Annotated in this window: 42 protein-coding genes, 1 tRNA gene and 1 other RNA gene; 17 read left to right on the plus strand and 27 right to left on the minus strand. The window is 67.8% G+C overall.

The genetic code is table 11. From position 1 onward, the window contains the following. The coding region (locus AB4Z09_RS21335) for an integrase core domain-containing protein (RefSeq protein WP_442240617.1) at positions 1 to 191 on the plus strand (191 nt) is incomplete at its 5' end. 13 nt (positions 192 to 204) lie between these two features. On the opposite strand, the gene AB4Z09_RS21340 is transcribed toward AB4Z09_RS21335, so the two are convergent. Further along, positions 205 to 2,346: a DNA polymerase III subunits gamma/tau gene (locus AB4Z09_RS21340; protein WP_442240618.1), complete on the minus strand. Its 2,142-nt coding sequence runs from the start codon at positions 2,344 to 2,346 to the stop codon at positions 205 to 207. 185 nt (positions 2,347 to 2,531) lie between these two features. Between AB4Z09_RS21340 and AB4Z09_RS21345 the strand changes: the two genes are divergently transcribed. Next, positions 2,532 to 3,848: an ammonium transporter gene (locus tag AB4Z09_RS21345; protein WP_114721302.1), complete on the plus strand. Its 1,317-nt coding sequence runs from the start codon at positions 2,532 to 2,534 to the stop codon at positions 3,846 to 3,848. A gap of 78 nt (positions 3,849 to 3,926) precedes the next feature. Continuing rightward, positions 3,927 to 4,325 (plus strand): VOC family protein, encoded by a 399-nt coding sequence (locus tag AB4Z09_RS21350; RefSeq protein ID WP_174907705.1) that lies wholly within the window; start codon positions 3,927 to 3,929, stop codon positions 4,323 to 4,325. Positions 4,326 to 4,364: 39 nt separating this feature from the next. Here AB4Z09_RS21350 and AB4Z09_RS21355 read toward each other — a convergent pair whose 3' ends face one another. The 4 genes from AB4Z09_RS21355 to AB4Z09_RS21370 are packed head-to-tail and all read right to left on the minus strand — an operon-like array spanning position 4,365 to position 7,066. Continuing rightward, positions 4,365 to 4,805, minus strand: a complete 441-nt coding sequence (locus tag AB4Z09_RS21355; RefSeq protein ID WP_114721417.1) for a VOC family protein — start codon at positions 4,803 to 4,805, stop codon at positions 4,365 to 4,367. 53 nt (positions 4,806 to 4,858) lie between these two features. Continuing rightward, complete coding sequence (locus AB4Z09_RS21360) at positions 4,859 to 5,077, minus strand: hypothetical protein (protein WP_174907703.1); 219 nt, start codon at positions 5,075 to 5,077, stop codon at positions 4,859 to 4,861. Between the two features lie 10 nt (positions 5,078 to 5,087). Beyond that, positions 5,088 to 5,672 carry an HhH-GPD-type base excision DNA repair protein gene (locus tag AB4Z09_RS21365; RefSeq protein ID WP_174907702.1) on the minus strand — a complete coding sequence of 195 codons (585 nt, stop codon included), beginning with the start codon at positions 5,670 to 5,672 and terminating at the stop codon, positions 5,088 to 5,090. 53 nt (positions 5,673 to 5,725) lie between these two features. After that, positions 5,726 to 7,066 (minus strand): hypothetical protein, encoded by a 1,341-nt coding sequence (locus AB4Z09_RS21370; protein WP_442240619.1) that lies wholly within the window; start codon positions 7,064 to 7,066, stop codon positions 5,726 to 5,728. Positions 7,067 to 7,201: 135 nt separating this feature from the next. Here AB4Z09_RS21370 and AB4Z09_RS21375 point away from each other — a divergent pair, with 135 nt between their 5' ends. Continuing rightward, positions 7,202 to 7,828, plus strand: coding sequence for a DUF5701 family protein (locus AB4Z09_RS21375; RefSeq protein WP_442240620.1), 627 nt, complete (start codon positions 7,202 to 7,204; stop codon positions 7,826 to 7,828). A 16-nt stretch (positions 7,829 to 7,844) separates the two neighbouring features. Here AB4Z09_RS21375 and AB4Z09_RS21380 read toward each other — a convergent pair whose 3' ends face one another. Further along, complete coding sequence (locus AB4Z09_RS21380; protein WP_174907700.1) at positions 7,845 to 8,966, minus strand: alpha/beta hydrolase; 1,122 nt, start codon at positions 8,964 to 8,966, stop codon at positions 7,845 to 7,847. A gap of 66 nt (positions 8,967 to 9,032) precedes the next feature. Beyond that, positions 9,033 to 9,650 carry a TetR/AcrR family transcriptional regulator gene (locus tag AB4Z09_RS21385; RefSeq protein ID WP_442240621.1) on the minus strand — a complete coding sequence of 206 codons (618 nt, stop codon included), beginning with the start codon at positions 9,648 to 9,650 and terminating at the stop codon, positions 9,033 to 9,035. Between the two features lie 145 nt (positions 9,651 to 9,795). Here AB4Z09_RS21385 and AB4Z09_RS21390 point away from each other — a divergent pair, with 145 nt between their 5' ends. Next, positions 9,796 to 10,362, plus strand: a complete 567-nt coding sequence (locus AB4Z09_RS21390; RefSeq protein ID WP_174907698.1) for a VOC family protein — start codon at positions 9,796 to 9,798, stop codon at positions 10,360 to 10,362. A gap of 18 nt (positions 10,363 to 10,380) precedes the next feature. Then, entirely contained in the window at positions 10,381 to 11,781 is a 1,401-nt protein-coding gene (leuC, locus tag AB4Z09_RS21395; protein WP_217487173.1) for a 3-isopropylmalate dehydratase large subunit, read from the plus strand. 20 nt (positions 11,782 to 11,801) lie between these two features. Here leuC and AB4Z09_RS21400 read toward each other — a convergent pair whose 3' ends face one another. The 11 genes from AB4Z09_RS21400 to fes form a co-directional block, all read right to left on the minus strand. Then, positions 11,802 to 12,734, minus strand: coding sequence for a ketopantoate reductase family protein (locus tag AB4Z09_RS21400; protein WP_174914357.1), 933 nt, complete (start codon positions 12,732 to 12,734; stop codon positions 11,802 to 11,804). A gap of 8 nt (positions 12,735 to 12,742) precedes the next feature. Next, entirely contained in the window at positions 12,743 to 13,909 is a 1,167-nt protein-coding gene (locus tag AB4Z09_RS21405) for an enolase C-terminal domain-like protein (protein ID WP_174907697.1), read from the minus strand. 19 nt (positions 13,910 to 13,928) lie between these two features. Beyond that, a complete protein-coding gene (locus AB4Z09_RS21410) occupies positions 13,929 to 14,660 on the minus strand; it encodes a GntR family transcriptional regulator (protein WP_174907696.1) in 732 nt (243 codons plus the stop codon). Between the two features lie 24 nt (positions 14,661 to 14,684). After that, positions 14,685 to 16,208 (minus strand): AMP-binding protein, encoded by a 1,524-nt coding sequence (locus AB4Z09_RS21415; RefSeq protein ID WP_442240622.1) that lies wholly within the window; start codon positions 16,206 to 16,208, stop codon positions 14,685 to 14,687. 64 nt (positions 16,209 to 16,272) lie between these two features. Beyond that, positions 16,273 to 17,799 (minus strand): class I adenylate-forming enzyme family protein, encoded by a 1,527-nt coding sequence (locus AB4Z09_RS21420; protein ID WP_442240623.1) that lies wholly within the window; start codon positions 17,797 to 17,799, stop codon positions 16,273 to 16,275. After that, positions 17,799 to 18,914, minus strand: coding sequence for an ABC transporter permease subunit (locus tag AB4Z09_RS21425; protein ID WP_442240624.1), 1,116 nt, complete (start codon positions 18,912 to 18,914; stop codon positions 17,799 to 17,801). Before AB4Z09_RS21425 ends, AB4Z09_RS21420 begins: the two co-directional genes overlap by 1 nt. Positions 18,915 to 18,921: 7 nt before the next feature. After that, positions 18,922 to 19,812 (minus strand): branched-chain amino acid ABC transporter permease, encoded by an 891-nt coding sequence (locus AB4Z09_RS21430; protein WP_442240625.1) that lies wholly within the window; start codon positions 19,810 to 19,812, stop codon positions 18,922 to 18,924. Further along, positions 19,805 to 20,617 (minus strand): ABC transporter ATP-binding protein, encoded by an 813-nt coding sequence (locus AB4Z09_RS21435; RefSeq protein ID WP_442240626.1) that lies wholly within the window; start codon positions 20,615 to 20,617, stop codon positions 19,805 to 19,807. Before AB4Z09_RS21435 ends, AB4Z09_RS21430 begins: the two co-directional genes overlap by 8 nt. Then, positions 20,610 to 21,383: an ABC transporter ATP-binding protein gene (locus tag AB4Z09_RS21440; protein ID WP_114721331.1), complete on the minus strand. Its 774-nt coding sequence runs from the start codon at positions 21,381 to 21,383 to the stop codon at positions 20,610 to 20,612. Before AB4Z09_RS21440 ends, AB4Z09_RS21435 begins: the two co-directional genes overlap by 8 nt. Positions 21,384 to 21,405: 22 nt before the next feature. Continuing rightward, complete coding sequence (locus tag AB4Z09_RS21445; RefSeq protein WP_442240627.1) at positions 21,406 to 22,668, minus strand: ABC transporter substrate-binding protein; 1,263 nt, start codon at positions 22,666 to 22,668, stop codon at positions 21,406 to 21,408. 689 nt (positions 22,669 to 23,357) lie between these two features. After that, entirely contained in the window at positions 23,358 to 24,515 is a 1,158-nt protein-coding gene (gene fes, locus AB4Z09_RS21450; RefSeq protein ID WP_442240628.1) for an enterochelin esterase, read from the minus strand. Positions 24,516 to 24,587: 72 nt separating this feature from the next. On the opposite strand from fes, the gene fepB reads away from it, so the two are divergent. Further along, entirely contained in the window at positions 24,588 to 25,619 is a 1,032-nt protein-coding gene (gene fepB, locus AB4Z09_RS21455; protein ID WP_174907681.1) for a Fe2+-enterobactin ABC transporter substrate-binding protein, read from the plus strand. A 67-nt stretch (positions 25,620 to 25,686) separates the two neighbouring features. Here the strand turns inward: fepB and AB4Z09_RS21460 are convergent, their stop codons facing one another. Beyond that, positions 25,687 to 26,979: an aminotransferase class I/II-fold pyridoxal phosphate-dependent enzyme gene (locus AB4Z09_RS21460; RefSeq protein WP_442240629.1), complete on the minus strand. Its 1,293-nt coding sequence runs from the start codon at positions 26,977 to 26,979 to the stop codon at positions 25,687 to 25,689. A 41-nt stretch (positions 26,980 to 27,020) separates the two neighbouring features. Next, positions 27,021 to 27,115, minus strand: an RNA gene (ffs, locus tag AB4Z09_RS21465) — signal recognition particle sRNA small type. Between the two features lie 96 nt (positions 27,116 to 27,211). Here ffs and AB4Z09_RS21470 point away from each other — a divergent pair. The 4 genes from AB4Z09_RS21470 to AB4Z09_RS21485 all read left to right on the plus strand — a co-directional run bounded on the left by AB4Z09_RS21470 (position 27,212) and on the right by AB4Z09_RS21485 (position 31,127). Then, positions 27,212 to 27,299, plus strand: a tRNA-Ser gene (locus tag AB4Z09_RS21470). A 183-nt stretch (positions 27,300 to 27,482) separates the two neighbouring features. After that, positions 27,483 to 28,535, plus strand: coding sequence for an iron ABC transporter substrate-binding protein (locus AB4Z09_RS21475; RefSeq protein ID WP_114721343.1), 1,053 nt, complete (start codon positions 27,483 to 27,485; stop codon positions 28,533 to 28,535). After that, a complete protein-coding gene (locus AB4Z09_RS21480) occupies positions 28,519 to 30,075 on the plus strand; it encodes an ABC transporter permease (RefSeq protein ID WP_174907678.1) in 1,557 nt (518 codons plus the stop codon). The genes AB4Z09_RS21475 and AB4Z09_RS21480 overlap by 17 nt, the downstream gene beginning before the upstream one ends. Beyond that, on the plus strand, positions 30,072 to 31,127 hold the full coding sequence (locus AB4Z09_RS21485; protein ID WP_114721347.1) for an ABC transporter ATP-binding protein: 1,056 nt from the start codon (positions 30,072 to 30,074) through the stop codon (positions 31,125 to 31,127). The genes AB4Z09_RS21480 and AB4Z09_RS21485 overlap by 4 nt, the downstream gene beginning before the upstream one ends. A 3-nt stretch (positions 31,128 to 31,130) precedes the next feature. Here the strand turns inward: AB4Z09_RS21485 and AB4Z09_RS21490 are convergent, their stop codons facing one another. Next, the gene (locus AB4Z09_RS21490) at positions 31,131 to 31,625 is read right to left on the minus strand and encodes a COG4315 family predicted lipoprotein (protein WP_174907676.1); all 495 of its coding nucleotides are present in this window, start codon (positions 31,623 to 31,625) and stop codon (positions 31,131 to 31,133) included. A 78-nt stretch (positions 31,626 to 31,703) separates the two neighbouring features. On the opposite strand from AB4Z09_RS21490, the gene AB4Z09_RS21495 reads away from it, so the two are divergent. After that, on the plus strand, positions 31,704 to 32,513 hold the full coding sequence (locus tag AB4Z09_RS21495) for a helix-turn-helix domain-containing protein (protein ID WP_174907674.1): 810 nt from the start codon (positions 31,704 to 31,706) through the stop codon (positions 32,511 to 32,513). Continuing rightward, positions 32,510 to 33,067 (plus strand): TIGR03086 family metal-binding protein, encoded by a 558-nt coding sequence (locus AB4Z09_RS21500; RefSeq protein ID WP_442240630.1) that lies wholly within the window; start codon positions 32,510 to 32,512, stop codon positions 33,065 to 33,067. The genes AB4Z09_RS21495 and AB4Z09_RS21500 overlap by 4 nt, the downstream gene beginning before the upstream one ends. Before the next feature lie 23 nt (positions 33,068 to 33,090). Here AB4Z09_RS21500 and ctaD read toward each other — a convergent pair whose 3' ends face one another. Beyond that, the gene (ctaD, locus tag AB4Z09_RS21505; protein WP_442240631.1) at positions 33,091 to 34,890 is read right to left on the minus strand and encodes an aa3-type cytochrome oxidase subunit I; all 1,800 of its coding nucleotides are present in this window, start codon (positions 34,888 to 34,890) and stop codon (positions 33,091 to 33,093) included. Positions 34,891 to 35,100: 210 nt separating this feature from the next. Between ctaD and gluQRS the strand changes: the two genes are divergently transcribed. From gluQRS to AB4Z09_RS21525, 4 genes are all read left to right on the plus strand, one after another. After that, entirely contained in the window at positions 35,101 to 36,030 is a 930-nt protein-coding gene (gluQRS, locus tag AB4Z09_RS21510; RefSeq protein WP_442240632.1) for a tRNA glutamyl-Q(34) synthetase GluQRS, read from the plus strand. 91 nt (positions 36,031 to 36,121) lie between these two features. After that, the gene (locus AB4Z09_RS21515; protein ID WP_442240633.1) at positions 36,122 to 37,084 is read left to right on the plus strand and encodes a hypothetical protein; all 963 of its coding nucleotides are present in this window, start codon (positions 36,122 to 36,124) and stop codon (positions 37,082 to 37,084) included. Positions 37,085 to 37,151: 67 nt separating this feature from the next. Beyond that, a complete protein-coding gene (locus tag AB4Z09_RS21520; protein WP_174907666.1) occupies positions 37,152 to 37,646 on the plus strand; it encodes a DUF4282 domain-containing protein in 495 nt (164 codons plus the stop codon). 128 nt (positions 37,647 to 37,774) lie between these two features. Next, positions 37,775 to 38,527, plus strand: a complete 753-nt coding sequence (locus tag AB4Z09_RS21525) for a queuosine precursor transporter (protein ID WP_174907664.1) — start codon at positions 37,775 to 37,777, stop codon at positions 38,525 to 38,527. Here AB4Z09_RS21525 and tgt read toward each other — a convergent pair. The 5 genes from tgt to AB4Z09_RS21550 all read right to left on the minus strand — a co-directional run bounded on the left by tgt (position 38,494) and on the right by AB4Z09_RS21550 (position 43,558). Then, on the minus strand, positions 38,494 to 39,783 hold the full coding sequence (tgt, locus tag AB4Z09_RS21530; RefSeq protein ID WP_442240634.1) for a tRNA guanosine(34) transglycosylase Tgt: 1,290 nt from the start codon (positions 39,781 to 39,783) through the stop codon (positions 38,494 to 38,496). The genes AB4Z09_RS21525 and tgt overlap by 34 nt on opposite strands. A 31-nt stretch (positions 39,784 to 39,814) precedes the next feature. Beyond that, on the minus strand, positions 39,815 to 40,654 hold the full coding sequence (locus AB4Z09_RS21535) for a class I SAM-dependent methyltransferase (RefSeq protein ID WP_442240635.1): 840 nt from the start codon (positions 40,652 to 40,654) through the stop codon (positions 39,815 to 39,817). 182 nt (positions 40,655 to 40,836) lie between these two features. Further along, positions 40,837 to 41,649, minus strand: coding sequence for an ABC transporter ATP-binding protein (locus AB4Z09_RS21540; RefSeq protein ID WP_442240636.1), 813 nt, complete (start codon positions 41,647 to 41,649; stop codon positions 40,837 to 40,839). Next, positions 41,646 to 42,536 carry an ABC transporter permease gene (locus AB4Z09_RS21545; RefSeq protein WP_254622744.1) on the minus strand — a complete coding sequence of 297 codons (891 nt, stop codon included), beginning with the start codon at positions 42,534 to 42,536 and terminating at the stop codon, positions 41,646 to 41,648. The genes AB4Z09_RS21540 and AB4Z09_RS21545 overlap by 4 nt, the downstream gene beginning before the upstream one ends. Continuing rightward, positions 42,533 to 43,558, minus strand: coding sequence for an ABC transporter substrate-binding protein (locus AB4Z09_RS21550; protein ID WP_114721371.1), 1,026 nt, complete (start codon positions 43,556 to 43,558; stop codon positions 42,533 to 42,535). The genes AB4Z09_RS21545 and AB4Z09_RS21550 overlap by 4 nt, the downstream gene beginning before the upstream one ends. Between the last annotated feature and the right edge of the window lie 173 nt (positions 43,559 to 43,731).

Raw genomic sequence — 43,731 nt, forward strand, 5'->3', positions numbered from 1 at the left:
CTACCGTCAGGTCTTCACCAGCAACAGCGAACGCGCCGACGCACTTGCACCCTGGCTCCTACCGTCAGGTCTTCACCAGCAACAGCGAACGCGCCGACGCACTTGCACCCTGGCTCGAGTACTACAACACTCGACGACGCCACAGCGCACTCGGAGGACTCCCACCGATCAGCCGACTGCAACCAACCTGATGGCCAGGTACACCTAACCGTCGATCTTGCGCGCGCCGAGGATCTCGCCGAGGAACTCCGCGGCGACCTCGTCCGGGTCGCGACGGCTCGCCTGATCCACCGGCACGGCCGCCTCGGCCATCATCTCTTCCTCATCCTCGGGGGTGGTGGGAGGAGGGGTGGCCTCGTAGTCGACGGGCGGCGGCCCGGGGTCGTCCGGGTAGTCCGGAGCCTCGGGCGGTGGGATGTCGTCGAGGTCAGACGAGGACGACCGGGGTGCCGACGGAGGGGGCGCCACGGCAGCCCTGCCCTGACTGGGCCGGGAGAAACGCGGTGCGGCAGGAGCTTTCGCCTGCGGCGCCGACCGGGACGGAGCCGTCTGCGCCGGCGGCGCGGTGCCGTGCTCGCACGTGACCTCCCAGTCGCCGCCGAACACATCGCGCATCGCGGCACCGATCACGTCGGTGTTGCGAGGCTCGACCAGGCGCTTGGCCAGCGGGGCCGAGTCGTGGCTGAGCACCAGACGCGGACCGTCCACCGACCGGACCGTGGCGCCGGACAGCATCACCTCGACCGTGCGACTGCGGTCGCGCACCTTGGCACGCACCTCGGACCACACCGCACGAACCCCGGCGACGTCCGGGCGATCCGACGACTCCGCTTGCACCGGAGCAGGTTCCGGGACCGGCGCAGGCGCTGCGGGCTCGGGCACGGGCGCGACGGCGACGACGGGTTCGACAACCGACTCGGGCCGGCGCACGGGTTCCGGCTCGTGTACGGGTTCCGGCTCCGGCTGACGCGGCTCGGCGAGGGGCTGCGCCGCGACAGGCTCCGGCTGACGCACGGGCTCGGGTTCGCGGGGCGGTTCCGGCTGCCGCTGCGGCTCGGGGGCCGGCGCGGCGTCGGCCTCGCGGCGCTGCGACGGACGCTGGTAGACGGGACCCGGCGACGGCGGCGGCTCGACAGCGACCGGACGCGGCGCGGCGGCCGGGGCGGGCGCCGCGGCGGAACCGGCGGCGGGGATCACCACTCCCTGCTCGATCCGCTCGAGGCGTTGCAGCACAGCCGATTCCGCGTCCGTGGCGGACGGCAGCAGCATTCGGGCGCACATCACCTCGAGCAGCAGGCGTGGTGCCGTGGCACCGCGCATCTCGCCGAGGCCGTCGTGCACCAGTTCGGCGTAGCGGGCGAGCGTCGCGGGACCGATGCGTTCGGCTTCCTCGCGCATGCGGTCGAGGACGTCGCCGGGGGCGTCGACCAGCCCGCGTTCGGCGGCGTCGGGCACGGCGCGCATGAGGATCAGGTCGCGCAGCCGCTCGAGCAGGTCGACGGCGAAACGGCGCGGGTCGTGCCCGGCGTCCATCACCTTGTCGACGGTGCCGAACAGTGCGGCGCCGTCGTTCGCGGCCAGCGCGTCCACGGCTTCGTCGATGAGCGCAACATCGGTGACGCCGAGCAGGGCGAGCGCCCGCGCATACCGGACGCCCTCCCCCCCGGCACCGGCGAGGAGTTGGTCGAGCACGCTCAGCGAGTCGCGCGGCGAGCCGCCGCCGGCACGGATGACCAGTGGGTACACCGCGTCCTCGACCGGCACGTGTTCCTGCGCGCAGATCTTCTCGAGGAGCCCGCGCATGGTGGACGGCGCCAGCAGCCGGAACGGGTAGTGGTGGGTGCGCGACCGGATGGTCGGCAGCACCTTCTCGGGCTCGGTGGTGGCGAAGATGAAGATGAGGTGCTCCGGCGGCTCCTCGACGATCTTGAGCAGCGCGTTGAAGCCCGCGGTGGTGACCATGTGCGCCTCGTCGACGATGAACACCCGGTACCGCGACTCGGCGGGCGCGTAGAACGCGCGGTCGCGCAGCTCACGGGTGTCCTCGACACCGCCGTGGCTGGCCGCGTCGAGCTCGATGACGTCGAGATTGCCTGGCCCGCCCGGGCCGAGGGCGACACACGACGAGCACTCACCGCACGGCGTCGACGTGGGCCCCTGCACGCAGTTGAGCGAGCGCGCCAGGATGCGGGCCGACGACGTCTTGCCGCAGCCGCGCGGACCCGAGAACAGGTAGGCGTGGTTGATGCGTCCAGCGTCGAGTGCGGTGCTCAGGGGCTCGGTGACGTGCTCCTGACCCACCACCTCCGCGAACGAAGCTGGTCGATATTTCCGGTACAGGGCCACGGCGAAAGACTACCGGCGCGTCCCGACAGTGCGCCGCAGGACCGCACCCGGGTGCCGTCCGGCCCGCGAATCGGCGAGAGATTTCCGAAACACGCTCGCAACAGCGCGGCAGCGCCGGTGAAACCGGAGGCGACGATCGTCGTTTCTCGCGTGCGGTCGCCCCGCGACGGTGAGGAGAAACTGACATGCCCGAAACAATCGATGCCGGCACCACCGCCTGGCTGCTGGTGAGCACCGCCCTCGTGCTGCTCATGACGCCAGGCCTGGCCCTGTTCTACGGCGGCATGGTCCGCTCCAAGGGCGTCCTCAACATGATCATGATGAGTTTCGTCTCGATCGCCCTGGTCACCGTGGTGTGGCTGTTCGTCGGGTACAGCCTCGCGTTCGGCGACGACGTGGGCGGCGGCCTGATCGGCGGCCTCGAACACTTCGGCATGGCGGGCATCACCCCCGACACCGTGCACGGTCAGGTTCCCGAGTTCCTGTTCGCGACGTTCCAGCTGACGTTCGCGATCCTCACCGCCGCGCTGATYAGCGGCGCGATCGCGGACCGCGCCAAGTTCTCGTCGTGGATGTTCTTCGTGCCGGTGTGGGCGCTGCTCGTCTACGTCCCCGTCGCGCACTGGGTGTGGGGACCGGACGGCTGGATCTCGAAGCTCGGCGCCCTCGACTACGCCGGCGGCCTGGTGGTCGAGATCGTCTCCGGCGCGTCGGCACTGGCCCTGGCGCTGGTTCTCGGCCCGCGGATCGGGTTCCGCAGCGAGCCGATGCGCCCGCACAACCTGCCGCTCGTGCTGCTCGGTGTCGGCCTGCTGTGGTTCGGCTGGTTCGGGTTCAACGCCGGCTCCGCGATGGCCGCCGACGGCACCGCCGCCGCGGTCTTCCTCAACACCCTGGTCGCCGGCTGCACGGGCCTGCTGGGCTGGCTGTTCGTCGAGCAGAAGCGCGACGGGCACCCCACCACGTTCGGCGCGGCGTCGGGCGTCGTCGCCGGCCTGGTCGCGATCACCCCGTCGTGCGGCTGGGTCGGCATGGTCGGCGCGGCCGTGATCGGCCTCGTCGCCGGCTCCGTGTGCTCGTTCGCGGTGGGCTGGAAGTTCCGCTTCGGCTACGACGACGCGCTCGACGTCGTCGGCGTGCACCTGGTCGGCGGCATCATCGGCACGCTGCTCATCGGACTGCTGGCCGCGGAGGTCATGACCGGCGGCGTGGAGGGTCTGCTGTACGGCGGCGGGCTCGCGCAGCTCGGCAAGCAGGCGCTGGCGGTCGCCGTCGTCGGCCTGTACGCGTTCGGTGTCACGTATGGCCTCGGCAAGCTCATCGACCGGCTCGTCGGGTTCCGCGTCACCGCCGAACAGGAGACGTCGGGCATCGACCTGGCGCTGCACGCCGAGTCGGCGTACGAGCACGCCGTGCTCGCGCACGGCACTCAGCCGGGTTTGTTCTCCCGCGAGCACGAGCGCCCGCGGCAGCGTCCGGAACCGGAAACCGACGGGGTCTGACGGATCCAATCCCTCCCTCCGGAGCGGCGAACGACGCTACCGTGGTCTGTATCGCCGTTCCGGAGGAAGAGGTGCGTTGTGGCGCCGTTCCCAGCTCTAACCCACATCGCGGTCACGGTGTCCGACATGGCCGTCAGCACCGAGTGGTACACGCGCCTGTTCGGGTCGCCGCCGGTGCTCGACGAGGACGAGGAATCCGGGGCCTTCCATCACGCCGTCTTCGTGCTCGGCGGCGGGACCATGTTCGGCCTGCACACCCACACAGGCGAGCGCCCGGACGCAGAGTTCGACGAACGACGGATCGGCCTCGACCACGTCGCATTCGCCTGCACCACCGGCGAACTCGAATTCTGGCGGGATCGTCTCGACGAGCTCGGCATCGCGCACGGCGGCATCAAGACCGCCGCCTACGGTTCCGGGCTGTCCTTCCGCGACCCCGACAACATCGCGCTCGAGTTCTTCGCGCCGCCCGGCTGAATCTGGTTGCCCCGGAATCACGATGATCGGACTCGCGCGTCAGCCGATCTGCTCGAACAGGGACACGATGATCCCTTCGGGCCCACGCACGTAAGCCATGCGCACGCTGTTCTCGTACTCGCCGATGCCACCGACGAGCCCGTACCCGTCCGCAGCCACCGCGTCGACGGCCGCCTGAAGATCGCCGACCTCGAAGGACACGTTGCGCAGCCCGAGCTCGTTGGCCATCGCTGTCGGCGATCCCGGCACGTGATCGGGCGTGACGAAGGCCGAGAGTTCCAGCCGGGACCCGCCGCCGGGCGGCCGCAGCATCACGATGTTGCAGTGCGCACCGGGGATGCCGCACACGGTCTCGACGAACTCACCCTCCACGGACCCGGTGCCCTCCACCTCGAGACCGAGTCCGACGAAGAACGCGGTTGCCGCGTCGAGGTCCGCGACGGTGATGCCGACGTGGTCGAAACGTTGCACGTGTGCCATGGAATCCATCCTGCAATGCCGTCTTGCCGATTCGATGCGGGGTGGAGCCGCCGCTACTGCCCGTTGCCCTCGATGAGTGCGATGTTCTCGGCGATCTCCGTTGCGTCGGGGAACATTTCGAGGCGCTCTCGCGTGTAGTCCAAGGGGCTCAGCTTCGTCTTCCCCGTGGTGACCGAGATCTGCCGCGCCGGGCCTGGGTGAAGTCGACGCCGCGCGCCGGCAGGAGGGGCTTCCGCCCATCGCCCGCACAGCAGCGACCCGTCATCGTTCATCCAGGAGTCCCTACTTCCCCTTCGCCGCCTTCGCCGCGGCCTTGGCGGCCTGCTTGAACTCGCGCACCTCGAGGAGCGTCTGCCGGTCGACGACGTCGGCGATCGAGCGGCGCGCGCCCTCGTCGCCGTACGATCCGGCGGCCTCGCGCCAGCCCTTCGGCTCGACACCGATCTGCTTACCCAAGAGCGCCAGGAAGATCCGCGCCTTCTGGTCGCCGTACCCGGGAAGCGCCTTGAGCCGCTTCAGCACTTCCTTGCCGTCCGGGTCGCCCGACGTCCAGATCGCGGCAGTGTCGCCGTCGTAGTGCTCCACGATGTCGCCGCACAGCGACTGGATGCGCTCCCCCATCGACTTGGGGAACCGGTGCACCGCGGGCGGCTGCGCACACACCGCGATGAAGTCGTCCGGGCTCATCTCCGCGATCTTGTGGACGTCCAGGCCGCCGAGCCGGTCGTCGAGCTTCTTCGGTCCCGCGAACGCCGTCTCCATCGGCACCTGCTGATCGAGCAGCATCCCGATCAGCAGCGCGAGCGGGTCCGACGCCAACAGGGCGTCCGCGTCCGGGTCACCGACAAGATTCAGCGTGAGTGCCATGCCCCGATCCTGCCATCCGGCCGAACGCGGTACATGCCGTCTGCCGGGACCGGTCAGGACGGGCGCCGCCAGAGGATCGCGATCGCGACGACACCGGCGGTGATCGCGATCGTCGCCGCCAGGGCCTCGATCCAGTGCCCGAACAGCGTCGGCTGGTCCACCGCCGGCACCGCGGCCAGCGCGGCGAACACCGCCACCACCGCGATGGCGCCGGCGGCGACCGACCATGCCTGGGCGATCCGCGAGTGCCGGCTCCCGCGCCGTTCGGCACTGCGCAGCAACGCGCGCTCGATCACCCGGGTCGCCTCACCGAGTTCGGCATCGAGGGCCGTCATCTCCGCCGACAACCGTCGCACCAGCACCGTCCGCAACTGCGCGTGCGACATCCGGGGTAGTGACGCACCGTCGTGCCGCGCCTCGGTCGCCAGCAGGACGCGTTCCATGCGCCGCGCCTGCACCCCGGCGAGGTCGTCGAGCGCGGCCAGCAGTCGACCGTCCTCGAGCGCGTCGTGGTCACGCAGGTGGTCGAGCACCAGCCGGTAGTCCCCGGCGTGGCGGGCCCGGACGGCGACCCACGGCACGAGGGCGCGCACCATCTCGCCCACGCCGAACACGTCGTGGTCGTGGTCGCCGGCGGTCGCGTCGAGGTCGAACACGATCGCCCCGGCGTCCTCGCGGACGGCGATGGCCGCACCCGCCCGCACCGGGCGCTCCACCAGCGCGATCGACTCCCAACTCCACCCCGCCGCGTCGGTGCCGCGGCCGTCGACCCGCCGGCGGACCCGGTCACCGCCGTCGCCGGTCACCTCGATAGCCAGGGCCGCCGAGGCACGCTCGTGACCCGCACCGGCGACGAGGTCGGGCAGCCGAAGATTCGACAGGGCAGTATCGAGGTCGGCGCTATCGAGGTCCGGGAAGACGTCGCGCAGCCGGGCATCGACGGTGAGCCCGAACTGCGCGAGGAACCGCGCGAGGACCTGGTCGATCTCACCGGCACGCCAGTCGACGAGGTCCCCGCCCGGACCGGTCGCCAACGCCTCGCACGCGAGCACGGCACCGTGGCCGGGCACGATCCACAGCGACAGGCAGGTCGCCTCGGCGCCGACGTGGATCGCACCCGAATCCGTTGCGAGCACGACCTCCCGGCCGGTGCGGTCGAGCGTCACCCGCGCCGCGGACGGGTGCACCGGCAGCGTGCTTCCCGACTCGATGTTCGACGCGGGCAGGAACGGCGCGAACGCGCCTCGGCGGCCGGGATCGCGCACCGAGTCGGCGACCGAAATATCCTGGAGGCCAGGGATATTCAGTGCCAGAAGAAAGATGTCCAGGACCCCGGCCCGGGGCGGCGATCCCGCCGGTGACCCGAGTCCGTCGACTGCAGCCGGAGCGGCCATCACACTCACCACTTTCGAACCCGCCGCGTCCGGCGCGGCGACCCTGGCCGGAGTATGGCAGCTTTCCCTGCCGATCGGGGAACCAATGCCGCCGCCCGCGCGTTGGACCATCCACTGCCGTCGAAAGGATGACCCATGTCCGATGCCCTCGCCGAATTCGACCGTCAACTCGACCAGCTCGTCCGACTCGGATATCCGGCCCTGGCCGGAAGGTCCGAATCCGCGTTCCGTGACGGGCTGGCCCCGCTGCGTGACGTCGTCGCCGCCCGCCCGGATGCCGATGTCGAGCGCGGCGAGGACCACATCCCGTTCGTGCTCGTCCCGACCGGGCTTCCCCGCGAGGAGACGATCGCCCGCGCGGCACTCGGCAAGCAGCAGGGATTCACTGTTCTCGAGGCCGGCGAGCTCACCACGTTCCGTCCGATCGAGGGCATCGATGTCCCCGACGGTCCGGGCTACCTCCTGTTCGACATCGACACCGGCACCGAGTTCCTGAACGTCACGCCCCAGGACGCGCTCGTGAAGATCACCGGCGACGGCCGCRGCCCGCTGACCATCGACGAGGGCATCGCGCTCGTCACCGCGCGCCCCGACATGCTGCGGAAGAACAAGTGCTTCTCGCTGCTGGCGTCACGCTGCGGCGACAAGCGCGTGCCGGCGCTGTGGATCAGCGACCGCAAGCCGAAGCTGGGCTGGTGCTGGAATGGGAACCCACACACGTGGCTGGGATCGGCGCACGCCGGGGAGCGCGTCGGGCTCTGACGGTCGGGCGCAGCAGCTACTTCGACACTCCGAAACGCTTCTCGATCCAGGCCGCGGTCAGGTCGGCGAGCTCGTCACGAGCACCCGGGGTGAGGAAGTAGTGATCGGCGACGATCTCGTGAAATTCCTTGTCCTCCGCACCGATCAGGTCAAGGATCGCCGCTGCGTCGCTGGGGAACACACCCGTATCGGCCATGGCGTTCACCACCAGCGCGGGGACGGTGATGTTGGGTAGGTGCGCACGCGACCGAGTCTGGGAGTCCTCGAGGCTCCACAGTGACAGCCACGTCCGCAGTGTGCACGCCGAGGCGATGCCGAACACAGAGCGGTTGGCCCGCTCCGGAACGCCGGAGTAGCAGAGGTTCGGTTCGCGTTCGGTGGGCTCGATGGTGGGATCGACCATGCGCGGGTCGGCCCAGGTTCGGGCGACCGAGAACGGCCGGTCGTGGTAGCCGGCGGCAGTGAACCGCTCGAGCTCGTCCTTCACCCACCGGGTGATGCGGTGGTTGCGGGCGACCTGCGCGGCCCGGTAGCGCTCGACGAACTCGGCACTGTATGCCGGCCCGTTGTCCGGATTGAACAAGTCGAGGGACGCGTCGGTTGCCAGTGGGTCGCTCTCGTCGGTGACCGAACCATCCATCCACGCAGTGAGCACCTCGGGCCGACCCAGGTGGGCAGCGGTCGAGATGTAGGCGTCACCGGCCGGCAAGTCTTCGACACCGGACGCCAAGCGCATTCCGGGCAGCGGGGTCAACTTCGGTGCCACCGCCTGTGACTGATAGGCGGCCATGAGCGAACCGCCTCCGGAATTGCCGAGCAGTACGACGTTCTCCACGCCGGCCTGCTCCCGGAGCCAGCGGACACCCACCCCGATGTCGCTCAGGGCGTAGTCGAGGATGAAATGAGGCTCGTCGCCACGGAACCGGGTGTTCCAGCCGAGGAAGCCGATCCCCCGTTTCGCCAGGTAATCCGCCATGTAGTGCTCGGAGAAATCGATCTGGTAGTGCGTCGCGATCACCGCCGTCTTCGGGCGTGTGCCCGCCAGGTGGTGGTACAGACCCTGGCACGGGTGTCCGCCGGCGCCGAAGCGGGGCAGACCAAGGCTCGGCAGTCCGACAAACGTACGTTCGATAGCCACTGTGACTCCTTGTTTATAAATCTGAGTTCAGATTTAGTATCACGGGGTCGAGGCGCTGTCCATCCCTCACGGCCGCCAGTACACGGCGCGGTACCAGATCTCGGTCAGTGTCGCGATGCATGCCTCGTCGTCGACGTCGGCTGCGCGCCCGTTCGCGAGCTTCTCGTAGCTGAACATGTTCATCATCCCGACGATTGCCGTGGCGGTGAGGTGGGGATCGACGCCCGGGCAGTAACCCCGCTGCTGCGCGCGAGTGACCTCCTCCGTGATTCCGGCAATGGCCTCGGCACACAGCTCATCCCAGACCTGAGCAAAATCGTCGTTGACCATGGCGAGTTGGAAGACACCCACCATCTCCGCGAGCCACTCCCGGTAGGTCTCCCAGTGCGCCCGAGCGGACGCAGCCACACGCTCCCGCGGTTCGCGACCGGCCACCTGACGGCCGGCCTGTGCACGCGTGCGTGCCTCGTCCTGGAATCGACGGGCCCAGCGCTCGAGTAACGCCTCCTTGGAGTCGTAATAGTTGTAGAACGACGCCGGCGACCTCCCCGCCTCAGCGAGAATGTCGGCCACCCTCATCTTCAGGAAGCCCTTCTCCGCGATCACCTTTCGCGCAGCGGCATCGATCGCTTCCAGCGTCTCTCGACCCCGCCGCGTCGGTCGACCCTTCACCGGATCAGCCATGTGTGCACCCTTCCCTTGCAATCTTCAGATCGTCTGCCGCCTTTTCTACCCGACCTTCTTCGACCCGCCCCCCTCGCCGCGCTTCAACCGTTGATCAGATATGAACCTGATGTTAGAATCAGATACCACCTCGAAAGGAAGCCCTATGAGCACACCCAACTTCGAGATCCGCGGCTTCAACCACGTCGCGCTCGTCTGCTCGGACATGGAACGCACCGTGGACTTCTACAGCAACGTCCTCGGCCTCCCCCTGGTGAAGACCGTCGACCTCCCCGACGGCATCGGCCAGCACTTCTTCTTCGACGCCGGCAACGGCAACTCCCTCGCATTCTTCTGGTTCGCCGAGGCGCCCGACGGCGTGCCCGGCATCTCGGCCCCTGTCGAGAAGCCGGGCTTCGGTGAATGGACCAGCGCTGTCAGCTCGCTCAATCACATCGCCTTCGACGTCCCTCCGGAGAAGTTTCAGGACTACCGCCAAAGGCTCAAGGAGGCGGGCGTACGGGTCGGCCCGATCGTGAACCACGACGACAGTCCGTCCCAGGTGGCGACCGGGATGCACGATGGCGTGTACGTCCGCTCGTTCTACTTCCAGGACCCCGACGGCATCCTGCTCGAGTTCGCCTGCTGGATGCGCGAATTCGGCCCGGAGGACGTCACCCACACGCCCCGGACCGAAGCGGACCGCCGCAGGCCCGTCGCCGTCACCGACTGACGACTGCGACGACGGCCCGTGGCACCGCGCACCCTGTTCGCCAAGCTGTGGGACGAGCACGTCGTCGTCCGTGGCAGCAACGGCCCCGACCTGCTCTACGTCGACCTGCACCTGCTGCACGAGATGACCTCCCCCCAAGCCTTCGAAGGGCTCCGGGCGGCCGGCAGGCAGGTCCGCCGCCCGGACCTGACGATGGCGACCGAGGACCACAACGTGCCGACCACCGGGCCCGGTTCACCCGTCGCCGATCCACTGAGCCGGCTGCAACTCGAGCTGGTCCGCCGCAACTGCGCGGCCTTCGGGGTGCCGCACCACCCGATGGGCTCGTCCGGCAACGGCATCGTTCACGTCATCGGGCCCGAGCAGGGCCTGACTCAGCCCGGTCTGACGATCGTGTGCGGCGACTCGCACACCTCCACCCACGGCGCCTTCGGGGCGCTGGCTTTCGGGATCGGGACGAGCCAGGTGGAGCATGTCCTGGCGACGCAGACGCTCTGGATGGAGCGCCCGGAGGCGATGCAGGTGTGCATCGAGGGAGACCTCGCTCCGGGTGTGAGCGCCAAGGATCTCGCCCTGCACGTCGTACGCAGCCTCGGCCCCAACGGTGGCGCCGGGGCCGTCCTCGAGTACCGGGGCAGCACGGTCCGGTCGCTCGGCATGGAGCAGCGGATGACGCTGTGCAACATGACCATCGAATGCGGCGCACGCGGCGGCATGGTTGCGCCCGACGACGTGACCTTCGGCTACCTGCGTGGCCGCCGCCACGCGCCAGAGGGCGCCCGGTGGGACGAGGCGCTCGCGTACTGGCGGACCCTTCGCACCGACGACGGCGCCCTCTTCGACCGCACCAGAGTGCTGGCCGCCGCCGACGTCTCCCCGACCGCCACCTGGGGCACCATCCCCAGCCACTCGGTGTCGCTGGACGGCGTCGTCCCGTCCCCCGACGAATACGCCGATCCCGACGAGCGCGAGGTGGCGGTGCGGGCCCTCGCATACATGGACCTCGAGCCGGGAACCCCCGTGCGCGACATCGCAATCGACACGGTGTTCATCGGATCGTGCACCAACGGCAGGCTCGAGGACCTGCGCGCCGCGGCCCAGGTGCTGAGCGGGCGCACGGTGGCTCCCGGCGTCCGGGCCCTCGTGGTTCCGGGCTCGCAGGCCGTCGCGACCGCAGCCGAGGCCGAAGGGCTCGACCGGATCTTCACCCGGGCCGGGTTCCAGTGGCGCTCGGCCGGTTGCTCGATGTGCACCGCCATGAATCCGGATGCGCTGGGCCCCGGGCAACGTTCGGCGTCGACGACCAACCGGAACTTCGAGGGACGTCAGGGTGCTGGGGCACGGACCCACCTCGTGTCCCCCGTGGTGGCGGCGATGACAGCGGTACGCGGCCGGCTCAGCGGTCCCGGAGACCTCTGAGCCGGCCGCGCGGACCGGGATCAGCGGTTCGGGCGTCCCCCGAAGCCGGCCTCGCGGGTCCGCACGAGCGCGGTCAGCGTCGCATTGACCGGAGCAAGGCGGCCCACCTTGGCGGCCTCCCGGGGAACGGCACCGTTGATCACCGCGATCTCGCCGACCCTCCCCGCCTCGTGATCGAGTAACGCCGACGGCTTCGCCGCGGGCATCTGGGCCCCGAAGTCGCGCACGAACGCGACCGGATCGTCCACGTCGACGGCAATTCCGCGGGCCTTGGCGATCTCCCACGCCTCAGTCGCGGCCGCCCGGCTCACCGGGCCCATTTCCTCGTGGTCGAGGACTTCCCCCACCGTGAGTCCGGTCAGCGCGCACGGGGCGCTGTAGGCGACGTTGCAGATCAGCTTCTCCCACTGCATGGCGGCGATGTCGTCGACCGCGCGGGCATCGAAGCCGGCCGTTCGCCAGGCCTCGGCGACCCGGTCCACAGCACTGAACGCGAGATCGGCGTAGGCCCCGAAGCGCATCGCCCGCATCGCATTGTGGTGCACCCGGCCGGGGGCGACCAGTGACGCACCGAAACCGCTGGCGATGCCCACCGCGAGCCGGTCCGCCCCCACGTGCCGGGCGACCTCATCGGCCGAGCCCAAGCCGTTCTGAATCGTGAGCACAACGGTGTCGGCGCCGATCAGCCCGCCGAGAGTGGCTGCAGCGCTGGAGACATCGGCGGCCTTCACCGCCAACACGACGAGGTCGACAACCTCGTGTGGGGTCGTCGGGAATGCACGGATCGATGCCACCCGCTCCCCGTCCGGACCCGAGATCTGCAGGCCCGAGGTTGCGATGGCATGGACGTGATCGGCCCAGGAGTCCACCACCAGCACGTCGTGGCCGGCGGCCGACAGCCGGCCTGCGTATACCGAGCCCATCGCGCCGCAACCCACCACAGCGATACGCAGTTGCACCGTCATGCCACCAACCCCGCAACCTTCTCTGCCAAGCCCACCTTCGCCTCCAGACCGAACCCGGGGTGGTCGGCGGGCCGTATGAGACCGTCGGCCAGGGAACAGTCGGCGCTGTAACCGCCGAACGGCTGAAACACACCCGGATAGGCCTCGCAGCCACCCAGACCCAGCCCGACGACGATGTGCAGATTCACCAGGTGCCCGCCGTGCGGCATCGCGGCGGTACGGTCGAAACCGTGCTGTTCCATGAGCGCGATCATCGCCGCGTACTCGGTCAGCCCGTAGCTCAGACCCGCATCCATCTGGAGGATGTCGCGGTCCGACCGCAATCCACCGAAGCGCAGGAGATTGCCGACGTCCTGTGTGGAGAAGAGGTTCTCGCCGGTCGCGATCACGCCGTCGTACGCCTCGCTGAGTTCGCCGTACAGGGCAAAGTCGAGMGGATCGACCGCCTCCTCGTACCAGCGCAGGCCGTACGGCGCGAGCGCCTCGGCGTATTCCAGGGCCTGCCTGCGGTCGAAGCGGCCGTTCGCGTCGACCGCCAGGTGCTGTCCGCTCCCGGTGACCTCGATGGCAGCTTCGATCCGGCGCAGGTCCTCGTCGAGCGGCAGACCGCCGATCTTGATCTTGACGGCCGGGTATCCGGCCGCGAGGTAACCCGCGATCTCGTTACGCAGTCGGCCCAGGTCGTCGACGTCCTGGTAGTAGCCACCGGCCGCATACACCGGCGCCCCCGCCGCCAGCGGCGTCCGCTCGTAGGCACGCGCGATTGTTCGGTACGCCGGTTCGTCGTGGTACTTGGCGAGCAGGTCCCAGACCGCCAGCTCGATCGCGCTGGCGGCCGCCGCGCGGTCGCCGTGGCCGCCGGGCTTCTCGTCGGTGAGCGCGCACCGCAGGACCCGGGCGGGATCCAGCAGCCCGGTGTCGGGCGACAGGAGCGTGTCCGGGTCCGCCTCGAGCACCCGCGGGATCATCCGCTCACGCAGGATGCCGCCCTGGGAGTGCCGTCCGATCGAGTTGAAGGCGACACCCACCAACGGCCGCCCGTTGCGTACGGTGTCGGTGAAAACAGCGACAAGGGAGACCTTGTGCCGGTCGAAGCTGACTACCGCGTTCGAGATGGCCCCGACCAGCGGCACATCGATTTCGCGGATCTCGGTGATCCTCACTTTTCCTCCATGACTCTTCTCAACGCTGCCTCTGCATCGGCACGTTGAAATCGAAGCGATCGCCCGGGTGGATCGACACGGTCACCTGGGCCACTGCTCCCGAACTCTCGACATATCTGCGGGTGATTTCGAGGCACGGCGAACCGGCCTCGGCCTTCAGTTGCGCGGCAAGGCCCTTCGGCAGGGCGCACGCGCGAATACGTTGCTCGACACGATCGGTCAGCCGCCCGGTACACCGCTCCACGATCTCGTTGATCAGACCATCCGGACGCTCGAGGCGGTCCCCGACGATAGCGGCGACCTCGGGGTCGAGGTACACGTCGGTGTGGCACACCGGGAGTTCCTCACCCAACTCGCCGAGCCGCAGCATGCGGATCAGGGTCCACGCGTCGCCGGCGTGGCCGCCGATCCGGTCGGCGAGGGCCTGGTCGGCGACCACCTCGTCCCGGGACAACACCAGCCGCCTGGTCTCGACGGAGTACTGCACCAGGTCGTTCATGTTCGTAACGGTGCGCGTATATCCGCTGGTGGGCTGCGCCGACTCCACAAGCGTCCCGATCTTGCGCCGCCGCGACACCATGCCCAGACGCTCCAGGGAATCCAACGCCGAGCGGACTGTGGCTCGTGACACGGCGTAGCTGTCGGCGAGATTCACCTCGGTCGGCAACTTCGATCCCACCGGGTAGGACCCGTCCTCGATCCGCTGGGACAGTGACCGCGCCACCTCCTCATACCGGGCAACCACAGTCATCCCCCTCCATCCCTCCGAAAACACTCATGCGATCCCTCGCCCGCGCCCCTCCCAGAATGGCCTGCGCAGCTCACGCTTGAGGAGCTTGCCGCTGGGGTTGCGCGGAAGTTCCGGCACCACGTCGACCGAGGTCGGACACTTGTAGTGCGCCAGACGCTCCCGGCAGTAGGCGATCAGCTCGTCCACGTCCGTGACGGCGCCGGACTGCACCACCACGGCCTTGACGGTCTCGCCCCAGCGCTCGTGCGGTACGCCGATGACGGCGGCGTCGCGCACGCCGGGATGGGACATGAGCACATTCTCCACTTCCACCGGATACACGTTCTCACCACCTGTGATGATCATGTCCTTGACCCGGTCGCAGAGGAACAGATACCCGTCCTCGTCGAGGTAGCCCGCGTCACCGGTCCGGAACCAGCCGTCGGGGCGCAGCACCGCGGCCAGTTCGTCCGGCTGGTTGCGGTAGCCCGTCAGGAGCATCTCACTGCGCGTCCAGACCTCACCGGTGGTCCGTACCGGAGCGCGTTCCCCGGTGACGGGGTCGAAGACGCCCATCTCGACACCGGACACGGGCCGGCCGGCCGAAGCCAGCCGCTCACCTCCGCTGCGATGATCGTCGGCGTCGAGAGTGGTGATCGGCCCGCAGGTTTCGGTCATGCCGTAGCCCTGCATCAGGTCGCAGTCGAAGACCTCCTGCGCGACCGCTGCGACGGTGGGCGACATCGGCGACCCTCCGTAGATCAGGGTGCGCAACCCCTTGTACGTCGACTTCCGGGCGTCCTCGTGCCCGACCAACATCTGCACAACCGCCGGCACGGTCAGGGCGTGGTTGACCCGTCCACCAGCGAGGACGCGCAACACCAACTCCGGGCGGACTTCCAGGACGTGGTGCGAGCCGGCACCCAGCCCCAAACAGTAGAAGGTCCATCCCGTTCCGGAGATGTGGAAGTTCGGAGCCGGCACCATCACGACGTCCCCGGGGTGGATCTGCCACGGTGGACCGGAGGCGAGGTTGGCAGCTATGGCCCGGTTGGACAACTGCACGCCCTTCGGGCGGCCCGACGTTCCCGAGGTGTAGACAACGAGCGCGACGTCATCCGGATCCGATTGCGGCTCTACGGGATCCGCCGAACACTGCGCCAGCCACCGTTCGAAGTCCTGGGGCGGTGCGCCCGGGACGAGGAGCCGGGGACGGCCGTCCTCGGGCACCGGATGCCCCATCAGCGGCATGAATTCCGCCTCGACCACGATCGCATCCAGGCCCGCGTCCGCGACGATCTCTTGCATTTCCCGGTGACTCAGCCGCCAATTGAGCGGCACCGCAAAGGCTCTCGTCAGCGAGGCCGCGGCCAGCACCTCGCCCCAGGTCACGGCATTCTTGCCGGCGAATCCGACACCGCGCCCTCCGATGCCCTCTGGCCGCAGACCCGCGAAACCGGTGGCGAGCCGGCTGCTGCGCCGGTACCACTCGGCAAAGGTGCGTTCGGCCACGCCCTCGACGGCGATGCCGGGTGAGTTCGGTCGTTCCTGCGACCAGTATTGAAGCATCCGTCCGATCGAACGGTGGTGGTCCATGTGCACTCAGTCCTTTCGTGCTCCCGGCCAAGGCCGTTCAGGCGGGGCCGGCTACCAGACGCTCACGCAACTCGACCTTGCGCACCTTGCCCAGGGCGTTGCGCGGCAGCTCCGCAATGCGTTCGATCGAGGACGGGCACTTGAAACCGGCCAGCCGCTCCCGGCAGTGGCGGGCGAGCTCACCGTCATCCGGATCCACGCCCGGGGCGCAGACAACGAACGCCACCGGGGTCTCGCCCCACTTCGGATGGGGCCGTGCCACGACGGCGACCTCGACCACGGCGGGATGATCCAGCAGCGCGCGCTCGATCTCGGCGGGGTAGACGTTCTCGCCGCCGCTGATGATCATGTCCTTGGAGCGCCCGACGATATAGAGGAAACTGTCCTCGTCGAGCACCGCCATATCACCCGTTCGGTACCAGCCGTCGTCGGTGAAGGCCGCCCGCGTCTCCTCGGGATTATGCCAATACTCGCGGATGATGTTCTCACTGCGAACCCACAGCTCGCCGGGTTCGCCAACCGGCTGCGGGTTCCCGGAGAGACCTACAATGCGCGCCTCCCAGCCCTGCGAGATTCGGCCCGCGGAACCGAGTCGGGTGCTGCCGGGAACGTGATCCTCCGGTCGCAGGACGGTCAGGAATCCCTGAAGTTCTGTACTGCCGTAGATCTGCCGGAATCGTCGGCACACGACACGTACGGCCCGCTCCAGCAAATCGGAGTCGATCGGCGCGGCACCGTACTGCACCTCACGCAGGCTCGACAGGTCCTCCCCCTGTCGTGCTCCCTCCATCGCGTCGACGAGCATCTCGATGATGGTCGGGGCTGCGGTGAAGAACTGGATGCGGTCCCGCACGATCGTGTCGATGACGCGGTCGATCTGAACTCCGTCGTGAATGAAAAGCGTTCCCCCGGTGAGGAAGCACTGCATTGCCTGGGCGAAACCCGCGAGATGGAACAGCGGCATCATCACCAGGTGCCGGCCGCCCCGCTGCTGGTCGCCGATGTCGATCGCGAACCCCGCGAGCCCGCGGATGAGGGAGCCGTGGTCGAGCGGGATCACCTTGGGCAACCCGGTGGTGCCGCTGGTGTGCATGAGGAAGGCCACCTGATCGCTGCGCAACCGGTCCCGTGGGTACGGCGCGGGCGGACCGGCGACACTACCGGCTTCGGTCCAGCCGCCACCGCCCGGTCCGACTGCCACTCGCACGAGGTCGCCGCGGTGACCGACAACGGACCGGCACGCCTCGTCGGCGAAGATGCCGACGGGGTTGGTGATGTCGAGCAGCCGATCGATCTCGTGCGCGGTCATTCGCCAGTTGACGAGCAGCGGCAGTGCTCCGAGCCGAATGAGACCGAGTGTCTGGACGAGGAATTCGGCGCTGTTGTGGGCGAGTACCGCGACGACGTCGTCCGGCCGGACACCGAGGGCGTACCAACTCGCGGCGGTGTCCTCCACGCGATCCCGGAGGTCCCGATAGGTCAACTGCTCGCGGTCGTCGCTCACCGCGAGGGTGTCCGGATCGGACGTAGCACGCCAATCGAGAACGTGCAGCCACGTATACATCAGACGGTCTCCTTCTCCTGCTTCGGCGCAGGCGCCGGGTCCGGTTCGGGTTGGGGCACCGGGTCCTGCTTCGGCTCAGGCGCCGGGCGGGAGCGGCGTTGCGGCCCGACCATCCACCCCAGGACCCGGTCGAGCCCGCCGCGGGCGAACATGATGACGAGAATCAGTAGGCCGCAGTAGACGAAGACGCTCATCACGTTGGCGTCGATGCCACCCTGGCCCACCGGAACAAGGAACGGGATGTTGCCCGCGAACTGCCCGAGCAGTCGGGGCAGGGCCGTGACGAACACGGCACCGGCGATGGCACCGCGCAAGCTGCCGAGACCGCCGATGATGATGATCACCAAGTAATCAGTGGAAAGCGTGAACCCGAACGCCTGTGGGGTAATGAACTGAATGGTGACGGCGAGGAACACGCCGGCAATGCCCGCGTACACCGAGGCGACGAAGAAGGCCCCGGCCTTGTACCGGCCCACGTTGACCCCCATGGATGCGGCCGCCACTTCGCTCTCGCGCACCATGGACAGAGCCAACCCCGGCCTGGCCTGCACGATCCGACGGGCAGCAAGATAGGTAACCACTACCAGGACGATTCCGAGCAGCCATAGTTTTTCCACTGCCCCGAAGGGCACGCCCAATATGTGCCACGGCTCGCTGTCACCGAAGTTCAAGCCCAAGATATCGAATTCCGGTACCGCACGGCCGATATAGCCACCGCTGAATTGCTCGACCTCGTTGAGGAAGTGGACCCAGATGAACACCAACCCGATGGTGACGACCGCCAAGTAGAGTCCGGTCACCCGACTCGAGAGCGGGCTGAGCAGCAGGCCACCGATCCCCGCGGCAAGAACTGCCCCGACGGCAGCAACAACGGGTGGCAGACCCAGGCCCCACACGTTCTCACCCGACGGGCTCGCCAGGATGACGTATCCATACGCTCCGATGCCGACAAAAACTGCATGGGCCAACGAAATCTGACCGGCGACGCCCACGAGCATCGTCAAGCCCATCGCAGCGATCGCTGCAGCCATGGCCAGACCGCCGACCTGCAACCAGAATTCAGTGACGAAGTACGGTGCGACAACCAGCGCTACCAGGAGTCCGGCTACGAGCAAACGTCCTCTAGACACGGGCCACCTGCTTCGAACTGAACAGACCCTCGGACCTCACCAGCAAGACAACCAACAGCAGTATCCACGCGCTGATACCGGACAGGTTGTGCGCCCATCCGCCCAATGCGCTCTCGTAGGTCGCCGCAAACGCCTCCGTCAGGCCGAGCATCATACCACCGACCAGAGCGCCGCCGACCGATCCCAGACCACCGATCACTGCGGCTGGAAAAGCGCGAAATGCCGTGTCCGCCAGGGAAGATGAAACACCCGCGGCCGGGAAGGAAGCGAGGAACAATCCGGCGAGAACAGCCAGCGCACCACCGATCGCCCAGCTGGTCCAGGACACCCGCGACAAACGCACCCCCATCAGCTTGGCGACCTCTGCGTCCTGGCTGCCCACGCGCATCGCCAGGCCCCAGTTGGTGAATCGGAACAGGAGCAGAAACACGACGATGGCGGTTACCGCAACCCCGAGCGCAATGAGCCGCGACGCCGGCATGGTGATCATCCCGAATTCGACGATCCGGTCCCCGACCGGATCGTCGAGGGCCCACGACTCTGAACCGAGACGACGGCTGACTTCGGTGACGATCAGCAAGTTCACACCGAGAGTCAGGATCGTCAGCGTCACATGATCCTGAGTCCGGGACTGCCGAATGAAAACAACATCAATGATGATCGCTACCAACGCACCCGCCGCGAGTCCGGCCAGCACGCCCACCAGATAGCCATGCGATTCACTGACCAGCGCCGCCACGAAGACACCCGAGAGCAGGAACCCACCGTGGGCGAAATTGAGGATTCCGGTGGCCCGGTAAATGACCACGAATCCGAGGGCCATCACGGCATACAGTGCACCGAGTGACAGTCCCCCAGCCAAGGCATTCACAAAGTTATCCACGAGAAGTCCTCTCCAATTCGTAGGGCGTCGCGTCCGTACCGAGGTACGCCGCGATGACAGCAGGGTCCCGTTGCACGACGTCAGGTGCGCCGTCGGCAATCACCCTGCCGGACTGCAAGACCGTGACGTGGTCGGAGAGAGTGAGCACCAACTCCATGTCGTGCTCGACGAGGAGCACAGTGAGGCCGAAGCGGTCGCGGCACTCCCGGATCTGCTCACCCAAAGCACGTGATTCGGCGTCGTTCATGCCCGCAACCGGTTCGTCGAGCAACAGCAGCGACGGCTCCGCACACAGGGCGCGCGCGATCTCCACTTTCTTGCGGATGCCATACGGTAGTGGACCGACAGGCTGGTCGAGGTACTCCTCGATGCCCAGCGCCTCCGCCATTATCTGAACTACTCGCTCGTCCTCGGCTCGCTCACGGCGAGCGGTCGGCAGAGCCAATGCCGCGGCGAGCATCCCAGTGCGGGTCCGATGGTGACGCCCGACCCGAAGAGTGTCCGCGACGGTGAGGTGCGGTGGGAGCACCAGGTTCTGGAAGGTACGAGCAATTCCGTGGGTGACGATCTCGTGTTGCGGCAGGGTATCGAGCCGCTCATCACCGAGACGGACCTCGCCCGACGCCAGCGGGTACAACGCGGTGAGAGCGTTGAAACACGTCGACTTCCCGGCTCCATTCGGACCGATCAATGCATGAATGGTACCGCGCTTGATAGCGAACGAAACATTGTCCAGTGCCAGGACACCGCCGAACCGAACCGTCAAGCCCTCGGCCGTGAGAAGATTCCCGTCTATTTCAGACATCGTGCCCTTCCCCTGTCATGGCCGACACGGCGGAACCGTGAGCGGCAGTCTTGCCGAGTGTGAGTTCGAGGAGCATGTCGGAGTCGATCAGTTCCGCCGCAGGCCCTTCGGCTGCCATGGTCCCGCCGTTCAGGACATACGCATGGTGTGCGACGGACAGAGCGAGCCTGGTGTTCTGTTCGACCAGAAGGACACTCGTCCCGTCCGCGTTCACATGCGTGATCGTCTCCATGATCTGCTGAGCGATGAGCGGCGCCAGACCCAACGACGGCTCATCCATGAGCAGTACCTTCGGCTCGCTCATCAGAGCCCGTCCGATCGCGAGCATCTGCTGCTCCCCGCCGGACAGCAAGCCGGCGGTTTGCCCCGACCTATCCACCAGGATCGGGAAGAGCTCGCGTACTCGGCGCAAGCTGGCCGCCACGCGGGACCGAGAGCGCACCGACAGTGCGCCGGCCATGAGATTCTCCTGGACGGTCAGTTGCGCGAAGATTCGACGTCCTTCCGGCACCTGGACGATGCCGTGCCGAACGATCTTGTCGGCCTTGCTCCGGTTGAGATCCAGACCCTCGCCACGTATGGTCCCGGCGACCACGTGTCCACCCTGGGCCCCTAGTAGTCCCGAGAGTGCCCGCAGGAGTGTAGTTTTGCCGGCACCGTTGTTTCCGATCAGCGCTACGATCTGCCCGTCATCGACGCGCAGATTCACGTCATGGAGAACCTTGGCGGTTCCGTAACTCACTGCAAGGGAATCGACTTCGATCATCGTGAGCCTCCCTGCCCTGCAATCACTTGGTATAGCCCTTGTCGGCCGCGTACTTGACCGCGGCGTCACTGGCTGCGGGGTCCTGCACAATCACTGTGCCACCCTTGGCATTCGGATCGGGCTTGATGATGAAGGAGGACAGCGAGGGAGCCTTGCCCGGAGTGGAGTAATCGAGATCGACAGCAAGCCCGGCGGTGGAGATGGCGCCCATCTTGCTCATCGCAGCAGTAATGCCCTTCGGGGTGAGATCCTTGTCCTTGCAGGCCTGGCTCAAGCCCTTTTCGAGCAACTGCGCCATCAAATAGCCGGAGGCGGCGGGCGACGTGGCGGGCCGGTCGCCGTACTTAGCCGTCCAGGCAGACAAGAGTTCTTGTACCGGTGCCGCATTCGAGCTGAACGGCGCGTTGTTGGATGTCAGGACGACGTGATCGGCAAGCGCATCGCGTGCCGGTCCTGCCAGGTCGCCACTGGACAGCAGATTCGTGGACTGAATGACCACGTCATACCCGCTGGCCTTCGCCACAGAAGCCGCCGAAACAGTTTGTGCAGCTGCGGTTCCCATAACAATCACCTTTGCACCCGCTTGCCGCAAGGTGTTGACCTGCGCGGTCGCGTCCGTCGCCGTGCTGTCGATCTTTGTGTTCTCCACCTTCAGGCCGAACTGCTCAGCCGCACCGGCGACACCGTTTGCAACCGCCGCTCCGATACCGTTCGGGTACGCGATGACACCGATCGTGTCGCCTTCCTTCAGGACCCCCTGCTCGACCAGGTAGGCCACGCCGTTCACGGCCTCCACGTCGTACGGCGAACCCGGCATGAATGCCTCATGCACGGCCAGCAGCACGGGGTCGAAAGAGCCGGCCATGACGCCCAGTCCGTCCTGAGCGAGCTTTGGCCCCAGAGTCACCGCATCCGTGCCAGGAGACAGATTCACGATCGCGGCGATGTCCGAACGCAGCGACGTGTACTGCGTCATGGTCTCCTGGGTGTTGTACTTGTTGTCGCGCGACTCGATCCGCAGCTGACGATCACACACGCCACCGTTCTTGTTGACCTTGTCGAACCACAACTGGATGCCGGCAACGCCATCTTGACCGAGGCCACCGATCGGACCGCTCAGCGGCACCAGCGATCCGACAGTGATCGCATCGGCGGTGACACCGATACCCGCCTTCAGGTCGCCACTTGCTGCCTGGCCGTCAGAGTCGGTCGCCTTCGAGGAGCAGCCGGCAATGGCGAGTGCGATCACGAGCGTTGGGCCTAGGACCTTGAGCTTGTTCTTCATTCGTTCTCCATGGCAGTTGGTACGGGTTGGATAGAGCGCGAGCGGGAGCCGGGTGCGCACGAAGGAGAAGCCGCAACCGGCGCCCAGACGGGGAAACGAAGGCCGAGGAGGACCGCACCGGCCACCGGAGCAGCGCGCCGACGATCAACAGCAACGACCCGCGGATCTCGGCGATCGACCCGATCAGCACCATCGGTCGACCCGGAGAGTGGCCCAAACGATCGAACACTGCTGCGGTGCTTGACAGTCCGACCCTGCCGAGCCATCCGAAGGACTTCCGGGCGGCATGTCCGATGATCGACAGACCCCGCAACGAGACGGAGCAGGGAGGGTCCGACGTCCGCCGGTCCACCGGCGTCCACCACGAGTGCCTGCACGACACGCCTCCCTGTCCTCGACATGTAAATCTAAACTCAGATTTAGATATAAGCGTGACTCGCATCACAAGTCAAGGTGCGGACCAAAGAATTCTTCGATTTCCTCGAAATCCGCAGGACAGACGTCGATTCCCGAGCACTCATCGCACGCAGATAGGTACGGACCAAACTCCCGACAGGCGCAACCGCCAGATCGGAGTCAGTCTGGAGACGCCGTCGCAGACGGCACCCGTAACGAGCGACCCAGCACCACCCGGGGGAGGAACGTCCCGGAGGTGCCTCGGCCAGCTCCCTCGCCAGACCCCGAGTAGCTCAGACGGCGCCGCCCAGCAGCGCCGCCACCCCCGCGACCAGCAGCTCGCGCCACTGAATGTAGTCGTGGCCGCCGCAGAACTCCCGGTAGTCCACCTCGAACCCCTTGGCCCGCAGCAGGTCCCGCACCTCTCGGTTTTCTTCGATCAGGCGGGGTTCGAGCACCCCAGCCGCCATCCAGAAACGTGACTTGCTCACGTCCAGATCCGCGAGCTGTGCCTGCACCGAGCGTCCCCGGATGTCGGGTCGCGGCCACCAGAACGATCCGGACAGGCTGATCGCCCCGCCGAAATCGTCGGGTGCGTGCAGCGTTGCGAACGTGGCCGCCAGGCCGCCGTAGCTCGAACCGCCGACCAGCACCGACTCCGGATCGCCCGTCGCCTGCCACCGCTCGCGCAGGTACGGCAGCACGTCGCCGGTGAGGGCATCGAGAAACTCGGTGCTGCAAGGAAGTTCCCTGGAGCGCAGTCCGGGCTCGATGCTGTCGATCATCACGACCAGCGGCACCCGGTAGCCGCGCTCAGCGAGTCGGTCGAGCGCGGGGGCGATGGGAATCTCGACGGCGGTCACCCGGCCGTCGAACAGCACTAGCACCGGACGGTCGCGATCCGCGATCCCCGCGGGTTCGTAGATCCAGATACTGCGGCGCACCCCCGCGAGGATCCGCGACGCCTCCGTCAGCACGCCACGCACCGGCGCATCGGACGCCCACCAGCGTTGCGTGGGGGCACCCGGCATCACCGCCTCCGAGCGCGCCGGCAGCCCCATCGACGAGACCGGCGGACGCGGGTTCTCCTCGTCCGTGACGAGTCCGGCGATCACGGCCCGCGACCACTCCCACTCCGTCTGCCCCTCGGCGGGACCGGTGATCGGCTCCACCCGGGGCAGGAATCCGTAGCCGCCCCGCCATCTCTCCGGAACCTCGAGTGACAGCGTCCACAGATCACTCCCCGGAACCCGTTGGAGCGCATTGCGTTCGGGCCGCCGCCGGTCGGTGATGCCGTTGGCCTCCAGATAGACGTGGCGAACCGGAGATCCTGCCGGCGCCCGCCACACGAACGTCGCGGTCACGAATCCGCGCGGCCCCGGATCGATCAACGGCCCGCCTTCGGCGCGCAGACGTCGCGCCAGGCCGTCGACCGACGTGACGTTCGACATAGGTACCCCTTACTTAGGTGATGCTGCCCTAAAAGTAGGGTCTCATCGTACCCACCCTCAGGAGGAACCCCCTTGTCCCCAACCACGCTTCACCTCCGATCCGTCGGCACCCGGATCGCGGTCGTTCTCGGCGCCCTCGCGATCGGCGTCACGACCGTCGCGTGCTCGTCCGACGACGAATCCGCAGACGCCGCTGCCGCCGCCACCGCCCAGTCCGGCGAGTGGCCGCGCACCGTCGAGACCGCCAAGGGCCCAGTCACGCTCGACGCCGAGCCGCAGCGCATCGTGTCCACGAGTGTCACGCTCACCGGATCGCTGCTGTCGCTCGACGCGCCGCTGATCGGCACCGCCGCGCAGCCCAAGAGCACCGTCACCAACGATCAGGGCCTGTTCACGCAATGGGCCGGCGTCGCCGCCGACCGCGACGTCGAGGTCCTCTACCAGGGCCAGCCGAACGTCGAGAAGATCACCGCGGCGGCCCCCGACCTCATCGTCGTCTCCACGAGCGGCGCCGACTCGGCCGCCCAGCAGGTCGACGTCCTGTCCAAGATCGCCCCGACCCTGCTGTTCGACTACTCCGACAAGTCGTGGCAGGAACTGACCACGCAGCTGGCCGCCGCGGTCGGCAAGGAGGACCGGGCGAAGGAACGGATCGCCGAGTTCGACGCCAAGGTGGACAAGGCGAAGAACACCATCGCTCCCGCGCTGCAGGCCGGCGCCGCGCCGGTGAACATTCTCACCTACAACAACCCCGAGGATTCGCGCATCTTCACGACCGAGTCGGCGCAGGGACGGCTCGCCACGCGCCTCGGCCTCACCCTGGCGACGCTGCCCACCGAGATCACCGGCGCCGGCGCGGAAGCAGGCCGATCCGACATCGTCGCCGTGAACGCCGAGAACCTGCCGCTCGCACTGACCGGCGCGACGACCTTCATCATCAACGCGCAGCAGCCGGGTGCGGACCGGATGAAGGCCGACCCGACACTCGCCGCCGTCCCGTCGGTGCAGCGCGATGCCGTGTACCCGCTGGACTACGACAGCTTCCGCCTGGACTACTACAGCGCGAACAACGTCGTCGACCGCATCGTCGCCGCACTCTCCTAGCCCCGCGAACCCCTGAACGGGAGTGGCCGGTCACCTCGAGGTGACCGGCCACTGTCGTGTTCGACGGTTACTGCTTGGTGAGCGCGTGCTCCGCGGCCGCGAGCAGGACGCAGGTCGCGACGCCGTCCATCGCCTTCGTGAGCTCGTCCATCGACGGGAAGCTCGGGGCGAGGCGGATGTTCTTGTCCTCGGGGTCCTGCTTGTACGGGAAGGCGGAGCCGGCGGCGGTGAGCGCGATGCCGGCATCCTTCGCGAGCGCGATGACACGCTTCGCGGTGCCGTCGACCACGTCGAGGCTGATGAAGTAGCCGCCTTTGGGCTCGGTCCACGACGCAACCTTCGACGCGCCCAACCGATCGTCGAGGATCTCGAGAACCTTCGCGAACTTCGGGGCCAGGATCTCGCGGTGCTTGTCCATGTGCGCGCGGACGCCGTCGGCATCGCCGAAGAAGCGCAGGTGGCGCAGCTGGTTGATCTTGTCCGGGCCGATGCTCTTCTTACCCAGGTGCTGCTGGTACCAGGCCAGGTTGGCGTCGGAGCCGCCGAAGAAGCTCACACCCGCGCCGGCGAAGGTGATCTTCGACGTGGACGCGAACACGAGCGGACGGTTCGGGTTGCCGGCCCCTGCCGCCATGCCGAGGATGTCGAGCGCCGGGGCGCACTCCTCGACGAGCGGGTGCACGGCGTACGCGTTGTCCCAGTAGATGCGGAAGTCGGGGGCCGCGGCCGGCATCGACGCGAGCGCGCGGGCCACATCCTCCGAGTACACGGCGCCGGTCGGGTTGGAGTACGTGGGAACGCACCAGATGCCCTTGATCTGCGGATCCGCAGCGACCAGTTCCGCGACCCGCGTCATGTCGGGGCCGTCGTCGCGCATCGGGATCGCGATCATCTCGATGCCGTACGACTCGGTGATCGCGAAGTGACGGTCGTAACCCGGTGCGGGGCACAGGAACTTGATCGCCGACTCCTGCGACCACGGCCGCGGGGAATCGGGGGTGCCGTGCAGCAGCGAGAACACGATCGTGTCGTGCATGATCTCGAGACTCGCGTTGTTGCCGGCCATGAGGTTCGCCGTCGGGATGCCGAGCAGTTCGCCGAAGATGGCGCGCAGTTCCGGCAGGCCCGTCAGGCCGCCGTAGTTGCGGCAGTCGGTGCCGTCGCTGTCGCGGAAGTCACCGTCACCCGGCAGGGAGAGTAGGCGCTCCGACAGGTCCAACTGCTCGGGTGCCGGCTTGCCGCGCGTGAGATCGAGCTTCAGCTTCTCTGCCTTGAGCTGCTCGTACTTCGCGTTCTGACGCTCGAGTTCGGCGCGAAGTTCATCATGGCTCATCAACCCGATTTGGGTTTGTACAGGCATGCGGGCGGCCTTTCACCGACACGACCGGTCGGGGACGGGAAGATAGGGGACCCCGCGCACCCGGCAGAGCCCGTTGACCCTTGCTGCCTTCCGGCCCTGGGGGAGTTCACAGGATGCGCGCCGCGCGGGATCCGTCTACGAGTGTAACCAGATCCACCGATCGCGCAGTGACGCACCCCTCCCTCGGGCCCCGTTTGGCATTCCGACCCCTCGAACCGGTATGCTCCCCAACGGAGGATTCGCCTAGTGGCCTATGGCGCTCGCCTGGAACGCGGGTTGGGTTAACGCCCTCAGGGGTTCAAATCCCCTATCCTCCGCCACGGGAAGCCCCCGGTGACTCAGTCACCGGGGGCTCTTCTCTTTCCTCACCTGCCGACGACAGGTCACATGCAGGGCCATAGGTCCCACCAGGCAGGCGGCGAGAGTGACCACCGCCACCTGCGGTGTATGTTGCTTAGCCATACCTCATCGGAGGCACCGGTGAGAGCGACGAGAGGTCCGACATGGCAAGAACCTGGAAGAGGATTGTGGGGGCGGCGTTCCTCGCGTCGGCACTGGTGGGGATCACCGCCTGCTCGAACGACTCCGACTCGGGCACCTCGAACCCCGCCGCCTCCGGCGCGCCGTCCGGTGAGATCACCGTCTACAACGCGCAGCACGAGTCGCTCACGCAGGAATGGGTCGACGGGTTCACCGCCGAGACCGGCGTCAAGGTCACGCTCCGCAACGGCTCGGATACCGAGCTCGCGAACCAGATTGTCGCCGAAGGCAAGGCGTCGCCGGCCGACGTCTTCCTCACCGAGAACTCGCCGGCGATGGCGCTCGTCGAGAACGCCGGGCAGTTCGCCGACGTCGACGCCGCGACGCTCGAGCAGGTTCCCACGCAGTTCCGGCCGTCCACCGGCAAGTGGACCGGCATCGCCGCTCGCTCGACGGTGTTCGTCTACAACAAGGACAAGCTGACCGCCGACCAGCTGCCGAAGTCGCTGCTCGACCTCCAGAACCCCGAGTGGAAGGGCCGCTGGGGCGCGTCGCCGTCCGGCGCCGACTTCCAGGCCATCGTCAGCGCGCTGCTCGAGCTCAAGGGCGAGGACGTCACCAAGCAGTGGCTGGCGGGCATGAAGGAGAACGCCGTCGTCTACAAGGGCAACAGCACGGTGATGAAGGCCGTCAACGCCGGCGAGATCGACGGCGGCATCATCTACCAGTACTACTGGTTCGGCGACCAGGCCAAGACCGGCGAGAACAGCAAGAACACCGAGCTGCACTACTTCAAGAACGAAGATCCGGGTGCCTTCGTCAGCATCTCGGGTGGCGGTGTGCTGCAGTCCAGCAAGAACGCGGAAGCGGCGCAGGCGTTCCTGAAGTACATCACCGGCAAGGCCGGCCAGGAGATCCTGCAGACCGGTACCTCGTTCGAGTACCCGGTGGGCAGCGGTGTCGCCGCCAACCCGAAGCTGGTGCCGCTCGCGGACCTGCAGGCACCCAACGTGGATCCGTCGAAGCTCAACAGCCAGAAGGTCACTCAGCTGATGACGGATGCCGGCCTTCTCTGACCGGCTCGGGGGGCGGGCACGGCCCCGCCCCCCGCTGGTTCTCGTTCTGATCGTGGCGGCCCTCGTGGCCGTCACGCTGATCCCCCTCGGTTACGTCGTCACCACCACCATCTCGACCGGGTGGGAGACTGCGTCCGCGCTGATCTTCCGCCCCCGCGTCGGCGAACTGCTGGTCAACACGGTCTCCCTCGTGGTCGTCACCATCCCGATCTGCGTCGCGCTCGGCGTCGGCGCGGCCTGGCTCGTCGAACGCACCACGGTGTTCGGATTCCGTTGGTGGGGACCGGTTCTCGCCGCCCCGCTGGCCGTCCCCGCCTTCGTCAACAGCTACGCGTGGGTGACGGTGATTCCCTCGCTGCACGGCCTGTGGTCGGGCGTCCTCGTCGCCACCCTCTCCTACTTCCCGCTGGTCGCGCTGCCCGTGGCCGCGACGCTGCGCCGACTCGACCCGGCGGTCGAGGAATCGGCCCGCGCGCTCGGGTCCAGCCCCTGGGCAGTGTTCTTCCGGGTGGTCGTGCCGCAGCTGCGGCTGCCCATGCTCGGCGGGGCACTGCTGATCGGCCTGCATCTGCTCGCCGAGTACGGCGCCTTCGCGATGCTGCGGTTCGACACCTTCACCACCGCGATCCTCGAGCAGTTCCAGTCCACGTTCAACGGTGTCGCCGGCAGCATGCTCGCCAGCGTGCTGGTGGTGTGCTGCCTGGTGCTGCTCGTCTCGGAGGCCGCGGCCCGCGGGTCCGCCCGGTACGCCCGCATCGGCTCCGGCGCGGCCCGGAGCGCACCACGGATCCGACTCCGGTGGAGCGCCGTGCCCGCGACGCTGGCGCTCGTCGCGCTGACGGTGCTGGCATTGGGCGTGCCGCTGTGGACCATCGTGCGCTGGCTGCGGATCGGCGGCAGCGAAGTGTGGCAGTCGGCGGCGCTGTGGCCGGCACTGACACAGACCCTCACGTTCGGCCTGGTCGGCGCGCTGGCCGCGACGGCGCTCGCGTTCCCCGTCGCGTGGCTGGCGATCCGCTGGCCCGGCGTGTTCAGCAAGATCGTCGAGGGCACCAACTACGTGACGAGTTCGCTACCGGGCATCGTGACCGCGCTGGCGCTGATCACCGTCACCATCCGGTACGCGAATCCGCTGTACCAGACCACGATCATGGTGATCGTCGCGTATGTGCTGATGTTCCTGCCGCGGTCGCTCGTGTCGCTGCGCGCCGGTCTCGCGCAGGTACCGGTGGGCCTGGAGGAGGCGTCGGCGGCGCTCGGCAGGCCGCCGTGGACGACGTTCCTGCGCGTGACGCTGCGGCTGACCGCGCCGTCCGCCGCGGTCGGGGCCGCGTTGGTGTTCATGGCGATCGCGACGGAACTGACCGCGACGCTGCTGCTGGCCCCCAACGGCACCCGCACGCTGTCGACCCGATTCTGGTCGCTCACCAGCGAGCTCGACTACGCGGCCGCGGCGCCGTACGCGCTGCTGATGATCGTCCTCGCGTTGCCGATGACCTACCTGTTGTTCAGTCAATCCCGGAAGGCGGCCGGCGCATGAGCGAGATCGTGATCGACCAGGTGTCGAAGTCGTTCGGACCGACGGACGTGCTGCGCGGTGTGAGCCTCGGCGTGGAGCACGGATCGATCACCGCGGTCGTGGGGTCGTCGGGCTGCGGCAAGACCACCCTGCTCCGGATCATCGCCGGATTCGAGCGCCCCGACGACGGGACGGTGTCGATCGCCGGTTCCGTTGTCGCCGGCCGCGACCAGATGGTGCCCGCGCACCGCCGACGCGTCGGATACGTCGCGCAGGACGGTGCGCTGTTCCCCCATCTCACGGTCGCCGGAAACATCGCGTACGGGCTCCCCGGCTCCCGGTTCGGGAGCCGCAGGGCATCCGACCGACGCGTCGCCGAACTGCTGGAGATGGTCTCGCTAGACGCGTCGTACGGGCGGCGGCGCCCCCACGAGCTGTCCGGTGGCCAGCAGCAGCGCGTCGCCCTGGCACGAGCGCTGGCCCGCGATCCGGAGGTGATGCTGCTCGACGAGCCGTTCAGCGCCCTCGACGCCGGACTGCGCGTGACGACCCGCAAATCAGTGGCGGCCACGCTCGGTGCGGCCGGCGTGACGACCCTGCTGGTCACCCACGACCAGGAAGAGGCACTGACGTTCGCCGGCCAGGTCGCGGTGATGCGTACCGGACGCTTCACGCAGGTGGGCACGCCCGAACAGCTCTACCACTCCCCCGTCGACGACTTCACCGCCCGGTTCCTGGGCGAGTGCGTGGTGCTGCCGGCGGATGTCGCCGACGGTGTCGCGTCGTGCGCCCTGGGCCGGATCCCGGTACGCGACACCGATATCCACGGCCCGGCACGGCTGATGCTGCGGCCCGAGCAGATCGTCGCGACGGAAGTCGCCGGGGATTCCGGCGGCGGGACGGGCACGGTGACCCGCACCGAGTTCCTCGGCGCACCGTCGATGCTCGACATCACGCTCGACTCCGGCGCCGAGATCCAGGTCCGTCAGGCGAGCACCCGCACACCGGATGTCGGCGCCCGGGTGACCGTCGAGGTGTTCGGCGCAGCCCAGGCTTTCCCGCCCGGCGAGTGACGCTCACCCACCCGGCGCGTTGGTGATCTTCTCGCCGGCGGGGTTGAGCGCCCACCACAGGTTGTCCATCCCCTGACCGGCCACCGAACCGGGCCGCGGATCGCCCGCGAACAGGTACAGCGGCATTCCGTTGACGGTGACCTGGTTGCCGCCCTGCGGCCCCGGGATGGTGCCGATGACGCCGGCGACGCCCAGCACCTCCGGCTTGGGCGTATCACTGGTCACCGGCGGCCACATCTGCAGGCAGACCGCGTCGCACGCGCTGGCGTTGGTACCGGGCTCGTCGCGGTCGTACGCGTACACCGTCATGTCGTCGGTATTCACCACGATCTGGCCGATGCTCGACTCGCCCGTCGACAGCACGGGGCCCGCCGCGGGCACCGTCGTCGGCATCGGGGTGGTGCTGGGAGTCGGGCCCGAGTTGTTGTTGTCGGAGCATCCGACCAACATGGCGCCCGCCGCCAATGCGGCGAGCGAGATAAGCACGGCTCTTCTCATGCCGGAACTCCTCTTCTCTGGTTCGGCCCAAGCCGGTTCGTGCGCGGGATGTCGGTGCCCGCTCCTACGCTGAGCGGCATGGGGTGGTATTCGCCGACCGCGGTCGCACCGGACCTGGCCGACGCGCTCGTGTGCGCGTGGTCCGCGCGCGCCGAGGGGCACCACCTTCTCGTGCCGGACGGCTGCATCGACGTGCTGTGGATCGCCGGTGCCGGTATCCGGGTGTGCGGCCCGGAGACATCGGCGTGGTCGTTCACGTTGCCGCCGGGCAGCGAGTCGTTCGGCATCCGGTTCCGGCCGGGCACGGCCCCGCACGTGCTGCGCACCTCCGCCGCACACATCCGCGACATCCGGGTCTCACTCGAGGACGTCCTCGGGTCCGCCTCCGAACGCGTGCTCGTCGATCGACTCGAGCACGCGGGCGACACCACCGAACGGCTGACCATCCTGCAGGACGCCGGTCGGCGGTGGCTCGTCTCACGGCCCCAGCCCGACCCTCTCGCGGCCCGGATCACGTCCGCGCTGGCCACTCGCTCGTGGAGCGTCGAGGAGTTGGCGGACGCGTCGGCGATGACCAGCCGCCAACTGCACCGCCGCTGCAACGACGCGTTCGGGTACGGGCCGTCGACGCTGCGATCGATCCTCCGTCTGCAGCGGTTCATGGCGTTGGCCCGGGCCGATCGCCGGCGGGGACTGGCGGCGCTCGCGACCGAGGCCGGATACAGCGACCAGGCGCACCTGTCGCGAGAGTGTCGCCGCATCGCGTCGCTCACGCCCACCGACCTGCTCGCCGGCGAGGCCCCCGACTGGCACGGCGACGCGTCGGTCCTCGATGTCCGATCGGTGCAAGACCGCACCGTCCCCGAGAACGGAGAATCGGCCGCATGACAATCACCGAAACCACACCGGACCTGTACCGACGTCTCGCCGCAGCGCTCACCGAGCGGGTCGACGCGGTGCCCACCAACCGCTGGGACAGCCCCTCGCCGTGCGACGGCTGGACCGCCCGCGACGTGGTCGACCACGTCGTCGGGACGCAGGCGAAGATGATGGGCGTCGTGGGACTGTCCATCCCGCCCGGCCCGTCCGCCACCACCGATCCGGCGGGCGCCTGGCGGCACACCCGGGATGCGGTCCAGGCGATCCTCGACGATCCCGCGAAGGCGGCGCTCGAATACGACGGCCACTTCGGGCGCACCGATCTGGCCTCGACGATCCGCACCTTCTACTGCTTCGACCTCGTCGTTCACGGCTGGGACATCGCCCGCGCGGCAGATCTGGACACGACGATTCCGGAGCGGGACCTCGACATGGTCGACGCGATCATCGCGCAACTCGGCGACTCGCTGCACATGGACGGTGTTTGCGGCCCGGCCGTCGAGGTGCCCGCGGACGCCGATCGGCAGACGCGCAGCCTCGCGGCCCTGGGGCGCAAGGCCTGAGTGAACCGTCCGCCGCGGCGGCGTCATATGTCGTCGCGGTGCCGGTCGGGGTCGTGTCGTTCTTCCTCGGGCGGCGGCTCACGGTCGCTGTCCGCCTCCCGATCACTGCTCTCGATCACCGCCGTCACCGCGCGGCCGGCGCTGCCCGGACCCACGTGGGCCTCCGCCCGTAGCCGTTCCACCATGTGCGGGTAGTGCAACTCGAATGCGGGCCGCTCCGAACGGATTCGGGGCAGCTCGGTGAAGTTGTGCCGCGGCGGCGGGCACGTCGTGGCCCACTCCAGGGAGTTGCCGTAACCCCACGGGTCGTCGGCTGTGGCGATCGTGCCGTAGCGGAAGCTCTTGAAGACGTTCCACAGGAACGGCAGGGTCGACGCACCCAGGATGAACGAACCGACCGTCGACACCGAGTTCAGCACGGTGAAACCGTCGGACGGCAGATAGTCGGCGTACCGGCGCGGCATGCCTTCTGCGCCGAGCCAGTGCTGCACGAGGAACGTGGTGTGGAAGCCGATGAACGTCAGCCAGAAGTGCCACCTCCCCAGTCGCTCGTCGAGGAACCGGCCCGTCATCTTGGGGAACCAGAAGTAGATGCCGGCATACGTGGCGAACACGATCGTGCCGAACAGGACGTAGTGGAAGTGCGCGATCACGAAATACGAGTCGGTGACGTGGAAGTCGATCGGCGGGCTCGCGAGCAGGACTCCCGACAGACCACCGAACAGGAACGTGACGATGAACCCGATCGAGAACAGCATGGCGGATTCGAACGTCAACTGGCCCCGCCACATCGTGCCGATCCAGTTGAAGAACTTCACGCCGGTCGGCACCGCGATGAGGAATGTCATGAACGAGAAGAACGGCAGCAGCACGGCACCCGTCGCATACATGTGGTGCGCCCACACCGCAACGGACAGAGCGGAAATCGCGATCGTTGCGTAGACCAGTCCCGTGTAACCGAAGATCGGCTTGCGCGAGAAAACCGGCAGGATCTCGGAGATGATGCCGAAGAACGGCAGCGCGACGATGTACACCTCGGGGTGACCGAAGAACCAGAACAGATGCTGCCACAACAGAACACCGCCGGTCGCGGGGTCGTACACATGCGCACCCACCACGCGATCCGCGAACAGGCCCATCAGCGCCGAGGTGAGGATCGGGAAGGCCACCAGGATCAGGATGCTGGTGATGAAGATGTTCCACGTGAAGATCGGCATCCGGAACATCGTCATGCCGGGGGCACGCAGACAGATCACCGTGGTGATCATGTTGACCGCACCGAGGATCGTGCCGAGACCGCTGAGCGCCAGGCCCATGATCCACAGGTTCGCGCCCATCCCGGGCGCGTGCAGGTAGTCGGTGAGCGGCGAGTACGCCGTCCACCCGAAGTCCGCCGCACCGCCGGGGGTGATGAACCCGGCCGACGCGATGATGCCACCGAACAGATACGCCCAGTAGCTGAACGCGTTCAGCCGCGGGAAGGCGACATCCGGGGCGCCGATCTGCAGCGGCAGAATGTAGTTCGCGAAACCGAACACGATCGGCGTCGCGTACAGCAACAGCATGATCGTGCCGTGCATCGTGAACAGCTGGTTGTACTGCTCGTTCGAGAGGAACTGCAGGCCCGGCACGGCGAGTTCGGCACGCATCAACAGGGCCAGCAGACCCCCGAACATGAAGAAGGCGAACGACGTGATCAGGTACATGATCCCGAGCACCTTGGGATCCGTCGTGGTGATCACGCGATAGATCAACGCGCCCTTGCGGGCGAACCTGGCCGGATACGGCCGAACCGCAACAGGTTTCGACGCGACGGTTGCCACCGCTCCTCCTGACCGCGGGCCCCGCCATCGAGGCGCACTCCTCGTCGAAGCGTGACCGGTCACGGTCTGCTCGGAACATCTGATCGGCAGGCGGCAACCGGCACAAGCTCAGCACTGTGGACGCTACGCCTTCCACCCGCGCTTGGCTACGGATCCGGCGGCCCCGGACCGAGTCCCGAACAGTCGCACCCACCTCGATAAGCTGCAGCAATGCCGAACGAGGTCGACGGATCAACGCATGCGGGACGATTCGCCCCCTCCCCCTCCGGCGACCTGCATCTGGGCAACCTGCGAACCGCGCTGCTGGCCTGGCTGTTCGCGCGGTCCACGGGGCGCCGCTTCCTGGTCCGGGTCGAGGACCTGGACCGGGTGCGACCGGGCGCCGAGGAACGCCAGCTCGACGATCTCGCGGCACTGGGCCTGGACTGGGACGGCGACGTCGTCCACCAGTCCTCGCGGCTGCCGCTGTACGACGCCGCGATCGCCCGACTGCAGCGCGCCGGACTGACCTACGAGTGTTTCTGCACTCGCAAGGAGATCCTGAAGGCGGCCTCGGCTCCGCACGCACCCGCCGGCGCCTATCCCGGAACGTGCCGCGACCTGAGTCCGTCCGAACGCGACGAGCGGCGGGCGACGGGACGGCCGCCGGCGCTGCGGCTGCGGGCCGGCACCGATTCGTTCACGGTGGAGGACGTCCTGCACGGCACCTACACCGGGACGGTCGACGACCTCGTCCTCCGGCGCGGCGACGGCGTCCCCGCCTACAACCTCGCGGTGGTGGTCGACGACGCCGCGCAGGGCATCGACCAGGTGGTGCGCGGCGACGACCTGCTGTCGTCGGCGCCGCGGCAGGCGTACCTCGCGGGCCTCCTGGGCCTGCCCGCACCCGCGTACGCCCACGTGCCGTTGGCGCTGAACGCGGAAGGGAAGCGCCTGGCCAAGCGCGACGGCGCCGTCACCCTCGCAGACCAGGCGGGTCTGGGCCACACGCCCCGAGACGTGCTCAGCATGCTCGCTCGGTCGCTGGGAATGGCGGCGGACGCCGAACCGGTGACCCTCGCGCTGCTCCTCGATCGGTGGGATCCGAACCAGCTTCCGCAGGATCCGTGGGTTTTCGGCGGTGGATCTGGCCACTCGTAGCGCGCGCAAACCGGCCGTTCGCCACGTAGGGTTCAGCCAGAAAGTGCTATCGACAGCGTGAGCTACACCCGACGGAGACCGAGGTGCAGGCATGACGACAGGTGGACACGACCCGAATCAGACGCCCGAGGGCGGCAACAACGAGCCGGGGCAGGGCGGAACGCCCCCGCCTCCCCCGGGCAACTACCCACCGCCGCCCGGTGGCACGCCTCCCCCGCCGCCGCCCGGGAACTACCCACCTCCTCCGGGTAGTTATCCGCCCCCGCCCGGGAACTACCCACCTCCGCAGGGCGGCTACCCGCCGCCCGCTGGTGGCTATCCGCCGCCGCCCGGCGGGTACCCGCCGCCTCCGCCGGCCTACGACTCCGGGTATGGACAGCAGCCTGCGGGACCGCCGCCCAGCGAGGTGAGCGTCGGCGCCGCCCTCTCGTACGGCTGGAACAAGTTCAAGGCCAATCCCGGTGTCTGGATCGCGATCCTGGTCGTGGCCTTCTTGATCACCATCCTGGTGTCGCTGCCGTTCAGCTTCGGCGGCGACCGTGAGTACGACAACTTCAGCGACCTGGCCTCGTCGTCGTTCAGCGTGTGGCAGATCATCGGCAACATCGTCACCACGATCGTCGGCTACCTGATCTCGGCCGCCCTCATCCGCGGCGCGCTGCACGAGACCGACGGACGCCGTCCTGCCTTCGGATCGTTCTTCGAGTTCAAGAACGTAGGCGCGATCATCATCGCCAGTTTCCTGGTGGGCCTGATGACGAGCATCGGCCTAGTCCTCCTGGTCATCCCGGGCATCATCATCGCGTTCCTGACGTGGTGGACACTCGAGTTCGTCGTCGACCAGGATCAGGATGCGATCACCGCGATCAAATCCAGCTTCCGGGCGATCTCGTCGAACTGGGCCCCTCTGCTGCTCCTGGCGATCACGCTGTTCTTCCTGAACATCCTCGGCGCGCTCCTCTTCCTGGTCGGCCTGCTCGTGACCGTCCCGATGACGATCATCGCGTCGACATACGCATACCGCGTAACGGTCGGAGGACGCGTAGCACCCTGACCATATAAAACCAACCTCGCCGTATTGTGTTGATGCTCGATGCCTGACATGAACGACGAGGGGAAACATGAATACCGGCGACACTCACGATCCGAACAACTCCGGCGGCTTCGGCGGCCCGCCCATGCCGCCGCCCGGCGGCACACCGCCGTCCGGTCCGGGCTACCCCGGACCCGGCTACCCCGGACCCGGCTACCCCGGACAGCCGCCCGGAGCCGGGTTCGGCGGATTCGCGCCGGCACCCCCGGCACCGCAGGGCCCGCCCCTTGGACCGCCCCCGACCAGCTTCTTCTCCGCGCTGTTCGACTACAACTTCAACAGCTACGTCACGCCGAAGGTCGTCAAGGTCGTCTACATTCTGGTGACCATCGCCCTCGGGCTGATGGTCGTCGTCTGGACGATCGCTGGATTCGCCTCCGAGAGCCCAGCTATCGGACTCGTGGCGTTGCTCGGTGGTTCCCTGTTCTTCATCGTGATGCTCGCGCTCGCCCGCATCAGTCTCGAGTTCTACGTCGCGGTGATCAAGATTTCCGAGGACGTCAAGGAAATCAAGCGCCGCTGACCGCAGCCCTGTGCGCCGCGCACTTACCGCCCCGGGGAGACCAGCCTCGCCGGGGCGGTAAGTGCGCAAAACGGGCGGACTCGGGGTGCGGATCGCCGTCACACCACGCCTAATGTTTGGATGGCGCGGTGACAGAGCCAGTGCAGTCCCGATCCACCCTTTCCGAACCAGCGGCATTTGCCCACGTCAGCCGCGGTTACTACGCCACCATCGTGGCGTTGTTCACGATGACTCTGTTGATCTCGAATATCTGCGCGACCAAGGGGGTCGCGTTCTTCGTGGATCAGGACGTTACGTTCGGCCCGTTCCAGGTCCTGCCGATCATCACCGACGGCGGGTTCTTCCTGTTCCCGCTCGCGTACGTCCTCGGCGACGTCCTGAGCGAGGTGTACGGCTTCAAGGCCACCCGCCGCGCGATCTACATGGGCTTCGGTGCGCTGCTGCTGGCGGCGCTGAGCTTCTGGATCACCCAGCAGCTGCCAGCGGCCGACTTCTACGAGAACCAGGCCGCGTTCGACGCCGTCGTCGGCGTGGTGCCGCGGCTGCTGATCGCCGGGCTCGCCGGCTACCTCGTCGGGCAGTTGCTCAATTCCGCCGTCCTCGTGCTCATCAAGGAACGCACCCGGGAGCAGCACCTGTGGGCGCGGCTGATCGGTTCGACGGTGGTGGGCGAGTTCGCCGACACGGTCATCTTCTGCTCCATCGCGGCCGGAGCGATCGGCATCTCCACGTGGGACGACTTCATCAACTACGTGATCGTCGGCTTCGTGTGGAAGACCCTCGTCGAGATCGTCGTGATGCCCGTGACGTACCGCGTGATCGCGTTCGTGAAGAAGCGCGAACCGACCTACGCGCCGGTGGACGACGGCTTGCTGCCGTAGAACCGGCCCAGCATCTCGCGCTTGTACTCCTCGAAGTAGCCGCCCTCGATGCTCTCCCGGATCCGATCGACGAGCCGCACGGTGAACCGCTCGTTGTGGATGGTGCAGAGCGTCGAGGCCAGCATCTCCTTCGCCTTGAACAGGTGGTGGATGTACGCGCGCGTGTAGTTGGCGCACGTGTAGCAGTCGCACTCGTCGTCGATCGGGGTGAAGTCGCGACGGAACCGCGCCGTGTTGATGTTGAAGCGGCCGTCCGGGTGGTAGATCGCGGCGTTGCGGGCGACGCGGGAAGGGTTGACGCAGTCGAACGTGTCGGCGCCGTTCTCGATCGCGACGAACATGTCGTCGGGCTCGCTGATGCCGAGCATGTGCCGCGGCTTGTGCTCGGGCAGTTCCTCGTTGACCCAGCGCACGATGGTGCCGAGATTCTGCTTCTCGAGCGCGCCGCCGATGCCGTAGCCGTCGAAACCGCGCCCGCTCACACCGGTGATGGACTCGAGCCCGCGGGCGGCCTGGCGGCGCAGGTCCTCGTACTGCGCACCCTGCACCACACCGAACAAAGCCTGGTACGGCCGGTGCGCGCGCTCGGCGGTGAGCTTCTCGTGCTCGGCGATGCACCGCACCGCCCACGCCTGTGTGCGCTCGACCGACTGCTCCTGGTAGCCGCGGGTGTTCAGCAGCGTCGTCAGCTCGTCGAACGCGAACATGATGTCGGCGCCCAACTGGTGCTGGATCTGCATCGACACCTCGGGGGTGAACCGGTGCGCCGAGCCGTCGAGGTGCGACTTGAACGTCACGCCGTCGTCGTCGACGTGCGCCAGACGCTCCTTGCCGGCCGCGATGACGTCGTCGGACTGCACACCGACGGCCTCCATCGCCAGCACCTTCTTGAAGCCGACACCGAGGGACATCACCTGGAAGCCGCCACTGTCGGTGAACGTCGGGCCGTCCCAGTTCATGAACTTCCCGAGCCCGCCGGCCTCGTCGACGATGTCGGGGCCGGGCTGCAGGTACAGGTGGTAGGCGTTGGCGAGCACCGCCTGCGCACCGAGGTCCTTGATGGCCTCGGGCAGCACGGCCTTGACGGTGGCCTTGGTGCCGACCGCGATGAACGCCGGGGTCTGGATGTCGCCGTGCGGGGTGTGGATGGTGCCGGTGCGGCCCAGCTTGTCGGGCAGGCGAGTGYCCACCGTGAAGAACGGATCGGGCGGGGTGGGCACTGCGTCGTTCGTCTGGCCAGGCACGGGGTCACTCACCTGGCCATACTGTCACAGCTCCGCGGGTGAGTTACGCGCGCTCGACCGCGGTGAGCAGCAGATACTCCCAGTCCATCGCGAACGCACCCGCGCCGACGTCGAACTGTCGGGCCAGGTCCACGAGATCGCGATCCAGCGCGGCGACCTTGTCGGGCTCGCCCGATATCGCCTTGTACACCGCGATCGTGGGACCGTAGTTGGCCTTGAAGTAGTCCCGGAACGCCTCGGGACCATCGAAGTGGTCGACCCGGACGGTGTCCTGGTGCGCGACGACGTCGGTGACCCGGTCCCCGAGAAGCTTGCGGACGTGAGTTTCGTCGCCCCACAGCGGCGGCGGCTGCGCGCCGGGCGGTGGCGGCGGCGCATACGGCTTCATGGCCGCGAACATCCGGCCGATGAATCCGGCGGGCGTCCAGCTGAGCAGCCCGATCGTGCCGCCGGGCCGACACACCCGGATCAACTCGTCGGCGCTGTTCTGGTGGTGCGGCGCGAACATCACCCCGAGGCACGACGTCACGACGTCGAACTCGTCGTCCGGGAACGGCAACGCCTCCGCGTCGCCGGCGCGCCACTCGAGTTGGGCACCGCGCTTGGCGGCCAGCTCGCGGCCCGCGTCGAACAGTTCGGGGGTCAGATCGGATGCCACGACGTCGGCGCCGGTCAGCGCGGCGGGAATCGCGACATTGCCGGTACCCGCACCGACGTCGAGGACCCGCTGCCCGCTGCGCACGCCGCACGCCCGGACCAGCACTGCCCCCAGATCAGGGATCACGTCCGCCGCGACCGCCGGATAGTCGCCCGACGCCCACATTGCACGATGTTTGGCCTTGAGCACGCGGTCTGCTTCCTTCGCTACCAGTGATTCAGTCATGGTTCGAGCCTGCGCCCCGACGGCATCGGGAACAAGGGCCCCCAGGGGTGGCCCGCGCGCACCCCGCGGCGCGGATGCGGCATGGCCCGAATCTGCCGTCCGAGGATTCCGGTCGGGACTGAGACAGGGGCCGGCCCGTTGTCCGGGCCGGCCCCTGTTGCTGTCCGGGGTGTGTGTTGCGGTCAGTGCTGATTGAGCGTTTCGCGCAGTTCGGCGAGCATGTCCCGGTACTCGGCGGAGCTCTCGGTGTCGATGGTGTCGCGGGGCCGGTCGAGTTCTACCTTCGTGTCGATCACGATGCGACCTTCACGCATCGCGACGACGCGATCGGCGATCAGCAGCGCCTCGTTGAGGTCGTGGGTGACGAACACAACGGTCTGTCGTTCCTGGCTCCACACGTTGAGGAATTCGTCGCGCACCACGTCACGTGTCTGCGCGTCGAGGGCGGAGAACGGCTCGTCCATCAGGATCAGGGCGGGTTTCATCACCCAGGTCCGGGCCAGGGCGACCCGCTGGCGCATGCCCYGTGACAGCTGCCAGGGGTAGCGGTCGGCCGCCGACTCGAGGCCGACTCTGCGCAGCATGTCCATCGCGCGTTCGCGCCGCTCGGTCTTGTCGACGTGCGCGATCTCCATGCCCAGCTCGACGTTGCGCAGCGCAGTCCGCCACGGGTAGAGCGCGTCGCGGGCGAACATGTAGCCCATCTGCGAGCGCGCCTGGGCCGGGCTGGTGCCCAGCACCGACACCGAACCGGTGGTCGGCTGGATCAGTCCGCCCATCAGGTTCAGCGCGGTGGTCTTGCCGCAGCCGCTGTGCCCGACCAAGACCAGCAGCTCGCCCCGCTTGCCGATGATCGACAGGTCCCGAACACCCGAGTAGGTGGTCGCACCCGGCGGGGTGTAATCCAGTGTCGCGGAGCGGATCTCGAAGGCCGGATCCTCGATGGTGGTGGCGCCGGCGGCGCCCGTTGTCGTCACGTCCGTATGCGTCATCATGAGTCCTGAGGGGGTTGCCAACGGAGAATCGCCTTTTCGATCCGGCCCGACGCCGCATTGAACGCCGCCGCGATGATCGCCAGCACGATCAGCGCCGCATAGACGGTGCCGAGGTCGAACGCGGCCGAGGACGCGGAGATCTGCTGGCCCAGGCCGGCCGTGGACGCGATCAGCTCCGCGCCGACCACGCCGAGCAGCGAGTAGATCAGGCCCAGTCGCAGGCCCGCGAAGATCGAGGGAACCGCCACCGGCAGCAGCACCTTGTAGAAGCGCTGCCACTTGTTCGCGCCCATCACCACCGACAGTCGCAGCAACTCCGGGTCAGCGCTGGCGACACCCGCACGGGTGTTGATGGTGATGATGAACACCACCAGCGTGAAGGCCAGCACGATCTTCGACGTCGACCCGATGCCGAAATAGATCACGAACACCGGGGCCAGCGCGATGCGCGGCATGGCGTTGATCGCGTCCAGGAACGGGGAGACCACCGCCTCCACACTCGGGGACAGCGCCAGGCCGATGCCCACGGCGATGCCGATCACGGCACTGGCGACCAGCGCGATCAACGCCGCCGACACCGTCGACCACAGATCCGGCCAGAAGGTGCCCTTGTCCTGCCAGGCCACGAACGCCTTCCACACCAGCTGCGGGTTCGAGACCACCAGCTTGTTGCTGCCGGCGAAGTTGTAGCTGAGCTGCCACAGTCCCAGCAGCGCGGCCAGGAGCAGGATCTGCACCGCCAGCAGCGGCCCGCCCGACAGCTTGGCCTTCACACCGGTCGCGCCGACAACGACCTTCTTCTTTTTCTTGGCATCGGCGGCACGTTTGCCGCCCGCCGTCACGGCCGCGCCGGCGGCCGCGGTGGGGGTTGTCGAGGTCACACTCATCGCGGATCGCCGCCTGCACACGGCGCGTGGACGGTGTCGGCAAAGTCCGGCACCTGGGGAGCAGGCGAGCCTGCCAGCGGCGCCTGCGCCGCCCAGGAATCCTCGGTGATGGTGAAGGGCAGGTAGACGTCCTTGATGGACTCCCACAGCGCGGGCGCACCCTCGGGCGAGACGCCGACGAGCTCACCGAGCCACTTGGCCATCGTCGCCGCGTTCTGCGGGTCCCGCGAGTAGTCGTAGGCGTCCCACATGGCCTTGCAGTAGTTCAGCACGTCGTTGGGGCGCTGCTCGATCGTGTCGCACGACGCGGACGGATAACCCTGGACCAGCGGCGAGAGTGCGTTGCCGTCCCGGCCGACGATGTCGGTGACGCGGGTGACCTTCGACGGGGGCAGCTGCTCCTCCATCGTCGGGCCGTAGTACATGGCGTCGACCTGCTTGGCGTTGAAGGCCTGGATGGCGGTCGCGGGCGCGCCGACGGCCACGAACGTGACATCCTTCGCGGGGTCCAGGCCCGCCTCGTTCAGCAGCTCGGTGATCCACAGCTCCATGCCGGAGCCGCGGGAGGTGACGCCAATGGTCTTGCCCTGGAGGCTCTTCATGGTGGTGTCGGGATCGGTGGGGTCGCCCTTGATCTCCGTGCCGGGCTGCGCGATGACATCCAGCGTGTTGCCCAGGGTGGAGCCGAGCGCCTTCACGCAGGCGCCCTTGTCGACCGCCGGCCACAGCGTGCCGGGCACCATGGTGCCGACCGTGAGGTCATTGGAGATGACGGCGGCGGACTGCGCGGTGGTCAACGACGGGGGCATCAACTCGACATTGACGCCACGCTTGTCGAAGAACCCCTCATTCTCGGCGACGACCGCGATCAGGTCGCCAGGCACACCCTGGGTGACGCCGACCTTCATCACGGAACCGTCTGCGGCCGAAGTGTTCCCGCCACATGCTCCCAGGGTGATCGCGCCGACAGCGGTTGCGGCGATCGCAACCGTCTTGGCCGCACGCGTGCGGAATGTGCTCATCTAAAGTCCTCTGATTGCTGAAGTTGGCGGAGGCGGGGATACACGCCGCGTCCTGCCCAACGAAGGCTTCCGCTGCTGAATTGTCAGGCGTGCTGGGTGAAGCCGACCTGGCCGGGGCGACGGTTCGGGGCGTAACCGAGCTCGGCGAGGGTCTCGTCGGCGTTCGCGTAGGT

The organism is Rhodococcus sp. TAF43, from assembly GCF_052113525.1.
Lineage (GTDB): Bacteria > Actinomycetota > Actinomycetes > Mycobacteriales > Mycobacteriaceae > Prescottella.

Coding starts and splice junctions, on each gene's coding strand:
- AB4Z09_RS21355 (WP_114721417.1), bottom strand. CDS start 4,805: ATGGCACACGTGCAACGTTTCGACCACGTCGGCATCACCGTCGCGGAC.
- AB4Z09_RS21360 (WP_174907703.1), bottom strand. CDS start 5,077: ATGAACGATGACGGGTCGCTGCTGTGCGGGCGATGGGCGGAAGCCCCT.
- AB4Z09_RS21365 (WP_174907702.1), bottom strand. CDS start 5,672: ATGGCACTCACGCTGAATCTTGTCGGTGACCCGGACGCGGACGCCCTG.
- AB4Z09_RS21370 (WP_442240619.1), bottom strand. CDS start 7,066: ATGGCCGCTCCGGCTGCAGTCGACGGACTCGGGTCACCGGCGGGATCG.
- AB4Z09_RS21385 (WP_442240621.1), bottom strand. CDS start 9,650: ATGGCTGATCCGGTGAAGGGTCGACCGACGCGGCGGGGTCGAGAGACG.
- AB4Z09_RS21390 (WP_174907698.1), top strand. CDS start 9,796: ATGAGCACACCCAACTTCGAGATCCGCGGCTTCAACCACGTCGCGCTC.
- AB4Z09_RS21410 (WP_174907696.1), bottom strand. CDS start 14,660: ATGACTGTGGTTGCCCGGTATGAGGAGGTGGCGCGGTCACTGTCCCAG.
- AB4Z09_RS21415 (WP_442240622.1), bottom strand. CDS start 16,208: ATGCTTCAATACTGGTCGCAGGAACGACCGAACTCACCCGGCATCGCC.
- AB4Z09_RS21420 (WP_442240623.1), bottom strand. CDS start 17,799: ATGTATACGTGGCTGCACGTTCTCGATTGGCGTGCTACGTCCGATCCG.
- AB4Z09_RS21435 (WP_442240626.1), bottom strand. CDS start 20,617: ATGTCTGAAATAGACGGGAATCTTCTCACGGCCGAGGGCTTGACGGTT.
- AB4Z09_RS21440 (WP_114721331.1), bottom strand. CDS start 21,383: ATGATCGAAGTCGATTCCCTTGCAGTGAGTTACGGAACCGCCAAGGTT.
- AB4Z09_RS21445 (WP_442240627.1), bottom strand. CDS start 22,668: ATGAAGAACAAGCTCAAGGTCCTAGGCCCAACGCTCGTGATCGCACTC.
- fes (WP_442240628.1), bottom strand. CDS start 24,515: ATGTCGAACGTCACGTCGGTCGACGGCCTGGCGCGACGTCTGCGCGCC.
- AB4Z09_RS21460 (WP_442240629.1), bottom strand. CDS start 26,979: ATGCCTGTACAAACCCAAATCGGGTTGATGAGCCATGATGAACTTCGC.
- AB4Z09_RS21475 (WP_114721343.1), top strand. CDS start 27,483: ATGGCAAGAACCTGGAAGAGGATTGTGGGGGCGGCGTTCCTCGCGTCG.
- AB4Z09_RS21480 (WP_174907678.1), top strand. CDS start 28,519: ATGCCGGCCTTCTCTGACCGGCTCGGGGGGCGGGCACGGCCCCGCCCC.
- AB4Z09_RS21485 (WP_114721347.1), top strand. CDS start 30,072: ATGAGCGAGATCGTGATCGACCAGGTGTCGAAGTCGTTCGGACCGACG.
- AB4Z09_RS21490 (WP_174907676.1), bottom strand. CDS start 31,625: ATGAGAAGAGCCGTGCTTATCTCGCTCGCCGCATTGGCGGCGGGCGCC.
- AB4Z09_RS21495 (WP_174907674.1), top strand. CDS start 31,704: ATGGGGTGGTATTCGCCGACCGCGGTCGCACCGGACCTGGCCGACGCG.
- AB4Z09_RS21500 (WP_442240630.1), top strand. CDS start 32,510: ATGACAATCACCGAAACCACACCGGACCTGTACCGACGTCTCGCCGCA.
- gluQRS (WP_442240632.1), top strand. CDS start 35,101: ATGCCGAACGAGGTCGACGGATCAACGCATGCGGGACGATTCGCCCCC.
- AB4Z09_RS21515 (WP_442240633.1), top strand. CDS start 36,122: ATGACGACAGGTGGACACGACCCGAATCAGACGCCCGAGGGCGGCAAC.
- AB4Z09_RS21520 (WP_174907666.1), top strand. CDS start 37,152: ATGAATACCGGCGACACTCACGATCCGAACAACTCCGGCGGCTTCGGC.
- AB4Z09_RS21535 (WP_442240635.1), bottom strand. CDS start 40,654: ATGACTGAATCACTGGTAGCGAAGGAAGCAGACCGCGTGCTCAAGGCC.
- AB4Z09_RS21545 (WP_254622744.1), bottom strand. CDS start 42,536: ATGAGTGTGACCTCGACAACCCCCACCGCGGCCGCCGGCGCGGCCGTG.
- AB4Z09_RS21550 (WP_114721371.1), bottom strand. CDS start 43,558: ATGAGCACATTCCGCACGCGTGCGGCCAAGACGGTTGCGATCGCCGCA.